Raw genomic sequence first — 54,261 nt, 5'->3', positions numbered from 1 at the left:
GGTGCAGATGTCGCAATCCACACCGAACCCGGAGGCCCTTCCTCATGCCAAAACGATCAATCCCCGTACCTAACCTCTGTGGTCAGTACAGCTAGCCCTCGGGCAGGAGGGCGGCCAGCAGGTGCTCGCGAAACAGGCGGGCCGCGGCCGACAGGTAGGCCCGCTCCCGCCAGATGAGCCGCTGGACGCGCTCGCAGCCGGGCGCGTCCAGGCGGAGCAGGACGATCGGCGGGCCCGCCGGGTGGGCGGCCGACCAGGCCGGGACGAAGCCGATGGCCAGCCCGGCGCTGACCAACTCGACGACGGCGTAGGCCTCGTTGGCCTCGCACGCGTACACCGGCTCCATGCCCGCCGCCGCGAACAGCCGCTCGATCATCGTGCGCTGCCAGTGGCCCGGGGGCGTGGTCGCGATGCGCTCGCCGCGCAGATCGGCCATCGTGGCGTGGGTACGCCCGGCCAGCCGGTGGGCCGGCGACACCGCGAGCAGCACGTCCTCGGCGGGAAACACCCGCTCGCCGAACCCGGCCCCCTCCAGCGGCTGCGAGGTCAGGCAGAGGTCGACCTCGCCCTCGCGCAGCCGGAGCGCCATCGTGTCGGCGCCCGACTGAAGCAGGCGCACGCCGACACCGGGATGCGCGGCGATGAAGCTCTTGACCGGCTCGACGAGCATGATCAGCGTCTCGGAGGCCACCGACACGCTGCCCCGGGTCAGGCCGGCGGCGTCGGCGAGCTCGCGGCGCCCGTCCTCCAGCTCGCCCAGCGCCCGATCCACCCGCCGCAGGAACGCCGCGCCGAACCGGTTGAGCCGCACCCGGCGCCCCTGCCGGTCGAACAGCGGCACCCCGAGGTCGGCTTCGAGACGCGCGATGGTCCGGCTGAGCGACGGCTGGGCCACCCGCAGTTCCTCGGCGGCCCGGCTGATGTGCTCGTGCCGGGCCACGGCCTGGAAGTAACGCAGCGGCAGCAAATCCATTATGCCTCTAAAGCTATGAACTGATGGATATTTCGGTCTTGGACAGCATATGTCGAGGTTGCCTACGGTCGGCGGCGTGGACCTCTTGGATCTGGCCCGTCTCCAGTTCGCCCTCACCACCGGCGTGCACTGGCTGTTCGTCATCCTCACGCTCGGCCTCGTCCCGCTGGTCGCGGTCATGCACACCGCGGCGGTGCGCGCCCGCGACCCCGACACCAAGGCCGCCCGCGAGCGCATGACCCGGTTCTGGGGCGGGCTGTATGTGATCAACTACGCGCTGGGCATCGCGACCGGGCTGGTGATGGAGTTCCAGTTCGGCCTGAACTGGAGCGGGCTGAGCAAGTTCGCCGGCAACGTCTTCGGCGCCCCGCTGGCCCTGGAGACGCTCATCGCCTTCTTCGCCGAGTCCACCTTCCTCGGCATGTGGATCTTCGGGTGGGGGCGGCTGCGGCCCTGGCCGCACGCGGGCCTGATCTGGCTGGTGACGCTGACCGCCTACGCCTCGGCGTACTGGGTGCTGGTCGCCAACGGCTTCATGCAGGCCCCCACCGGTTACGTCATCCGCGACGGCGTGGCCTACCTCACCGACTTCGGCGCCCTGCTGACCAACCCCAGCGCCCTGGTGGCGCTCGGCCACGTCATGGCGGCGGCGCTGCTGACCGGCGGCGTCTTCGTCGCCGGCATCAGCGCCCATCACCTGCTGCGCGGCCGGGAGGAGTTCCGCCGCCCGCTGCGCTCGGGCGTCCTGGTCGCGGCCGTGGCGAGCCTGGCCGTCTACGTCGTGGGCGCCCTGCAGTACCCCCTGCTGGCCGCGACGCAGCCGATGAAACTCGGCCTGCTGTCCGGCGGCGCGGGCGTGGAGCACCTGCAGAGCGCCCTGCGGGCCGCCCACGGCCCCGGCGACTACATTCCGCCGCACTGGGCCGTGTGGGGGCAGTACGCGATGCTCTGGCTCGGCTACGTCCTGGGCCTGGTCGCGCTGTTCGCCGTCATGATCGTCTTCCGGGAGCGCCTGACCCGGCGCCCGGCCGCCGCCGTCGTCATCACTGTGCTGGCGGCGCTGCCCGCGGGGGAGTTCGCCGGCGGCCTCGCCTTCGGCGAGGCGGGCCCCCACCGGCTGCCCATCTACGCCGCCGTCGCGCTGCTCATGGGCGCCGCCCTGCGCTACGGCGGGCGCCTGACCCGCCCGCTGCACCGGGTGCTGATCCTCGCGATCCCGCTGCCGTTCCTGGCCTCGGTGGGCGGCTGGGTCCTGCGCGAGACCGGCCGCCAGCCGTGGGTCGTCTACGGCGAGCTCACCACCGCCCAGGCCCTGTCGCCGGGCGTCGGCCACGGCGCGATGCTCACCTCGCTGCTCGGCTTCGCGCTCGTGCTGGGCGCGCTCGCCGTGGCCGACTGGACGCTGATCATCCGCTACGCCCGCCGTGGCCCCGACGCCGCCCACCTCGGGCAGCCGGCCCAGGCGCGCCCCACCTTCTGAGAGGAACGGCTCCATGGACATTCTCTGGCTGGCGATCCTGGGCTTCCTGCTCACCGGATACTTCGTCCTGGGCGGTTACGACTACGGCGTACAGCTCGCGCTGCCCTTCACCGCCCGCGACGAAGGCGGGCGCGACGAGAGCGCCCGCCGTCAGACGCTCGCCGCCCTCGGCCCGTTCTTCTTCGGCAACGAGGTCTGGCTGATCGGGGCCGCGGGCGTGCTGTTCGGCGCCTTCCCCATCCTCGAAGGGACCCTGCTGTCGGGCGCCTACCCGCTGATCGTGGCACTGCTGCTCGGCCTGGCCGCCGGCAAGAGCGCGCTCCAGCTACGCGGCCGGTCCGCCAGTGCTTTCGACAGGCGCGTCTGGGACGTCCTGCTCACCGCCGGCGGGCTCGTCCCCGCGATGGCGCTCGGCATGCTGATCGGGCTGCTGCTGACCGGCGTCCCGCTGCACGGCGGCCACAGCTTCACCCTGTCGGCCGGTGAGGTCCTGCACCCGTTCGTGCTGCTGTGCGGCCTGAGCACCGTCCTGGTCTTCGCCGCGCACGGCGGCGCCTTCCTCGCCCTGCGCGCCGACGGGAGGGTGGCCGCCCGCGGCGCCGCCTTCGCACGGCGGGCGGCGGCGTGGGCGATGATCGCGGCGGTGACGACGGCCGCGGCCGGGGCCGCGCTCGGCGTCCGGCCGGCCAACGCGGCGCCCGCCATCGCGGCGGCCTTCGCCCTTCCGGCCCTGCTGGCGGGCGCCCGCGCCGCCCTGGCCGCCGCCCGGCCCGGCCTCGCCTTCGCCGCCACCGCGGCCGCCGCCGCACTCCCCGTCGTGGCCACGGGCCTGGCCAACTACCCGTACCTGCTGGTCTCCTCCGTCACGCCGGGCGCCGGCCTGACGCTGGCCGAGTCGGCGGCCGACGGCGCGACGCTGCGGATCCTGACCGGCTTCGGCGTCGTGATCGTCCCGGTCATCCTCGGCTACCAGGCCTTCCTGTGGTGGGCCTTCCGCGGCCGCGTCGCCCGGCCCGGCTACTTCTGACCCCGCCTCGGGCCGGGGGCTCGCGCCCACCTCGGGCCGGGTGGTATTCAGGGGGATCTGCACGAAGATCCCCCTGCTGCGGAAGGTCTCCATGACCGGCCCCTTCGCCGGCCGTACCCTCGACGGCCTCGCCCAGGACCTGCGCCAGGCGCGCACCACGTCGGCCGAGCTCACCGAGCTGGCCCTGGACGCGATCGCCGGGCCCGGCGCCACGCTCAACGCCTTCGTCGCCGTCGACGCCGCGGGCGCCCGCGCCGCGGCGCGGCGGGCCGACGACGAACGGGCCGCCGGAACCGGCCGCGGGCCGCTGCACGGCGTGCCCGTCGCGGTGAAGGACCTCATCGGCGTCGCCGGGCTGCCGCTCACCATGGGATCGCGGCACTTCGCCGCCCACCTCGCGCCCGCCGACGCCGCCTGCGTGCGGCGGCTGCGCGCGGCCGGGGCGGTCATCGTCGGCACGACCACGACCCACGAGTTCGCCTACGGCCCCACGGGCGACCTGTCGGCCACCGGCCCGGTGCGCAACCCCCGGGACCCGGAGCGGATGACCGGCGGCTCCAGCGCCGGCAGCGCGGCCGCGGTGGCGGCGGGCCTGGTGCCGCTCGCGCTCGGCACCGACACCGGCGGATCGGTCCGCATCCCGGCCGCGTTGTGCGGGGTGGCGGGGTTCAAGCCCGCCTACGGCGCGATCTCCGCCGACGGCGTCTTCCCGCTGGCCCGCTCTTTCGATCACGTCGGCGTCCTGGCCGGCTCGGCGCGCGAGTGCCTGCTCGCCTACCGCTGCCTGAGCGGCGACGGCCCCCAGGCAGAGGAGACCGGAAGGGCGGATGACAGCCCGCCCAGGGCCCCGCGCGTGGCCTGGCTCGACCCCGCCGAGCTGTCCGCGCTCGACCCGCAGGTGGTACGGCTCGCCCGCGCGGCGGCCGGCTCCCCGCCGGAGATCGGCTGGCCAGAAGGCCTGGCCCACGCCCTGCGCGAGACCTACGCCGCCATGCACAGCGGCGAGGCGGCCGCCGTGCACGCCGACCGCCTGGCCGCCGCGCCGGAGCTGTACGAACCCGAGACCCTCCAGCGACTGCACGCCGCCAGGCAGGTGCCCGGCTGGCGCTACGTCCGGGCCATGGACGCGCGCGCGGGCCTGGCCGTCGCCGCCGAGGCGCTGTTCGAACACCATGACGTGCTGGCCCTGCCGACCGTGCCCATCACCGCCCCGCTCATCGGGCAGCGCGAAACCGCGATCGACGGCAGGCCCGCCGCCGTGCGCGCCACCCTGCTGGCCCTGACCAGCCCATGGAACGTGCTGGGCCTGCCGGCCCTGTCGCTCCCGGCGGGTACGGTGGCCGGCCTGCCCGTCGGCCTCCAGCTGATCTGCCGTCCCGGCGACGAGGCGCTGCTCTTGCACCCGCGCGGCTGAGGCGGTGGTTCCGCCGACGGCATACCCCCAGCGAGTCCGCAGCCGATCGTGCGCGGCGCCCAGAAGGATGACGGGTGTCGATCCACCAACGATGAGGAGCCGATGATGTCGACGCGCATGACGACGGACGAGCGGGAGAGCTTCCTGGCCGGTACGCACATCGGGGTGCTGAGCGTGGCCGACGCCGATGGCGCCGGCCCGATGGCGGTGCCCATCTGGTACGGCTACGAGCCCGGCGGCGAACTCACCTTCGCCACCAGCCCGGACAGCCGCAAGATGGCCCAGATCCGGGCCGCCGGTCGGGTGACGTTCACGGTGCAGCAGGAGGAGATGCCGTACAAGTACGTCACGATCGAGGGGCCGGTGCTCGGCTACGAGCCGGTCGACCTGCAGGAGTACCGCAGCTGGTCGATCCGGTATCTGGGGCCCGAGGCGGGGGAGCGGTTCTTCACCTCGGCCGAGGGATACATCCGCTCGATGCAGACCGTCCGGGTACGCCCCGAGCGCTGGCTCACCTACGACTGGGGCAAGGAGTTCACCAGCTGAATTGACGAAATATGTAGACCGGTCTAGTTTGGCGATATGGGACACAAGGGGGCAGAGACGCGCGAGCGCCTGCTGGACGCGACACAAGACCTGGTCGAGGCCGCCGGATACTGCGGCGCCGGGCTCAACCAGGTCATCGCGCTCAGCGGCGCGCCCCGCGGCTCGCTCTACTTCCACTTCCCCGGCGGCAAGGACCAGCTGGTCGCCGAGTCGGTACGGCGGGCCGGCCGGCACATCGGCGAGGCCATGGACCACCTGGCCGCGACTTCCGCCACGGTGGCCGAGTTCGCCGAGGGCATGCTGCGCCACCTGGGCGACCGGCTGGAGGAGTCGGGCTGGAGCAAAGGCTGCCCGGTGGCCACCGTCGCGCTGGAGACGGCCGCCACCAGCGACCCGCTGCAGCAGGTGTGCTCGCAGGTCTACCGCTCGTGGGAGGCAGCCCTGCGCGCCCGGCTGCAGGGCCGTCCGGACGCCGACGACCTCGCGCTCACCGTCCTCGCGCTCGTCGAGGGCGCGCTCCTGCTGGCCAGGACGCATCGCGACCGGGAGCCGCTGAACCGCGTCTCCCGCCAGATCGCCGTGCTGCTGCGCTGACCTCGCCCGCCGTGCGACCGGCGGGCTCTTTTCTGACGAAAAAATATGTAGATCGATCTATTTAGGGAGTTCTGTGGACGCGATCGTCTTCGGCGCGAGCGGCTTCATCGGCCGCCACCTGGTCGCCGAACTGCTGGCACGGGGGCAGCGGGTGGCGGCGGCCGTCCGCGAGGACACCCTCACCGCGTGGCTGGAGGCCCGGGGCGTCGTCACCGGCGGGCTGAGCGTCGTCACCGCCGACATCACGCGCCCCCTCGCCGGGCTGCCCGGCGCGCGCGACGTCTACAACACCGCCGGGCGCTACGCCTTCGGCCTCACCCGGCAGGCGGCTCGGGCGGCCAATGTGGCCGGGGCGCTCAACGTGCTCGACTGGGCCGCCACGCTGCCGGATCTGCGCCGTCTCGTGCACGTCAGCGGGTACCGGGTGAGCGCGGCGAGCGGGCCGCCGGACTACGCGGCGCTCGGCGCGTACGAGGCCTCGAAGATCGAGGGCGACCTCGCGGTGCGGGCCGGGGCCGCGCGGCTCGGGGTGCCGCTGACCATCGCCAACCCCAGCGCCGTGATCGGGCCCGGCCAGTACATCGGCCCGGCCACCCTCGTGCGGGACCTGTGGAACGGCAGGCTGCCCGCGCTGCCCGGCGGCCCCGCCACGTTCGTCCCGGTCGTGGCGGCCGGCTACTTCGCGCGGTTCCTGGCGGAGGTCCCGGCCGGGCCCGCGGGCGAGCACTACTGGGTGCTCGACGACGACACCCCGCACCTGCCCGAGCTGATCGGCCTGATCGCCGCCCACCTCGGGGTGCGGGCGCCCCGCCGGTCCATCCCGGCCGGGCTGCTGCGGCGCCTGCCGCGCGCGCTGACCGGGGCCGACCCCGAGACGCTGTCGTTCCTGTCGGCCGAGCGCTATCCGACCGCCTCGGCCCAGGCGTTCGCCGCACGCGCGGGCCTGCGGACACCGCCGGTCGAAGACGTGCTGCGCGCGTGGGCCGACGACCTGGTGGGCACGCGCTTCGGCGCCGCGACGCCCGCGCTGAGCCCGTACGGGTTCCACGACGTCGCGGGCAGCCGCACCTGGATCATCGGGGAACGCCACCGGCCCGCGTACGTCCTGCTGCACGGGTTGCCGATGAACGCCGACCTCTGGGCGCCGCTCCTCGCGCACCTCGACGGGCCGGTCCTGGCGCCGGACCTGCCCGGCCTGGGCCGCTCGGCGCCCGCGGCGTCCACGGACGCCTGGATGGAGGACCTGATGGGCCCGGTGGGGACCCGTCCCGTGCTGGTCGCGCACTCGCTGGCCTGCGGGCCCGCGCTGCGCTTCGCCGCCGGGCATCCGGAGCGCGTCGGCGCTCTCGTCCTGCTCGCCCCGGCCTTCCTGCAGGCGCCCGGCGCCCGGATCACCCGTTCTGGCCTGGCCGTAGCGACGCTGCGTCGTATGCCGGCCGCCCGGCTGGCCGGGATGCTCGGGGTTCCCGAGGGGCCGGAGGTGGCGAGCGCCACGGCGGACCTGCGCCGCCCCGGGGTCGCGCGCCGCGTGGTCGCGGCCCTGCGCACCGCCGTCGCCGAGCGCGAGCAGTCCCGGGCCCTGCTGAAACGGGCGGGCGTCCCGGTCCGGATCGTGACGGGCTCGGCCGACCCGCTCACCGTGACGGCCGGGCATCCGGTGACCGAGATAGCCGGCGCCGGTCACTACCCGCAGCTCACCCATCCGATCGAGGTGGCACGGGCCGCGCGAGGGCACTGAAGCGGCGTGTCAGCGCCGCAGGTCACGCCCGGCGAAGATCAGCCACAGGTACGGCAGCGGCAGCATCGCCAGCCAGAACAGGTGCGCCTGGTCCCAGTACCCGAACCCGCACGTCGGCGGCCAGAGCCGGACCTGCTCGGGCAGCAGGATGGTCCCCAGCACCAGCGCCATCTGCACCACGACCGCCGCCATGGCCGCCTGCCGCCCCGGCGCGAACCGCACCGCGCTCGCCGCGGCCGCCAGCGCGATGCCGAGGCAGACGCCCATCTCGACGAGCAGGTCGCCGACCGGGAACAGCGCGTCGTCCGGCAGGCGGGTCAGGACATAGGCGAAGGCGGCCAGCCAGATCGCGATCGCCACGCCGCCCGGCAGCAGGCAGCGCAGCGCCTGAGGCACCCAGCGGGGGACCGCGGCCGCCCCGAGATCGGCGGACATGGCGTCGACCAGCCCGAACGCCGCCGCGGCGCCGAGCAGCGTGCCGCAGACGCGCATGAGCACGAGCGCGTCCCCGCCGGGCAGCACCTGACCCAAGCCCACCAGGCTCACCAGCGCGGCGGTGAGGACGGCGACCACGGCCAGCGGCGCCCAGTCGATCGCGCGGGCGAGGGGACGCACCAGCAGCAGCGCCACCCGCAGGCGAGACGGCGGGGAGGCCGTGCACGTGGCGGCCTCGGAGTGGGCGGTTACAAGCACGGTGTCGCTCCCATCGGCGCGGTGAACCTGCGTTCCAGCCCGAGCAGCGGCAGGGCCTGGTCGATCGTGGTGGTGGGCTTCATCAGCGTGTCCCAGTGGGCCACGACCTTCTCCCGGGCGCCGGGGACGGCGAGCAGCAGCGTGGCGTAGCCGGTCTCGGCAGGCCCCCAGTCCAGGCCGGACCGCCGTCCCACATTGAGGTCGACGTACAGCTCCCTGCGGGCCTCGGGCGGGGCGACCTGGCCGATGAGCCAGTGCGCCACCACCGTGCGGGCCTGGCCCCGCACGTCGCACAGCCTGCTCGGGCCGAGGTCGTGGTTGCGGCCGGCCGCGTCGTTCAGCCCGGTCGCCCAGAACGCGGCGTCCTCGGCCAGCAGCCTGCGCTGGTCGGGGTGGCCCCAGCTCATCGGCGCCCCGATCGCGGCGTGCTGCGTGGCGAAGTGCCAGGTGGGGCTCACCTGCCGGACCGCGGGCGCCTGGGCGCGGCGCGCGGCGGGCAGCGCCGCCATCACCGGGCCGACCGCCCGCTCCCACAGCGGAATCCAGGACGCGTAGCCGGGGAAGGCGCAGTAGGTCAGCCCCCGGCGCGGCGTGCAGCGGTAGGCGTCGGGGCCGAAGTAGCGCTCGCGGACGCGGGAGTCGACGTGGCCCACGGTCAGTTCCACGTTCGTGGGGAACTGCGCCGGTGCCGGGGTGGACGCCGCGGCGGCCCCCGCAGGCACCGCGACGGCCAGGGCCAGCACCGCGGCCGCGGCGGGCGCCGGCCGTACCCGATGCCGGAGCAGCGCGAGCGCGGCGAACAAGGCCGCGACGGCGAGCACGTACACCAGGTGGAGCAACGACGGGCGGTCGGGCCAGTCCGCGCGGTGGACCTGCATCACCGGCAGCAGCCAGCCCGCCGGGCCGTTGGAGGGGTTGGTGAAGATGAGGAAGCCGAGCACGGCCACCACGATCGGCCCGGCGATCAGCCACCGCGCCCAGCGGCCGACCGCCACCCCCACGGTGGCGGCCAGGACCGTGGCGGCCACCGCCGTCAGCGGCTCGGCCACGTCCAGGCGGCCCCCGGCAGGACCGCTCAGCAGCCGGATCGCCAGGTAGCCGCTCATCGCCAGCGCGGCCGCCGACCCCGCGACCAGCGGGACGGCCAGCAGCAGGGCGCGCGTGCGGTGCTCGGCCCGGCCGGGCAGCCCGGCCAGGCTCTCGGGCATGCCGTGCCGGCCCTCGCGCGAGGCGGCCAGGCTCGCCACGACCAGCACCGCCGCGCCCAGACAGGTGAACACGCCCGTGGCGTTGACCGGATCCATCGTGAGGTCGGGCTGGCCGTCCCGGCTCAGGAACGTCTGCAGCGCCACCACCAGCACGCTCGTCCCCCACACCAGCGGGTGCCTGATCAGCCGGCGCGCCTCCAACAGCAGCAGCCCGCGCGTCACGCCGCCTCCCCGAGCAGCATGAGGTAGCCGTCCTCGACGCCGGGCGGCGCCGCGTCCGCGGCCGGCGGGGGCGCGCCGAGCGTGCGGTAGCGGCCATCGGCCGTCTTCCAGAACAGCCGCGCCCCGTCGGGCGGCGACGGCGACAGCCACACGCGGCCCTCGGCGACCGCCGCCAGCCGGCCGGGCGTGCCGTCGAAGACCGCCCGCCCCTCCCGCATGACGACCACCCGCTCGCACAACGCGGCGACGTCCTCGGTCTGGTGCGTGGACAGCACCACGGTACGGCTCTCGCCCAGCCGCGAGACCAGCGCCCGGAACGTCATCCGCTGCTCCGGGTCCAGGCCCACGGTCGGCTCGTCCAGGATGAGCAGGTCCGGCTCGCCCAGCAGCGCCTGGGCCAGCGCGAGCCGCTGGCGCATGCCGCCCGACAGCTTGCGGACCTTCGTCCTGGCCTGGTCGGTGAGGTCCACCTCGGCCAGCACCCGGCGTACCTCGGCGTGGCGGTGCGCGCGGTCGGTCAGCTCCTTGAGTATCGCCACATAGTCCACGAGGTCGAAGGCGGTGAAGTGCGGGTAGGCTCCGGGGTTTTGCGGCAGGTAGCCGAGCCTGCGCCGAAGGGCGGTGCGCTGGGCGCGCTCGGCGGGGTCCAGGCCGAAGGCCTCGACCGTGCCGGCGTCGGGGGCCAGGGTGGTGGCCAGGCAGCGCAGCAGGGTGGTCTTGCCGGCGCCGTTGGGGCCGAGCAGGCCGGTCACCCCGGTGCCGAGCGTCAGGTGCAGGTCGTCCAGCGCGCGTCGGGCGCCGTAGGTCTTGGTCAGGCCGTTGATCCGGATCATCGGGTGCTCACTCGGTAGAGGCGGTAGGTCAGCAGGAGGACGGCGGCGCCGTACCCGATCTGCGGGGCGGGACCGAAGACGGCGATCCAGCCGACGAGCAGGCCGCCCGCGCCGACGATGGCCAGCCACACCCCGCCGACGGCGAGGGCGGCGATCGGCACGGGCAGCCGGTTGGACAGGGCCAGGCAGCCCGCGGCGGCGGCCAGCGCGGGCAGCAGCCACGCGGCGCTCAACCCGGGCGGCGCCGGCAGCAGCGGCGAGGCCAGCCCGGCCAGCACCACCGAGACCGCCAGCACCGCCGTGGCCCGCGCCAGCAGCAGCCTTGGCCCCCACATCGGCGTCGCCGCCACCAGCTCGTGGGCCGGATCGACGCGCGGCCCATAGGCGAGCGCGATGCCCGCCAGCGGCAGCACCGGCGCGAGGATCAGGAACACCGGCAGCAGCTCGGCCTGCTCGCGCGCCGCCAGCACCGCGAACCCCAGCACCGCCACCACCGCGACCAGCCACGCCCGGCTCATCGTCGGCGTCGCCGACAGCAGCCTGGCCAGATGGTCGGGCATGCCGCCGTGCCGCAGCACCCGCTCCGCCGGCCGCGGCCGCGCCGTGACCAGCTCGGCCTCCAGCCGCGCCCAGGACCCCTCAAGCCAGTCCTGCTCGTACGGCACCGCCGCCCGGCAGGGCGCGCACCGCCCCAGATGCGCGTCCACGGACATGGCCAGGGCCGGCTCCAGCGCCCCGGCGAGATAGCGTTCGCGCAGGTCATCGGGGATGTGCCAGCTCATGACAGCTCCTCGCGCAACCGGGCCCTGGCCCGCATCGCGCGGGTCTTGACCGTGCCTTCGGCGATGCCCAGGAGACCGGCGGCCTCCTTGGTGGTCAGACCGTCCAGGACGGTGGCCTCGATGACCGCCCGCAGTTCGGGCGAGAGCCTGGTCAGGGCGGTGCCGAGGTCGCCGTGCTCCACGTTGAGCAGCACCATGTCCTCGGCCGAGGCGACCGGCGAGGCGTCGTCCGGCTCGATGCCCGAGCCGATCCAGCGCCCGCCGCTGCCGCGCAGCGCCGAGATGAGCCGCCGGATCGCGATCGTCCACAACCATCCGGCCGCGTTCTCGCCGCGGAAACGACCCGCCGAACGCCACACCCCCAGGAACGTCTCCTGCAGCGCGTCGTCCACCGCGTCCGGATCGGCGCAGCGGCGCGCCAGCCGGGCGCGCAGCCACGGAGCGTGCCGCTGGTGCAACAGGCGCAGCGCGGCGGTGGCGCCCGCGGCGACGGCGGCGATGAGCTCGGCGTCGGTGCTGTCGCCGCTGACGTCGCTGACGTCGGGCGCCGCGCGCCGCCGGAAGGGGAACCGTCTCACACGGTATCTATCGCACCGTCCGTGCCCGCCGGTTCTGAGGATCGCGCGTCCGTGGCCCGCTCGATGGTCAGCGAGCCGGTCAGGGCGCGGTGCACCGGGCACTTGTCGGCGATCTCGTGCAGCTTGTCCCGCTGCGCGGCGCTCAGGCCGCCGGTGAGGGCGAGGTCCTTGACGATGGTGTCCTTGCCCTTCCTGCGCAACGACACCGTGACGTGTTCGAGCGGGATCCGCTTGGCGTCGGCGTACATGCGGACCGTGATCGACGTGCAGGCGCCGAGCGCGGCCAGGAGCAGATCGAAGGGTCCCGGACCGGAGCCGTTTCCGCCGAAGGAGCGGGGCTCGTCGGCGATCAGCCGGTGGCGGCCCGCCGTGACCGACTGCTGGTACCTGCCCGTGCGGGTCTCGGCCACCGTGACCACCCCCGCCTCGCCCACCGCCTCCGGCGCGGCCTCGAGGTAACGGCCGGCCCACGCGGCCAGGACATCGGCCACATAGGCGGCGTCCCGGCGGTCGGTGAGCAGGTGGTCGGCGCCGTCCAGGGAGACGAACGACTTGGGGTGGCGGGCCGCGTCGTAGATGAGCCGGGCGTTCTCCACACCCACCAGCTCGTCCTGCGGCGCGTGCATGACCAGCAGCGCACGGCGCAGCCCGGCGATGCGCTCGTGCTGGTCCTGCCGCCTGATGTCGCTCAGAAACTCCTTGCTGATCCGGAACGGCCGGCCCGCCAGCACCACCTCCGCCACCCCGCTCGCCTCGATCTCGGCCCGCGAGGAGCCGAGCAGATGCTCCACGTGCGTGGTGCCGGCCGGCGCGCCGATGGTGACGACCGCCCTGGCCTCGGGGATCAGCTCCGCCGCCGCCAGGACGGCGGCGCCGCCCAGGGAATGGCCGATGAGGATGCCCGGCGCGCCGATCGTCTCGCGCAGATGGCCGGCCGCGCACACCAGGTCGCCGACGTTGGAGGTGAACGTGGTGTTGGCGAAGTCGCCGCCCGACTGGCCCAGACCGGTGAAGTCGAAGCGCAGCACGGCCACGCCGCGCGCCGCCAGCCCACGGGAGATCCGTGAGGCGGCGACCGAGTCCTTGCCGCAGGTGAAGCAGTGGGCGAACAGCGCCGTCGCCACCACCGGCCCGGCGGGCAACTCCAGACGGCCGGCCAGCGGCTCCCCACCGGAGCCGGGGAAGAGCACCTTGGTGTGGTTCATGCACTCCAGTGTGCTGGAGCCGGTGGCCGGCCGGGCCGCGCCCCCAGCCACATCGGCAGCCTCAGGGTGGTGGGCGGGCCGTACATCGTCGGGGCGATCCTGGTGGCGTTCCTGACCACGACCTTCATGACCGGTCTTCCCCTCCGCCTCGGAACGTGTTCCTTCCCCGCAGGTCAGCTGAGGCGGTAGATCAGCGTGTCCGGGCCGTCCTGTGCCTGCACCCACAGGCGGCCCGTGCCGGGTTCGGGGGCGATCCGGGCGATGCCGGTCCCGCGCGGCAGAACCGTCCTGCGCCACCGGCCCTTCTCCCAGCGCAGCACGTACGGCCGGCCGCCCGGATTGGCCGCCAGCCACACCCCGCCGCTCGCGTCCACGGCCAGCCCCGCCACCCCGGTCCCGTCCAGGGGCAGCTCGACCCGCCGCCAGGCGGCGCCGTCCCAGCGCAGCAGCACCCGCAGCTCAGCGTGGTGACCCAGGCACCGGGACGCCACCGGCTCGGCGACCTGGGCCACCGCCCACGCCCCGCCGGGGCCGGAGGTCAGGCGCTCGATCGTGTAGCCCTCCCACGAACGGCACCCGAACGAGGCGACCGGCGGCGCGACCTGCTGCCGCCGCCCGTTCTCCCACCGCAGCATCCCTTCGTGGTTGACCAGCCAGGGCGGCGCCACCTTGGTGAACTGGGTGTCGAAGGCCTGGCCGCCGGTGGCGACGTCGCGCCACTGCGTGCCGTCCCAGTAGCGGATGCCGACGCAGACGCAGTCCTCGGGCCCGCCCTGCTCGCCCACCCAGACCCGGTCGCGAGCGGCCACCGCCTGCGGCCCGGCGGCGAACTCCCCGCGCGGGAAGGGCCTGCTCACCCACCGGCCCTGCCACTGCAGCGGCTGCTCCCCGCCGAACAGCCACAGGTCGTCACCGGCGGGCGAGGTGACCAGGTTGCCGTATGCGCTCCAGAAGCGCGGTGGTGTGCCCGCCGGGGCCCAGGCCCGGCCGTCCCAGCGCTGGAGCGCGCCGTCCTTGCCGATCAGCCACGCCTGGCCGGACGCGGTCGCCGCCATCGACTGGACGGCGGCCCGCTGGGTGAGGGTCAGCTCCCACACCGGCCTGGACGGCCCGCCGCCCGACAGGCAGGCGATCAGCAGGACGATGGCGGCCGTCACCCGCATACGGCTCCCTCTCCGCTCGGGGGCGGTCAGCCTATCGCGCGTGTTCGTGGCTGAAAGCGTGCTGTGTGTGGTTTGTGAGTGGGGGGCTGGAGGGTGGAGTCGTTCGTTTCACCTATCACCCGGAGGTACCGGTCAATGTCGCAGCGTGTCCTTTCTGTCGTGGCGTCCGCGCTGGTCGTGGGTCTGGCGGCGGTGGTCCCGGCCGCCGCCGCGGCCACGCCGTACACGAGTGACGAGGCGCAGCGCGCCCAGTTGCAGCGGCTGGCGCGCGCACTGGTGGAGGCCGGCGCGCCCGGTGTGATCGTGCGGGTCGACGACGGCCGCGGCCGGCCCGTCGAGATCGCCGAGCAGGCCGCCTGGACCCGGCGCGATCACCTGCTCAAGGCGGACGACGAGTTCCGGATGGGGTCCAACACCAAGGCCATGACGGCCACCCTCGCGCTGCAACTGGTCGCCGAGGGCAAGCTCGCCCTGACCGACCCGGTGGACAAGTGGCTGCCCGGCCAGGTGCCCAACGGCAAGGCGATCACGCTGCGCATGCTGCTGAACCACACCAGCGGCCTGTTCGACTACACCCAGGACGCCGCCCTGCGCCCGGCGATGCTCGGCAAGGACCGGCGGCGATGGACCTCGGACAAGCTGCTCGCGGTGGGGGTGAAGCACCCGCCGCTGTTCGCGCCTGGCACGAAGTGGTCCTACAGCAACACCGGGTACGCGGCCGTCGGCGCCGTCCTGGAACGCGTCACCGGCAAGAGCCTGGCCGGGCTGGTCCGCGACCGGATCGCCCGCCCGCTCGGACTCGAGCACACCTACTACCCGGCCGACGGCACCTGGCGCGGCTCCTACGCCCGCGGCTACGAGCGCGACGCCGCCCACATGCCGCCGAGTGTCCCGGCCGCGTTCAGGAACCTCGCCGGGCCGCGCCGCAACGGTCACGTGAACGTCTCCGGCCACAACCCCGGGTGGGGCGCGGCGGCCGGCGCGGTGGTGTCCACCGGCCAGGACTGGGCCCGGTTCTACACCGCGCTGATGTCCGGCAAGCTGCTGCCCGCCGCCCAACTGGCCCAGATGCGGGCCACGGTGCCGGTGGACCCCTCCCGGCCGGACGGGCCCGGCTACGGCCTGGGCGTCCAGACGGGCACCACCCCGTGCGGCACGTTCTGGGGTCACGACGGCGGCATCCCCGGCTACCTGACCACCACCCTCACCGACCGCACCGGCGGCCGCACGGCGAGCGTGGTCATCGCGACGGAGTACTGGGCCGAGTTCGAGTCGGACCCGAAGATCGCCAAGGCCGCCCAGGCGCTGCAGAGTGCCGTGACCTGCACGATGTTCGGCAAGCCGCAGACTAGGTGACCGGCGCGGGCGCGGTGATGATCGCCGACACCAGGCCCTCGGCCTCCGCCCGCGACATCGCCGCACCCGCTGCGTGGGCGGCCGCGAACCCGGCGGCCCCCAGAGCCTCCGTCACCCGCTCCGTGATCGCCCGCACGTCGGCGTCGCCGGGCTCCTCCCAGCCGCGCAGCACGACGGCCGCTCCGAGCAGCCGTCCCGCCCGCTCACGATGATCAAGCTGTGCCGTGAACCGCTGCCCTGCCGGCCGGCGGTGATCAAGCTGTGCCGCGAGCGGGCGGGACGCCTCGATCGCCGCCAGGGCGAGCGCGATGGCGGCTGCGACCGGGGTGTTCCACGTCAGCGTCACGTGCACCGCCGGGTGGTCGAGCCGGCGTACCGCCCGCTCGGGGTGACCCTCCGCCACGTCCACGTGCGCGAGCACGCCCAGCAGCAGCGCGGCCAGGTGCGGCGTCGAGCGGCCGGGGGCCGCCTGCGCCAGCCCCGCGCCGGCGTGCTCACGAGCCGCGTCGAGCCGCCCGGCCCGCCACTCCAGCCGGGCCAGCCCCAGGCGGACCTGCGCCCGCGACTCCGCCGACCCGGTCCGCTCGACCCTCCCCAGCAGGTACGCGAGCTGCCGCCGCCCGCCCTCCACGTCACCGGCGTCGGCCAGGTGCGTCGCGGCGGCCACCTCACTCTCCATCGTGTGCTCGGCCATGCCGAGTTCCTGGAAGTAGCGGCCTGCCCGCTCGGCCATCCCCAGCGCGGCGGCCGGGTCGCCGCCGCGGCGCAGCGCCGTGTTCAGGGTGCTCAGCGTGGTCGCCAGGCCCCACCGCTCGCCGACCTCCTCGAACCCGGCCAGCGCCGCCGACAGCAGCCGTGCCGCCTCGGCGGCGTGCCCGCCGTTCATGGTCAGCACGCCGCGGACCAGCAACGTCAGCGACCGGCTCCAGAGATCCGTCCGCTCGCCCGAGGGGCCCGGCAGGCTCGCCCGCGAGCCGATGGCCAGCGCCAGCCCGGCCATCTCCAGAACGGGGTGGTCGCCGGGCGCGGCCTGCTCCAGCGCCGTCCTGATCCGGGCGAAGGCCGCCTCGCCCTCGTCCGGGCCGCTGATGGTCTCGGTGGTGGCGAGAGCGTGCGCAGCGACCACCAGCGCGCGGGCCCGCGGATCGCTCGCGCCGCGGGCGTCGAGCACCCGGCCGAGCAGGTCCAGCGACTCCGGCGGGTGATCGCGCAGGAACCAGAACCAGCTCAGCGCGACGCCGAGCCGTACCGCGAGATCGGCCTCGCCGGACTCGGCCGCCCACCGGATCGCGGCCGCCAGGTTGTCCCGCTCCGCGTCCAGGCGGGCCAGCCAGCGCGGCTGGCCGGCGGTGCGCAGGTGCGGGTCGGCGGACTCGGCCAGCCGGAGGAAGAACCTGGCGTGCCGCTCGCGTACGGCGCCGGCCCGCTCCTGCCGCTGGAGCCCGTACTCCCGGATGGTCTCCAGCATGCGGTAGCGCGGCTCCAGCGGGTCGGCGGACTCGGCCGGGTGCAGCAGCGACTTGTCGACCAGCGCCGTGAGCAGCTCGCCGGCGTCGTCCATCCCGCCGATCGCCGCGGCCGCGGCCTCGGTGAAGGTGGCGGGCACGACCGCCAGCCGTTCCAGCAGGGTCCGCTCGTCGCCGTCCAGCAGGTCCCAGCTCCAGGCCACCGCCGCGCTCAGGGTCTGATGGCGCGGCAACGCCGTACGGCTGCCGCCGTTCAGCAGCCGGAAGCGGTCGTCGAGCCGGGCGGCGACCGCCTCGACCGGCAGGGCGCGCAGCCGGGCCGCGGCCAGCTCGATCGCCAGCGGCAGGCCGTCCAGGCGGCGGCAGATCTCGACCGCGGCCGTCAGCGCGCCGCCTTCCAGGACGAAGCCGGGGCGTACCGCGGCGGCCCGGTCGTGAAACAGCCGGACCGCCGCGCAGGAGCGCGCCCGCGCCGCCGTCGAGCCCGGTTCGGGCAGCTCCAGCGGGAGCACCGGGTGCAGGCTCTCGCCGTCGATCCGCAGGGGTTCCCGGCTGGTGGCCACCACCCGCAGTCCCGGGCACCGGCCGAGCAGCGTGGCGGCGAGCGCGGCGGCGGCCTCGATCACGTGCTCGCAGTTGTCCAGGACCAGCACCACGTCGTCGCCGGCGAGGTTGCCGGCCAGGCGGTCCATGATCTCCTGCGGGGCGGCGGGCCGCGCCGGGCCGGGCTGTTCGCGGGCTCGCAGCCGGTCGAGCACCGCCCGGGGCACGTCGTCGGGGCCGATCGGGGCCAGGGGGACGAACCACACCCCGCCGGCCGGCGTGAGCCCCCTGCCGACGGTCGTGGCCAGCCGTGTCTTGCCCGACCCTCCCGGACCGGTCAGCGTGACCAGCCGGACCCGGTCGAGCAGCGCGGCCACGCGGCGGACGTCGTCGTCGCGGCCGACGAAGCTGGTCAGCGGGAGGTCCAGGTTGCCGGGCGGCCGGCGGCGTTCGCCGCGCAACACCGCCAGGTGGGCCTCGCGCAGGTGCGCGCCGGGATCGCTGCCGAAGCTCTGCGCGAGCAGGCCGCGGATGCGCTCGTAGGCGGCCAGCGCCTCGCCGCCGCGGCCGCTCAGCGCCAGGGCGCGGATCAGCTGGGCGTGCAGGCGTTCGCGCACCGGGTGCGCGGCGCTCAGCGCGTCGAGCTCGGCGACCAGGTCGGCGTCGGCACCCCGCGTCAGGTCGGCTTCGATCCGGTCCTCCAGGGCGGCCAGCCTGGCGCGCTCCAGCCGTTCGGCCTCGGCGGCGGCGAACGGCGCCGCGCGCACGTCGGCCAGGGCGGGGCCGCGCCACAAGCCCAGGGCCTCGCGCAAGACGGCGGCGGCCTCGGCGGGCGAACGCCGCGCCTCGCGGGCCAGCCGTTCGAACCGGAGCGCGTCGACCGCGTCCGGTTCGACGGCCAGCCGGTAGCCGTCCGGGCCCGAGGTCAGCAGCCCCGGGTCGCCGAGCAGGCGCCGCAGCCGCGACACCAGCGTTTGCAGCGCGTGCAGGGGAGCCTCCGGCGCCGCCTCGTCCCACAGCTCCTCGACCAGCGCGGCGGGCCGTACGGCATGCCCGGCCTCCAGCGCCAGCCGGGCCAGCAGCACCCGCAGCCGGGCGCCCCCGACCGGCGTCGGTCCGGAGGCGGTCTCCAGCACCAGCGGGCCGAGCACGCCGACCCGCACCCGCCCCCCGGCGCCGCCCGCCTCGGTCCCCTTGGCCATGGCCAGAAGTCTGTCAGAGGACGCACAGCCCGTCGTACCGGCCGGGGCGCTCCCCGGCCGTGGTGGTGCGAGGTGATGGCGGCCGCCGTACGGGATCATCTTCTGGCCGAAGGCCGAAGGCCGGAACCGGTCCGCGTGCGGGTCGGTATCCGCGTGAGGTCAGTAGGAGCGGCCGAACAGCACGCGCTTGCCGTACGCGGCGGGCTGTCCGCAGCGGACGCAGGCGCCGCTCTCGGGCGGTGCGTCGAGCGGGACGCACCGCGGCGTGGCGGCGCTCTCGGCCTTGATGTCGTCCTCGCAGACGGCGCGGCCGCAGTGCAGGGCCGAGGCCCAGCCCGTGGTGACGGCGTCGGCGAACGCCTCCCAGGTGCCGGCGGCGCGGGTGCGGGCCTCGCGGAAGCCGGTGGCCCGGCGCAGGAGGAAGGCCTGGAAGTCCGCGAGCACGCCGGGCATGATCGCGGCGACGGAGTCGAGCGGGATCGTCCGCTTGCCCTCCTCGCCCAGCCGCATGGCCATGACCACGGTGCCGGACTCCAGCTCACGCGCACCGAGTTCGAGCCGGACCGGGACGCCGCGAAGCTCCCAGTCGTTGAACCGGTAGCCGGGTGAGAGATGGTCACGGTCGTCGACGTGCGCGCGGACGCCGGCCGCTTTGAGCCGGTCCGCGAGATCGCGGGCGGCGGCCGGCGCCTCCTCGCCCCGGCCGATCGGGACGATCACGACCTGGTACGGCGCGAGCCGAGGCGGCAGGACCAGCCCCTTGTCGTCGCCGTGGGTCATGACGACGGCGCCGATCATCCGCGTGGTCATGCCCCAGGACGTGGTGTGGCACCACTCGAGCCGCCCGGCCTGTGAGGTGTACCGGATCTCGAAGGCCTTGGCGAAGTTCGTCCCCATGTAGTGGGAGGTGCCGGCCTGAAGCGCCTTGCCGTCGCGCATCATGCCCTCGACGGTGAACGTGCGCTCCGCGCCCGCGAACCGCTCCCCGGCGGTCTTCTCACCGGGCACCACGGGCAGCGCCGCGATGTCGCGGCAGACCTCGGTGTACAGGCCGAGGGCGAGCATCGTCTCGCCCATCGCGCCGGCCTCGTCGGCGTGCGCGGTGTGGCCCTCCTGCCAGAGGAACTCCGTCGTGCGCAGGAACATCCGGGGCCGCAGCTCCCAGCGCACGACGTTCGCCCACTGGTTGAGCAGCAAGGGCAGGTCGCGGTGGGAGGAGACCCACTTGGCCATCATCTCGCCGATGATCGTCTCTGAGGTGGGCCGGACGACCAGCGGCTCTTCCAGCTCCTTGCCGCCCGCGTGCGTGACGACCGCGAGCTCGGGCGCGAAGCCCTCGACGTGCTGCGCCTCGCGCTGCAGATAGCTCTCCGGGATCAGCAGCGGGAAGTACGCGTTCTCGTGGCCGGTGTCCTTGATCCGCTGGTCCAGCTCTCCTTGGAGGAGTTCCCACAGGCGGTAGCCGTACGGTCGGATGACCATGGTGCCCTTCGCCGGCCCCCGGTCGACGAGCTGGGCCTTGGCCACCAGTTCGTTGTACCAGGCAGAGAAGTCCTCGCTCTGAGGTGTCACACCGCGTTCATCATGTCCCATGCGGGGAGGTTAGGGGGGCGCATGGCCCGGGTCATCTGGTTTTCTCGCGTGCTGCCGTACGGTGGGTAGTCACTTTTCCCCGAAGAGAGGACATCATGACCGGGTACGCGCCGGTGAACGGCATGCAGATGTACTACGAGATCCACGGCTCCGGCGGGACGCCGCTGCTCCTGCTGCACGGCGGTCTGTTCAACATCGACCTGCAGTTCGGCGCGCTGATTCCGGGCCTGGCCGCGACCCGCCAGGTCATCGCCGCCGACTTCCAGGGGCATGGACGCACCAACGACGTCGACCGGCCGCTGACCGTGGCCGGCCTGGCCTCCGACGTGGCCGGCCTGCTGAAGCACCTGAACGTGGCGCGGGCGGACATGTTCGGCTTCAGCGTCGGCGGCGCCGTCGCGCTGCATCTGGCGATCCGCAGTCCCGAGCTGGTCCGCAAGGCGGTCGTCTCGTCGGTGTCCTTCCACCCTCGCGGTGACCGTTCGGAGAACACCGACGCCGTGGGCGAGATGACCGTCGACATGATCGCCGGCACCCCTATGGAGCAGGACTACCTCGCCAAGTCACCGCACCCGGAGCGGCTGCAGAGCCTGCTCGACAAGCTCGGCTCCTTCGACCCCGGCTTCGCCGGCTGGCCGGATGACGACATCCGCGCCATCGCCGCGCCCACCCTGATCACCGTGGGCGACTGCGACGCGGTCAAGCTCGATCACGCCGTGGAGTTCCTCCGGCTGCGCGGCGGCGACGTCAACGGCGACTTCGCCGGTGTGCCCGCTTCACAGCTGGCGGTCTTCCCCGGCACGACCCACTTCAACGGGCTTGGCCACACCGACGTGGTCCGTGACGTCGTGCTGACCTACCTGGACGCCCCGATGCCCGGCCAGTAGCCGAGGGATGGATCGATACCGCGGCGTGCGCCGGTGGCCGGTGAGCGCGCGGTGAGGCAACGGTGAGCGTGGCCCGGCAACCTCAGGCCATGGACGGGATGGCCGCAACGGTTCCCGTCGCAGGTCCTGACAGGTCGAAGGAGACGCTCATGCAAGTCCGCCGTACTCTGCCCAAGGCCGTCGCCGTCGTGGCCCTCGCCACCGCCCTCACCACTGCCGGTCTCGGATCCGGCGCCGGCGCCAGCAGCGCCGGCGCATCCCTGTGCAAGGACGTCGTGACCACCAACACCATGGTCAGTGCCGCCTGCGACGTCGGCGTCTACGGCCGGTTCCGTGTCTCGGGTACGTGGTGCAGCTCCGGATTCAACTGCAACACGGTCCTGGGTGATTGGGTGTACAGCGGCGCCAAGTCGACCGCGTACCACCCCGGCGGCAAGCACTTCACCAGGTGGCAGGTCATCACGCCGTAGACCTGTCATCTGGCCGCCGCGGCGATCCGGTGGCTGGGCAGGAACGACTGCATGGCCGTACTCGCGCGAGGCCGGGCGAACGGCGCGCGGGCGCCCTCAGGCGCAGAAGTCGGTGATGACGCGGGTGAGGACGTCGGTGAGGTGGTTCAGGGAGGCGAGGTCCACCCACTCGACGTCCGCGTGCGCGCCCCCGCCGTCGACGCCGAACAGCAGGCAGGGGATGCCGGCGCGGTCCAGGAGGGAGGCGTCGGTCCAGAAGGGTTCGGCGCGGACCGTGGGCGGGTGGCCCAGGACGGCCCGCGCGTGGCGGGTCACGGCGCGGACCACCTCCGCCTCCGGGTCCGCCTCGAACGGCTCGCGGCGCAGGCCGGGCTCCAGGCGGAAGCGGAAGCCGGGGACGGTGGCGGCGAGGTCGTCCAGCAGGGCGGTCAGTTCCGCCCGCGGGTCCTCGCCGGGGACGGTGCGGCGCTCCACCGTGACGCGGCATTCGCCCGGGTAGGTGGAGGGCTCGCGGCCGCCGCGGATGACGGAGGCGTGGACGGTTCCGGCGCCGAGCAGCGGATGGGCCGGGCTCCGCGCGAGCCGCGCTCCCAGGTCCTCCAGCGCGACCAGGAAGTGGCCGGCCTTGGCGATGGCGTCGATGCCGAGGTCGGGCCGGGAGCCGTGCGCCGCGCGGCCCTCGATCACCACGTCGAACCAGGCGAAGCCCTTGTGGGCCAGGGTGACTTCCAGGTGGCTCGGCTCGGTGACGATCGCCGCGTCGGCGGTGAAGGACCTCAGCACCTCCTCGGTGCCGAAGCTGGCGTGCTCCTCGTCGGCGACGCAGGCGAGGATGACGTCGCCACGCGGCCCGGCGTCGCGGGCGCGGGTGGCGGCGATCATCATGGCCGCGATGCCGCTCTTCATGTCGAACGCGCCGCGGCCGAACATCTTGCCGTCGTGGGTACGCGGGCCGAGGCGGTCGCCGTCGTAGCCGGCCGTACCCACGGTGTCGAGGTGGCCGTTGAGCATGAGCGAGCGGCCGCCGCCGGAGCCCCGGGCGACGGCGACCAGCGAGGGGCGGCCCGGACGCTCTTCCAGCCGGTGGACCTCGAAGCCGCGGGCGGCCAGCCACTCCCCGCAGAACCCGGCGACGGCGCTCTCGCCCGCCCCGCCGGGCACCAGGTCCGGATTGACGGAGTCAAGGGCGATCAACCGCTCCAGAAGGCGTCCGGGCTCCATGAACGATCAGGTTACGGACTCCGGGACCGGTTCGGCCAGCTTGCGTGCGGCGGCCATGGTGGCCCGGCCGGACGGCAGCCGGGCGGCGAAGGCGATCGCGATGACGGCCGCCACGCCCGCGGCGATCAGCAGGACCTGCACGCTGACCACGTCGGCCAGCGGCCCGAACACGACGGTGCCGATGGGCGTGGCCAGGGCCATCACGATCGTGACGTAGCTGAACACGCGCCCCTGCATGCCGGGTTCGACGGTCTCCTGGATCAAGGTCATGAACGGGGTCGAGAACGGCGGCACCAGCAGTCCGATCAGGAACATGAACCCGTAGAAGACCCAGAGGTTGGTGCTCAGCCCGAGCGCGACGGTCGCGAGCCCGAAACCGTAGACGGCCGTGAGGATCAGCCCCACCGGGCTGCGCTTGGCCAGCACCGTGGAGATCAGGACGCCGCCGAGCAGCATGCCCACGCTGAAGGCGACCTCCAGGACGGCCAGCATCCACTCGTCGCGGCCGAAGGTGCGCGCCACCATCAGCGGCGTCATGAACGTGGGCGCCACCGTGAGCAGGAAGATCGTTGCGTACACGACGAGCAGCCAGCGCACGACCGGCTGGCTCTTGATGTAGCGCATGCCCTCGACCAGGTCCTGCCGGTAGGAGGCGGTCGACTCGGCCACGCGCTCCAGCGTCGGGACGGCGACCAGCGCGAGCAGCCCGATGCCGATGACCGCAGTGACCACGTCCAGGAAGAAGACCGGGACGACGCCGAACGCGGCGAAGATCGCTCCGGCGGCCGCCGGAGCGAGCAGCGCCATCGCCGAGTGGATCGTCTGGAAGATCCCGTTGACGCGCATCAGGTGCTCACTGGGCACGATCTGCGGGATCATCGCCTGCACCGCGGGGGTCTGCACTCCGGCCCCCACCGAGCGCACCGCGACGGCCAGCAGGACGATCCACAGGTCGGTCACGCCGTTGGCCATGAGTATCGCCAGCACCAGCGTCGCCGCGGCGATGCCGCCGTCGGCGATCATCACGAGCACGCGGCGGTTCATCCGGTCGGCGAGCACCCCGCCGAAGATCGACACCACGCCCTGCGGCAGGAACGCGGCCACCGCGTAGAGGGCGACCGCCAGCCCGGACTGGGTCTGCAGGGTCACCCACCACATGACCACGTACTGCACGATCATCGAGCCGAACAGCGAAACCGTCTGCCCGGTCAGGAAAAGGGCGACGTTGCGCCGCCAGCCGGTGGTCGTGGTCATGTCGTCTTCCTCTGTGCGCTTGGATCAGTGCGCGGGCGGCCCTGCCAAGCGAGGATCACCAGCAATCTTCGAACGGTTGAGCGACCTGAGAGATTCCCGCCGGCCGTTATCGGGAGTTCAGGACCAGAAATTCGTTGCCGTCGGGGTCGGTCATCTCCACCCGGCCGCCCTCGCCCTGACCGGTCACGGTCGCGCCGAGGGAGACGAGACGGTCGATCTCCTCCTGGCCGGAGGCGGTCAGGTCGTAGTACAGCCTGTTCTTCCCGAGCTTGGGCGCCACGGGCGGTCCGCCCCACGTGATCTTCGAGCCGCCGTGCGGCGACTGGATCGCGGTCTCCTCGTCCTGGTCCCAGACCAGCGGCCAGGCCAGCGCCTGGCTCCAGAAGTACCCGACCGCCTGCGTGCCGTCGGAGGACAGCGCGCCGATGAACCCGGTGTCGGCCAGGAACTTGTTGCCCGCCTCGATGACGCAGAACTCGTTGCCCTCGGGGTCGGCCAGCACCACGTGCCCCTCTTCCGGCAGCTGCCCGACGTCGATGTGCTCGGCGCCCAGTTCGAGCGCCCGCGCCACGGTCCGCTCCTGGCCCTCGGGGGACTCGCTCGTCAGGTCGAAGTGCATCTGGTTCGGGCCCAGCTTGTCGGCCGGGCTCGGAAGGAACCGGATGGGGAACTCGGTGCCGGCGCCCGGCAGCAGCACCACGCCGTCGCGGGGGTCCTCGGCCACCTCCCGGCCCAGGAGCTCGCCCCAGAAGCGGGCGAGACGGAGTGGATCGTTCGCGTCGAAGCAGAGCGCGGCGAACTGAGAGGTCATCCGGCGTCTCCCATCAGGTGATTTACGGCACGCCCACCAGGCGTGTGAACGACGCAACGCTAGTCGGCCCGCTGACGGCGCCGCCAACGCTTTATCCGGCGGCCTTGCGCCTCCGGCAGGCCGCACGCCCATCGTCTTGCGGATCCGGCAAGACGTCGTGCCGTATCCGCATGCCCGCTCTAACGTGGGGATATGCACCCACATGACGCCTCTCACCACGACCAGGCGGAGATCCTCGACCTCGACGCCGAAGTTCTCGCCGACCACCTCGCCGCCATCACCGCATGGCTGCCGATCGACACGCCCCCGCGCCGGATCGTGGACCTCGGCAGCGGAACGGGCGCCGGAACCTTCGCCCTCCTCACCCGCTTCCCGGAGGCGCACGTCCTCGCCGTCGACTCCTCGCCCGAACACCTGCACCGCCTGCGCGAGAAGGCGGGTACGCGAGAGGTGACGACCATCCAGGCCGACCTCGACACCGGCTGGCCGGATCTGGGCACGCCCGATCTCGTGTGGGCCTCCGCCTCCCTGCATCACATGGCCGACCCCGGCCGCGTGCTGCGCGAGGTCCGTGACATCCTCGCGCCCGGCGGGCTGTTCGCCGTCGTCGAGCTGGCCGGCTTCCCCCGATTCCTGCCCGAGTACGCCCCGGAGGACCGCCCCGGCCTGGAAGAACGCTGCCACGCGGCCGGCGCCCGCTTCCACGCCGAGCACGTGCCGCACCGCGGCGCCGACTGGGGGCCGAAGCTGACCGCAGCCGGATTCGTCATCGAGGGCGAACGCACGCTCACCGTGAACATCGACGGCTCCGGCGATGAGGCGGTCGGCCGCTACGCCCTCGGCAGCCTGCGCCGCCTCCGTGGAAGCGTCGCCGGCGTACTCGCGCCCGACGATCTCGCCGCGCTCGACCGGTTGCTCGACTCCGGCGGCCCGCACAGCATCCTGCGCCGCGACGACCTCACGGTCCGCACCGAACGCACCGTCTGGGCGGCCCGCCCGAAGGGATGACGGCGCTCATGCCGGATCGCCGGCGTGCGCGAGGGCCGAGGGGGTCAGCCGGCCCACGATGGCCGGGGCCTCGTGGACGAGGTCGTCGTCCTCCACCGCCTCGACCATGAAGCGGGCGTAGTCCACGCGACGGGTCAGGTTGCTCGCGAGGATCGGATCGCCCACGTGCCGGCTCCACACCGGCAGGCCCTGGCTGTCGCCCTCCTCCAGGTCGCTGCCGCGCACGACCGTCCAGCGGGTGTCGCTGGCGAAGATCCTCCGGCACGCCTCCACCTGGTCGTCGACGTCGACCACCCCGGCGAGTTTCGCCAGCCGGCCGAACACGGCGGCGTACAGCTTAAAGCCGCGGGGGTAGACGTCCTTTCCGTCGCGGGTGATGTGCCAGCCGCAGGAGAAGACCAGGCGGGCGTCCTTGCCCGCGTGGTCGAGTACGGCCTGGGCCGTACCGGAGGCATAGCGTTTTCTGCCCCAGGGCACCAGCACCGTGAGGACGGCGTCGCAGCCCCGCACCGCCCGCGCGATGACCGCGGGGGCGTTGGTGGCTCCGGGGATCACGGTGATGCGTCCCTCGAAGTCGGCGAGCTTGGTCACGCTCCGCTCCCGGCAGACGCCCACGACCTCGTAGCCCCGGTCCAGCGCGTGCCGCACCATGTAGCGCCCCAGCTTGCCCGACGCGCCGACGACGCACACCTTCTTGCCCGAACCGATCGGTTCCACGGCCCGCTCCTCTGCTCCACCACGCCTGCACTTACGGTGTAAGGGTAGAACCTTGCAGTGTAAGGTTGTCAAGCCGTCCCAGCAGAACAGGCAGGAGAACGTCGTGGACACCGAGACAGCCGGCACGCCTGCGCCCCGGCGCAACACGCTCACCAAAGAAGTGGTGATCCGTACGGCGGTCGCGCTGGCCGACGAGGCGGGCACCGGCGTGCCGAGCATGCGCAGGCTCGGCGACCGCCTCGGCATCGAGGCCATGTCGCTCTACCACCACTTCCGCAACAAGGACCTGATCCTCGACGGCATGATCGACCTGGTCTTCGGCGAGATCGAACTGCCGCCCGCGGGCATCGGCTGGCAGGCGGCGATGCGCCGCAGGTCGGCCTCGATGCGGGAGGCCCTCACCCGCCACCCGTGGGCGATCCGCCTGATGGACTCCCGCACCAACCCCGGCGACGCCACTCTGCGCCACCACGACGCGGTCATCGGCTGCCTGCGCTCGGGCGGCTTCTCGATCGCCGGCTCCTCGCACGCGATCTCGGTGCTGGACAGCTACATCTACGGATTCACCCTCCAGGAGCTCAGCCTGCCGTTCACCTCGCCGGAGGGGCTTGAGGACGTGGCGGGTTCGATCATGGAGCAGTTGCCGCACGAGGAGTTCCCGCACCTCGCCGAGATGCTCGCCGAGCGCGGCCTCAAGGGCGGCTACGCCTACCAGGAGGAGTTCGACGTCGGCCTCGGCCTGATCCTCGACGGGCTGGAGCGCGGGCGGGAAGGCTGGCGGTAACCGGTGGTCAGGCGAGGAAGCGCAGCAGTTCCTCGGTGACGAACCGAGGGTTCTCCTCGACGAGCCAGTGCCCGGCCTTCGGCACGTCCACCGCCCGCACGATGTTGGTCATGCGCGGGGCCACCGTGGCCCTGATCGCCTTGATCTGGCCCTGGGCGCTCATGACCAGGGCCGGGACGCGGACCGGCTTCGCCGCCTTGGCGTCGCTGACGTCCTTGTCGAGGCTGCGGTAGAGGTCGAAGCCGCCGGACAGGGCCGCGGGGCGGCTGTAGGTCCTGGCGTACTCGTCGATCTCGGCGTCGGTGAACGGGGATCGCGTCGAGGTGCCGCCGAACGCGGTTCCGCCGAAGGAGACCTGGGGGTAGAACAGGGCCAGGTAGTCGCGGACGTCGTCGCCCACCACCGTCTCGGGGACCTTCGGCTGGGAGTGGAAGGCGATGTGCCAGCTCAGCGAGCGGTAGGTGCGCGCGTCGACGCCGGGGCCGGGCAGCGGCAGGTCGAGGTAGCCGAGGCGGGCGGTGTCGGACGGGAACTGCGCGGCGTACTGGAACGCCACGGCGGCCCCGAGGTCGTGCCCGATCACACGGGCGTCCCGCACACCCAGGCGCTCGGCCATCAGAGTGTGGACGTAGCGCGCGAGGGTGGCCTTGTCGTAGCCGGTCGGGGAACCGGTGCTGTCACCCAGCCCGGGCAAGTCCACGGCGTAGACGGTGTGGCGCTTGGCGAGCTCGGGCATGATCGGCCACCAGCCGTACCAGGTCTGCGGCCAGCCGTGCAGCAGGACGACCGGCGGGCCGCTGCCGCCGGCCACGTAGTGCATCCGGACGCCGTCCACGTCGGCGAACTGGTGCCGGAAGGTGCTCGTGAACCGGGGGTCGTTCCGCGTGGCGACGGTGTGGGCGGGAACCGACGTGGGAGCGGGAGCGGGTCCCGCCGCCGGGGTGGCGCAGGCGCCCGCTCCGAAGGTGAGCAGTACGGCGAGCGTGACGGAGGCCGCCGTGCGCAGAAGACGGCGTGGCCGTGGTGCGGAGATCATGTGTTCCTGTCCTGGATGAAGGGGTGGGGTCAGCGGCCGGTCGCGCCGTCGATCAGTTCGCGGAGGATGTCCGCGTGGCCGGCGTGGCGGCCGGTCTCCTCGATCATGTGGACGAGCGCCCAGCGGACGCTGCCCGGGTCGCTGTTCCGGTCGAGAACCTCGTTCGCGCGCTCGACCGTCTCCCGGTAGCGGGTGACGACGTCGGCGACGCTGTCGGCCGGCGCGGCCCGGAAGGTCGACGGCCAGTTGGTGACCTTGTCTCCCAGGAACGTCGCGCGTTCGACGAAGGTGAGGTGGTTGAGCAGGCCGAGCAGGTTGGTGCCCGACGGCACTCCCGCCGTTCTGACCTGGGGTTCCGGGGCGCCGTCGACCTTCGCGGCGATCGAGGTCCTGAGGTAGTCGAGGAAGCCGCGCAGAACCTCGGTCTCGCCGCCCCCGGTGCGGGGCGGCGGCGTGTCTCTACGGGTCATCGTGATCTCCTTACGGTGCCGTGCGGCGGATGAGCAGGACGTGGTCGGTCACCTCGGCGCTACGCCCGCCGGGACCGGTCGCGACCCGGCGGGGCGCGTCGGCCCGTTCGACCGTCCACGTCGCCGGGTCCAGATCGATCCCCGCGGCGACCTCCAGCGGGGCGGGAAACCGGGCGCCGGGATCCTGGTTCCAGGACCACGGCGCGCTTGAGCCGTGGTCGACGACCAGCAGACGCCCGTCCACGCGCAGCGCGTGCGCGGCCTCCCGCAGCACGTGCGCCCTGTCCAGGTCGAACGGGGTGTGCAGGTAGTGGGCGCAGATCAGGTCGTACCCGCCCCGCGGGAAGGATTCACGCAGGTCATGCCGCTCGGCGGCGATCCGGTCGCCCAGGCCGCGTGAACGGGCCAGGCGGGCGAGCCGTTCGACCGCCACGGCCGAGATGTCGGCGGCGGTGACGTGCCAGCCGCGGCGGGCCAGCCACAGCGCGTCGCCGCCGGCGCCGCAGCCGAGGTCCAGCGCGGCGCCGGGCGGCAGGTCCGCGACCGTCTCGGCGAGACGGTGGTTCGGCCGGGGGTCGGTGGCGGCCGGGCGGGCGGTGTAGACGCCGTCCCAGAACGTGGCCGCATCGGTGGTGCTCATCGAGGTTCCTTCCGTCGTGACGCGCCCAGGGTCACCGGGCTTGCCATGACTCGGCAAGGAAACTTGCGGTTCTGGCAAGATGGCCCCCGTGGACCGAGAAACGGATGACGTGCTCGACGGTGTGGGGTCCCGGTTGCGTACGCTGCGGCGGGAACGCGGCCTCACCCTCGCCGACCTCGCGGCGACGACCGGGGTGTCGGAGAGCACCCTGTCCCGGCTGGAAAGCGGGCAGCGCCGGGCGACGCTGGAGTTGTTGCTGCCGCTGGCGCGTACCTACGACGTGCCGCTGGACGACCTGGTCGGCGCCCCGCGCACGGGCGACCCCCGCATCCACCTGAAGCCGGTGAAACGCTTCGGGATGATCTTCATCCCGTTGTCCAGGCGGCCGGGAGGGGTGCACGCGTTCAAGATGATCATCCCGGCGGTGCCGGAGCCGTTCGCACCGACCCCGCAGACCCACGACGGCTTCGAATGGCTGTACGTGCTCAGCGGCCGGTTGCGGCTGGTGCTCGGGGAGCGCGACCTGACGCTGCCGGCCGGTGAGGCGGCCGAGTTCGACACGTCCCTGCCGCACTGGCTGGGCAGCGCCGACGGGGGAGCGGTCGAGCTGCTCATCCTGTTCGGCCTGCAGGGCGAGCGCGCGCACGTACGCGCGCACCCTCACCAACCCGCATGACCCGGCCTCTGACCTGGTATTTCCAGATGGAGTTATACCAGCGTTTACTAATTCCCTTCCCATCAGATCAGAAATAAGGTCAAACGCTTTTCCTATACGGAAAGAGTTCGGGCAATTTCATCCCTTCCTTAATTGCCAATCGATGATTAAAATCACGTCGATGACGACGCATCTGGCTCGTTACCTCACGCCGATGGAGGACAGCTCCCGGTGGGAGGGGTTCGAATTCCGGCCCGGCGACATTGTCATCAATTCGCCGGCGAAGTGCGGCACCACCTGGACGCAGATGATCTGCGCACTCCTGATCTTCCAGACGCCCCGGCTGCCCGCGCCCCTGTCCAGCCTCTCCCCGTGGATCGACATGCTCGTGCGTCCGAAGCAGGACGTCTGGGATCGCCTGGCCGCGCAGCGGCACCGCCGTTTCATCAAGACCCACATCCCGCTCGACGGAATCCCGACCGATCCGCAGGTCACCTACATCACCGTGGGACGCGACCCCCGCGATGTCGCCATATCCCTGCGCAGCCACGGCAAGAACCTCAAGCGCGACGTGATCCGCCGCCTGATCAACCAGGCCACCCACCCCGGTCCCGGCGGGTCGGAGGCCCCGGTGGACGCCTATGACGAGCGCGACCTGCTGGACGAGCGGTCGTACACCTTACGCTGGGTGGACAACGACGACTCGCCGTTCGCCAACCTCGACTCGCTGCGTGCGCTGATCTGGACGCAGAGCCGCGCCTGGGTTCGCCGCGAGGAAGCGAACGTCATCCTGCTGCACTACGCCGACCTGTCCGCCGACCTCGCCGGGCAGATGCGGCGGCTCGCGGAACGGCTCGGCATCGACGTCCCCGAGAGCAGGTGGCCCGAACTGGTCGAGGCGGCCACGTTCCGGCAGATGCGCGATCGCGCGACCGAACTCGCGCCCGACGAGCAACTGGGCTACATCCGTGATCGCGAACGCTTTTTCCGCAGCGGTAAGTCGGGTGAATGGGAGCAGTTCCTCACCGCCGGGGACCGGGCGCACTACGACCGCCGGATGGCCGAACTCGCGGAGCCCGGCTTGCTGGAATGGCTCCATCACAGACCAGATAACCGATGATAAATCAGGAAATTCCGGATAAACCACCCGACGCGCTTGATAATGTGACGGTCCAGCGCGTCGCCTCGTTAGGCGACCTTTCCGATCGCGTGTGGAGTGACGTCGCCGACCCGCGGGACATGTTCCAGAGCCACGCCTGGCTGCGGGCCCTGGAGCAGTCCGGTGACGCACCCGTCACCTACCTGATCGCCCGGCGGCCCGGGGACCCTCGCATCCTCGGCGCCCTGCCCCTCTACGACTCGCTCCCCAGCCGCGGCGACTACCTGAGCTGGCCCGAACTCCACTTCCGCGACCTCCTCGCCGCGGGCTCGCGCGGCGGCCGGCTGGGACTGCTGGCCGGCTCCTGCGCGGGGTTCAGCACGCGGCTCATCGTGGACCGCGCCCTGCCGCGCTCGACCAGGACCGCCGTCCTGCGCGCGCTCCGGGACGCAGCCCGCGCCGTCGCGGTAGAGCGGGGGCTCCCGTACACGTTCTTCCTGTTTCTCGACGCCGCCGCGTGGAGAGACCTCGCCCCGGTGATCGGCGACGGAGATCACCACCGATTGGCGAGCGTCGCGCAGACCGAGCTGGAGCTGCCCGGAGCGAGCTTCGACGACTACCTGGCGACGCTGCCGCGCAACACCCGCACCAGCGCGCGCAGGGAGGCGGGGGTCTTCGCCAAGGAGTGTTCGACCGAGACCGTGCCCCTTCGGGAGGCCATCGCGGCCGTGGCGCCGATGATCGTGAACGTGCGGGCCAAGCACGGGATCGCGTACAGCGTGGACGTGGTCACGCGGCGCCTGTCGGCCTACGCCTCCGCGCTGGGCGACGCCGCGGCGACGGCACTGCTGTGCCGGGTGGGAGGCCGGGTCGTCGGCGCCGGGGTCATGTGCCGCTGGCATGACCGGCTGTACGTGACCGACTTCGGGCGCCTCGACGACGGGGCGCCCGACCCGTTCGTGTACTTCAACGCGGCGATCTACGAACCCATCAAGCACGCCTACGCGGCCGGGCTGTCGAGGGTCGTCACCGGCGCGGGAGCTGAGCTGGGCAAGGCCAGGCGCGGTTCGGCCGTGCTCCCGCTGGTGCACCTGGCGTGGGCGGCGGCCGACGGCCGGGACCGGCGGATCGGCGCCGCGCAGGCGGAGGAACGCACGACGCACTGGCGCAAGTTACGCAGCGCTCACCCCACGTACTTTCCCGCGGTGTGGGACGAGCTGTTGTGACGTGACAACGAGGGAGATCAGCGTGAGCCGAGGCCACGAACGGGGGCTTCTCGGACGGCCTCGCGACCCGGGCGCCGTCGCCCTGGTCCACGAGGGCCGTGCCTTCACCTTCGGCGACGTCGCCGCACTCGGCGCGGACGTCGGCAACCAGGTCGGGAGTCATCCTCTGAAGCGCCGCGTGGTGGGCGTGCTGGCGGAGCGGAGCCCGGAGTTCGTCGCGCGGCTCGCGGGGGTCTGGGGCGCGGGAGCCGTACCGGCGATCCTGGGGGACTGGGGTCCCGAGCGGGTACGCGGCGCGCTGACGGCCACCCGCGCCGCGGCGGCCTTCGCACCGTCGGGCGCCCTGGACCTTCTGGACACCACCGCGGACGAGGAGCCGGAGGAGACCAGTCACATCCTCTTCACCTCCGGCACGACGGGCGGCCCCAAAGGGATCCTCGTCGGGCGAACCGCCTTCGAGGCGGCCAGTACGGCGTTCTTCAAGGAACTGCCCATGGACGGATCCGATCGGGTCGCCTTCCTCAGCAGGCCGGGCCACGACCCGAGCCTGCGGGAGCTGGTCGCGCCCTGGGCCACCGGAGCGACGCTGTTCATTCCCGGCCCTCGCACGGCCGCCGACCCCCGGCTGATGGCGGCCTGGCTGGCGGAGCACGCCATCACCGTGCTCCAAGGGTCACCGGTGCTCCTGCGGCTCATGGCGGGCTCGTCGCCGCCCGTCGACAGCCTGCGGCTGGTCTGCTCGGCGGGGGCACGGCTCACGGCCGCGACGCTGCGGGCGACGGCCAGGTTCGCCCCTTACGCCACCATCGCCAACTGCTACGGCGCGTCGGAGACCCCGCAGGTGCTGTGCATGCACCAGGTGCCGCCCGGCGAGGGGGCCGTGAGCGAGGACCCGGTTCCCATCGGACGCCCCCTCGGCCATGCCGTCACCAGGATCGTCCCCGCCGACGCGGCCGGCGGCGAAGGGCGGCTGCACGTGGAAGCCGCCGCCTGCGCGCTCGGCTACACCGACGGAACGCCGTTGCTGTCTCCCGGCCAGGACGGGCGAGGCTGGTACGACACCGGTGACATCGTCAGGCTGCTGCCGGACGGCTCGATGTGCTTCGTCCGGCGGGCGGACCGGCAGGTCCAGGTCAACGGCGCCCGGGTGGAGCTGGACGAGATCGAGGGCGCGGCCGCCAAGGTCGCCGGCGTCGTCGAGTCGGTGGCGACGTTCGTCGAGGACAGCGGGGGAGTCGGGTCCGTGCGCCTGACCGTCGTGGGCGGCGCCACGACGGAGGACGAGGTTCGCGCGGTGCTGCGCGACCACCTGGACCCCGCGGTCATGCCGTCCAGCATCGAGGTGCGGGACGCGTGGCCGGACGACGACCAAGGCGACGACGGCCCGGCGGCGACGCTGATGGAGGTTCTGCGCGAGAGCGCGCGGTCGGCTCTCGACGGTGGCGAGATCGACCCTGACGGCGGCTTCTTCGAGGCCGGGTTCACGTCGATGTCGCTCATGCGTTTCGTGTCGGAGGTCTCGGTCCGGCTCGGGACGGAGATCTCTCCCCTGCTGGTCTTCCAGTATCCGAGCCTGAACAGCTTCGCCGGCTATCTTCGGAGGGCGGATGGTCATGGGCAATCTCGTTGAGCCGATCGCGATCATCGGAATGGCCGGCCGGTTCCCGGCGGCGCTCGACACCCGGCAGCTCTGGGAGAACCTCGTCGCCGGCGAGGAGGCCGTGCGCTTCCCCGCCGAAGCCGAGCTCCGCTCGAACGGCGTGCCGAGCGAGGCGCTGGAGGACGCGGCCTACGTCAGGGCGGTGGCGGAACCGGCGGGCGTCGACCTGTTCGACGCCGGGTTCTTCGGCCTGACCCGGCGGGAGGCCGAGACCTGCGACCCTCAGCTACGGCTGTATCTGGAGACGGCGCACACCGCCGTCGAGAACGCGGGCTACGACCCCGCGAAGCTGGGCAGAACGGGCGTGTTCTCCTCGGTCGCCGCGAACCGCTATGCCATCGGCCGGGTGCTCGGGAGCCTGGAAGTTCTGCGGAGCGCCACCGGCATGGCGGCCGGCATGTGGAACAACCCCGACAGCGCCTCGACGCTGGTCTCGTACAAGCTGAACCTGCACGGGCCGAGCATGACCGTGCAGACCGCGTGTTCGAGCTCGCTCGTGGCCGTGCATCTGGCCGTGAACGCGCTGCGCCTCCAGGAGTGCGACGTCGCGCTGGCCGGTGGCGCGGACGTCGAGTTCCCGGTCGGTCACGGGTACTGGTGGGCCCAGGACGGCCCGCTGAGCCGCGACGGCCACTGCCGCCCCTTCGACGCGGCGGCCACCGGCACGATCTTCGCCAGCGGCGTCGGCGTCGTGGTGCTCAAGCGGCTCGCCGACGCCCTGGCCGACGGGGACCGGATCTCCGCGGTGATCCGCGCCGTGGCGGTCAACAACGACGGCGCGAACAAGGTCGGCTTCACCGCGCCCAGCGCAGAACGGCAGGCGGAGGTCGTACTCACGGCCATGGAGGCCGCCGACGTGGGCCCCGAGGACATCGGTTACCTGGAGGCGCACGCCACCGCGACCCGCCTGGGCGACGCCATCGAGATCTCGGCGCTGAAGACGGCGTTCCGCGGCCGGTCCCCGTCGGGACCCGCGTGCCCGATCGGATCGATCAAGGGCAACGTGGGCCACCTGGGTCACGCGTCGGGCATCGCCTCGCTGATCAAGACGGCGCTGTCGCTGAGCCACGAGCAGATCCCGGCGAGCATCAACGTCGAGAACGTGAACCCGCTGCTCGGCCTCGAGAACTCGCCGTTCGTCGTCAACGACAAGCTGCGGCCGTGGCCGCGATCGGACGGCCAACGGCGCCTGGCCGGGGTCAGCTCCTTCGGCATCGGCGGCACGAACGCGCACGCGATCCTCGAAGAGGCGCCGGCCCGCGCGACCGAACCGGCTCCGGAGCCGGTGCAGCTGATCGTCTGGTCGGGACGGACCCCGGCCGCGGCCGAGGCGTATCCGCAGCAGCTCGCCCGGTTCTTCAAGGACTGCGCGGACCCGCTCTCCGAGGTCGCGTTCACCCTGCAGAAGGGGCGCACGCCGTACCCGGTCCGGGGAGCCGTGGTGGTGGAGAGCGTGTCCGACGCGGCCGCCGCCGTCCTCGACCCCGCGCGGCGGATCGTGACGCCGGAGGAGCGGGCGGAGCGCGGCACCGTGTTCCTGTTCCCGGGAGAAGAGGCGCGGCACGAACGCATGGCGGCCGAGCTCCATCGCACCGAGCCGGTGTTCCGCGCGGCGTTCGACGAGTGCTCCGCCCTTTTCGCGGCCCAGGGGCAGCGGGACGCGTCGCCGTTCAGCGTCGAGTACGCGCTGGGGCGGCTGTGGCTGGCGCTGGGCGTCGAGCCCGACGCGCTGCTCGGCCAGGGCGTCGGGGAGTTCGCGGCCGCCGCGCTGGCCGAGGTGTTCACACTCGCGGAAGCGGTGCGGCTGGTCAGCGCCCGTGCGAGCGGCTCCGCCGAACGTTTGCGCCTGGCCTTCGACGGCATCGCGCCGCGCAGACCCCGCTGGAAGATCTACTCCGCCTCCACCGGCGGCCCGGCCGAGGCGCGGAACGTGGACTTCTGGATCCGGCAGCCCACCGGGCCCGCCCTGTTCGGGCAGGCGCTGGAGGCCGTGCTGGCGGACGGTGACCGGGTGCTGGTGGAGGTGGGCCCGGGTCGGACGCTCACCACCCTGGCCCGAGCGCATCCCCAGGTACGCGCCAAGCGGCACCTGGCGATCCCGACGCTCCCGAGCGGGCCGTCGAAGGGCGCCACGGAACGCGGCTCGTTCCTGCACGCCCTGGCCCGGATGTGGACCCTGGGCGCGCAGGTGAACTGGTCGACGGGGCCGCGTGCGCGCGTGCCGCTGCCGGGTTATCCGTACCAGCGTGAGCGGTTCTGGATCGAGCGGCGGGCGTCCGCGAACGACGTCCCCGTCGTCGAGGAGACGGAACGGCAGGCCGTGTTCCGGCTGCCCACGTGGGTGGAGGCCGCACCGGCCGGGCCTGCCGACGCTGATCTGCCCGGTCCCTCGCTGGTGTTCCTGCCCGCCGACGCGCGACGAGCCGGCGACCTGCTCGCCCTGCTCGGCGACGTGCCGCGGGTGCCGTACGGCACCGCGCCAGAAGACGTGGCCCGGCTGCTGGACGAGCTGCGGGATGAGCATCGGTATCCGGAGATCATCATCGACGCGACACACCTCGGCCCCCTGGCCGAACCCGATCTGAGCGGTATCGACGCCCAGCTCGACATCGGATTCCACCGCCTCGTCGAGCTTCTGCAGGAGGCGGCGCGGCGGGCCCCCGACAAGCGCGCCCGCGACGTCGTGGTCCTCGCCGGGCACTCCGCCGACGTGACGGGCGGCGAGAACGTGCATCCGGTACGGGCCATGCTGCTCGGGCTCCTGCGGAGCTACATGCTCGAGAACCCGCGCGCCACCTGCAAGCTCGTCGACGTCCAGGACGGCGTGAGCGTCACTCGGCTGCTGGCGGAGCTGCGCGGCCCGCGGCGATCGGAGATCGTCGCCCTGCGCGGGGACCGGCGCTGGATCCCCGGCGAGCGCGACCTCGTCCCCGACGGCCCGGGCCCGGTCGACCTGCGGCCCGGGGGCGCCTACGTCATCACCGGCGGGCTCGGCGGCCTCGGCCTGGCCGTGGCGCGCGGCCTGGCCGAGACCGGTGGCCGGCCGCGGTTGCTGCTGCTCGGCCGCACGGCGACGGGCGGGCACGAGGCCGCGCTCGCCGGGATCCGGGCACTGGGCGCCGAGTGCCGCGTCGAGGCCTGCGACGTGAGCGACGCGGCCGCGCTGCGGCGCGTGCTCGACTCCTTCGGGACCGTCAACGGGGTGTTCCACCTCGCGGGCGTGGCGGGGGACGGCATGATCCAGTTCCGGACGCGGGCGCAGATGGCGGCGACACTCGCGCCCAAGGTCCACGGAACGCTCGCTCTGGTCGAGGTGCTGCGGGGCCGGGCCGGCCTGGACTTCTTCGTGGCCTTCTCCAGCCGCGCGGCGCTCCGGGGTCTGGTGGGCAGCGCCGACTACGCCGCGGCGAACGCCTTCCTCGACGCGGCGGTACGCCGCCAGCCCTTGGCCGGGGTCGTCTCGACGACCATCAACTGGCCGTCGTGGTCCGACGTCGGCATGGCCGCGCGCCAGATCGCGCGTGCGGCGCCGGCGGCGGAGGTGCGGTGGTCGGCCCCGCTGTCGGCCGAGGACTATCCGATCCTGGACGAACACCGCATGGACGGCGTCCCGGTGCTGCCCGGCACCGCCCAGGTGGACTTCGTGCTGCGCGCCTTCCGCGAGGCGATCGGCCAGCCGGCCGGGCGGGCCGCGCAGCTGCGCCACATGGTCTTCCGGCAGCCGATCACCACCCCGGAGCCCGTCTCGCTGGAGGTCGGGTTCGAGGCGCACGAGGACTCCTGGCGGTTCACCGTCCGGACCGCGCCGCTGTCCTCCGACGACTACCGCGTCCACACGACGGGGGAGATCGGGCTGGTGGACGCCGGCGCCGGTGAGGTGGACCTGGACGGCCTGCGCGCGGCGCTGCCCGATCGGCGGGTCCCCGTCAACGACGCCGAGAACCGGCTGTTCACCATCGGCCCGCACTGGCCGGGGGAGGAGATCTGGACCTCCGGGGCGGACGTCGGCACGAAGCTGGCCGTTCTCACCTTCCCCGAGGCGTTCGGCCATGAGCTCGACGAGCACGCGCTGCACCCCACCCTCCTGGACGCGGCCGTGTCGCTGGCCCGCGATCCCGACCATGAGCCGCCGCACGCGCCGTTCGCCTACCAGTCGATCGTGGTGCACCGGCCGATCCCGGCCCGTGCGTACAGCCACATCCGCCGCCGCCCGAGCGGTTCCGACACGATCGTGGCCGACATCGACGTGCTGACGGCGGCCGGTGAGGTCGCGGTCGAGGTCAGGGGTTTCACCATGCGCCGCGTCGACGAGTCCATGGTGGCCTCGCGTGAGCAGCGCGGCGCCGACGACGGGATCACGCCCGCGACCGGGGTCGGCATGCTGCTGCGCATCCTGCGCGGACCCGGCCACCGGCAGGTGGCGATCACCATGTCGGGACAGGACGCGGTCCTGCGGAACGCCGTGGCCGGGCCGCGGGACCGGGACGTCGAGCGGCGGAGCTCACCCGGGCGTGACCAGGGCCGGGCGCCGTCGGAGGAGGAGCCGCTGGAGGTCCGGCTGACGGAGATGTGGTGCGCCGCGTTCGGCGTGGACTCGGTCGGCCCCGACGACGACTTCTTCGAGCTGGGCGGCGACTCCTTCACCGCGGTGGAGCTGGTGGAGGAGATCCGCCGGGCGTTCAGCGTGGACGTCGGCATCGCGGCGATCTTCGACCACCCGACGGTGGCGGAACTGGTCGCCGAGCTGCGGCGGCTGACCGAGTGAGGTCAGCGAACCTTTCCGACCCAGGCGCGAATCGTCTCGGGATCCAGCCGCTCGACCATCTGGTGGCCGCCCTCGACCATCTGGACCGACACCTCGTCGGTCGTGTACTGGTTCCAGTCGCTGAGACACCCGGTGTCCCAGGAGCTCGCGTCGCCGGTGGCGCCGACCGCGATGATCGGCGTGTGGAGCATCGGGCGCGGATCCGCCTCCAGATAGCGGTTGAGCAGGTGGTACTCGGATCGCCACAGGCGGGCGTACTCCGGCAGCGCCGCCGTGTCCATGATGTGCCGCGGCGCCTCGATCTCCTCGGCCAGCGCCCGGTCGGGCAGTTCGGCCAGCGGCGAGAGGGGCGTGCGGTGCGGCGGGTACTGGCACATGATGACGGTGCCGCGAAGCTGCCGTTCCAGGTGCTTGGCCGCCTCCAGGCAGACCAGCCCGCCCATGCTGTGGCCCACCAGCACCACGTCCGTGGCGCCGGACGCCGTGATGAGGGAGGCGAGTGCCGCGCCCCGCTCGTCGACGGAGGGCACGCTCATCGGCTCGCTCCAGTTGGCCCGGCGGATGACGGGTGACCGCCCCGGTCCGTTCCACTGGTCCACGAACTTCGTCCGGCCACCCAGGCCGGGGACGAAGATGACGGCCGGGCCGCCGTCGAGTGCCGGGCTGACGATGTAGTTCGCAGACTCCTGACCGCCCACGTCATTCGCTCCTATTGCCACCAATTGACGAAGTGTGAGGACACGCCTTACCAGCTATTTGCCAAAGCTTAGCGCCGATCCCGGGCGGTCTCCATTTATCGCAACAGCGGTCAGTTTTCCTCCACCACTGGTTCATTAACGTAGATCTGTGGCAAAGTGTGACAGGTGTCGACGCTGATTGCCGCCGCCGTGATCATCCTTATCGCTTCTACGGTGCACGCGGTGACCGGTTTCGGTTACGCGCTCGTCGCCACCCCGTTGCTGGCCCTCACGGTCGACCCCCATACCGCCGTGGTCGCCACGACGGCCTCCGCCTTGGCCATGACCGTCACGGTCGCCGTGCGCCAGCGTGAGCACGCCGAGTGGCGGGTGGCCATGATCGCCATGGCCGGGATCGTGCTCGGCATGCCGCTGGGCCTCTGGGTGTACGGAATCACCTCTGAGCAGGTGCTCACCGTGCTGATCGGGATCGGCGTGCTGGGCTGCACCCTGATGGTGTGGCGGCGGGTGAAGGTGAAGGGGAACATCCCCGTCCTGGTGGGAGTCGGCCTGATCTCCGGCGCCCTGTCCACCTCGACCGGCACCAACGGCCCGCCGATGGTCGCCGCCTTCCAGGGCATGGGCTACGACCCCGCCAAGTTCCGCGCCACCCTCGCGGTGGTGTTCGCGGGAACCAGCGTGCTCAGCCTGGTCGGATTCGCCGTGGCCGGGCAGGTGAACCAGCAGTCGATCTGGATCGGCCTGGTGGGTCTGCCGGTTGTGCAGTTGGGGTATTTCATCGGAAATGCGATCTTTAGTCGTATTGACCCGGATCGCTTCCGCAAGGTGGTGCTGCTGGCTCTCATCGTCAGCGCGGTGGTGACCCTCTCCAGCGCGCTCAACGGCTGACCTGCACCGCTGTCAAACTCCTGGAAAACAGCGGATTTCATGGAAGACCCAACCGTTCACCCCCTCTCAGCCGTCTTTTCTATATGACGGATTCCGAGGCGTTCGAGGCCTTCGTCGCCGCCTGGTACCCGCGGCTGCTGCGTGCAGCCATCCTCATCAGCGGTGACCGGCATCTGGCCGAGGACGTGCTCCAGGATGCACTGATCAAGCTGGCGCGCCGCTGGCCGAAGGTGCACACCGACCCGGTCAGCTATGTGCGTACCACCTTGTACAGGGATGTGGCCTCCAGGTGGCGCAGGCGGCGGGAGTTCGCCTACGGGGACCCGCCCGACCACGCCGACCCCGATCCCTCGGGAGCGTCGGATCTGAAGGTGGTGTTCGCCCGCGCGCTGGCCAGGCTGCCGGTGAAGCAGCGGGCGGTGCTGGTGCTGCGCTTCTACGAGGACCTGCCCGTCGGGGAGGTCGCCGCGGTCCTCGGAGTCTCGTCCGGAACGGTGAAGAGCCAGACGCACGCGGCCCTGAAACGGCTGCGCGAGGTCGCTCCCGAGCTGGAAGAGGTGCTGATATGACGGACCAGAGACTGCGGGAGCTCTTCCAGGACCTCGCCGAGACCCTGCCGGAGGGGTCGTCGCACGCGGGCGAACTCTGGCGGCGGCGCACCGACGGCCGCGGCCGCCGGCGGTGGACGGTGATCGCCGTGCTCGCGGTGGCCGCGCTCGTCGCGGTGGGGGTCACCGCGTTTCCGCAGCGGGTCGAGCGCGGCACCACGGAGACCCCCGCCGTGACCGCCACGCCCTCGGCCTCGTCGTCGGTCCCGATGGACCGGGCGCCTGCGGTCCGCGAGCAGGCGGGGCTGCCCGCGGCGGCGGCCGGGCTGCCGGAGAGGTGGGCCGGCATTCCCGTCGTGGACGCGGCTCCCGGGCCCGTCCTGGCGCTGGCCGAGTTCGGCGACGGGCGTATCTACCTGATGAAGGCCGGTGGCCGGATCGCGCTTTCCGGCAGCGGCGCGACGCGGCTGAACCCCAACGCGCTCGCCCCCGAGGGCACGCGGGCGGCCTTCCCGCTGAAGGACGCGGTGGTGGTCGTCGACCTCGTGATCGGCCGGGCCCACCGCTACCCGGTGCCGGGGTTCAACGAGGTCGTGCTCTGGCGCGGCGAGCAGCTCCTCGTCGAGCAGGAAAAGGCCAACTACCTGCTCGACCCGACCACCGGGGAGGTCCGGCGGCAGCCGTACAAGGGATTCACGGGTGTGGCGGGCTACCGCGACCTCAGGATCGTCTCGCCCGAGGAGGGCGGCTGGACCGTCCTTCAGGAGCGCGGATCCGGGGAGATGCGGCTGGACGTCCGGAGCCTCACCAACGAGGGCAGCATGCCGGTGGGCGTTCTGGGCAGTCACGGCTGGCAGCGTGACGACCTCGTCGCCAGGTCCGCGCCCGCGCGGCCCGGCCTGGCGCAGGGAGCCGACGTGGTCGTGGTCGCCGACATCGCGTCCGGACGGGTGGTCAGGACACTGCTGCTTCCCTCCTGCGGGAAGGACGGCTGTCCCGTGCGCGGCTGGATCGGCCACGAAACCGTGATCGTCGAGAGCGGTGACCGGCTGCTGGGCTGGAACATCAGCACGGGCGCGCTGTCACGCGTCGCCGAACTGCCCGAGGCGGTGACCGCCTACTCCCTGCGTCCGGGCTGACCGGCTCACCAGGTCACGCGGAGCGAGTTCAGGCCGTAGACGATGCTGAAGGCACGGAAATCCCCTTCCTCGTACGGCTCCGCCAGCGCCAGGCCGGGAAAGCGCCGCAGCAGGGCCGGGAAGGCGATGCGCATCTCCATCCGCGCCAGCGGTGCTCCGAGGCAGTGGTGCACGCCGTGACCGAAGGCGACGTGGCCGGCGGCACCCCGGGTGAGGTCGAGGGTGTCGGGATCGTCGATGAAGGCCGGGTCGCGGTTGGCGGCGGGAAGCGAGCAGATCACGAGCGAGCCCGCCGGGATGGTCTGGCCGGCGACCTCCACGTCCGTCGTGGTGGTGCGCGGGGGCAGTGCCTGCAGGATGGACAGCCAGCGCAGCAGTTCCTCGACGGCGGGTTCGGCCCGTGCCGGGTCCTCGCGCAGCAGCGCGAGCTGGTCAGGGTCGCGCAGCAGGGCCAGGGTGCCCAGGCCGAGCATGTTCGCGGTCGTCTCGTGCCCGGCCAGCAGCAGCAGTCCCGCGATGCCGACCAGCTCGTCGGTGCTGAGCTCGTCGCCGTGCTCGCGTACCAGCATGCCGAGCATGTCCTCGCCCGGTTCGGCCTGGGCGCGCTTCACCAGCTCGCCCATGTAGGCGCGGTCCTCCCGCTGCGCGGCGACACGCTGATCCATCGGCAGCGACAGATCCAGCAGGCGTGCGGAACGCTCCTGGAAGGAGTCCCGGTCGGCGTACGGCACGCCCAGCAGCTCGCAGATCACCAGCGACGGCACCGGCAACGCGAAGTGCGCCACCAGATCGGCGGGTTTGCCGGCCCGCTCCACGTCGTCCAGCGCGGTCTGGACGATCTCGGTGATCCGCGGCTCCAGCCTGCGCATCCGCCGTACCGTGAACTCCGGGGTGAGCATCCGGCGCAACCGCGTGTGCTCCGGCGGGTCGAACCCGATCAGCTGCCCGGCCCGCATTTTGACGCGTTCCTCGGCGGCCACCTGATCCGCACCCGGAAACGGCGTCAGCGCGCTGCTGAACCGGGCCGGATCCGACAGCACCTGCCGGACGTCCTCGTGACGGCACACCAGATAGGCGGCGGGCCCGCCGAACGGCATGTCGACCCGGATCACCCCCTGCTCGTCACGCGCCTGGGACAGTTCCTTGACCGGGTCGAATCCGTTCCGCCGCATGTGCGGGGGCAACTGCGTCGCATGGGTCATCTCGGTGAGACCTTCCTCAAGCCAGGGGCGGAGTTTGTCGGGGTTACGTACCGCCCAGATGTGGGTGATCCGGTCGTCGGCCACCTCGAACGCGACCACCGACACGGTGACCCCGTTCCGCTGGGCGATCAGGCCGGGCCGGCCGTTGACCGTGCGCTCCACGATCGTCAGGTCGCGGGACCTGCTTTCGAGCTGGACCAGCCAGCCCACGATCTGCTCGGCGCCCTCGAGCGGGCGCCGCACGGTCGAGACCACGCCGCCGCCGTCGCCGGTCGCCGTGGCGCCGGGATCGAGAAGGCCGACCAGGGCGTCGATGTTCTTGTCCTCCCAAGCCCGCTTGAAGTCCCTGACGATGCGGGCCTGGTGGGTTGCCGGAGTCGCCGGGGCCGTGGGAGCCCGCGCGGCGCGGATGCGGCGGCGGGCCGAGGAGGCCAGCTGACGGCAGGCCGCCGGGGTACGGCCGACGATCTCGGCCACCTCGGCGAAGGGGTAGCGGAAGACGTCGTGCAGGATGAACGCGACCCGCTCGGCCGGGGTCATCGCGTCGAGCACGACCAAGAAGGCCATGTTGACCGACTCGTCGAGGGTGACGCGGTCGGCCGGGTCGGCGGCGATGCCGCTGACCTGCTCCGAAGCCTCGGGCAGCGGCTCCGGGATCCATTCGCCCACGTAGGTCTCGCGCCGGGCCCGCGCCGAGGAGAGCACGTTGAGGCACAGGCGGCTGACGACCTTGGTGAGCCACGCGCCGGGGACGGTGATGGCGTCCTGCTCCTGGCCGGACATGGCGTACCAGCGGGCGTAGGCCTCCTGGACGACGTCCTCGGCGTCGGCCAGGGAACCGAGGAGCCGGTAGGCGAGATTGATCAGCTGGCGCCGCTCGGCCATGATCGGCTCGGGCTCGGGGGTCATCGTGTCGTCGGCTCCTTTGATCGCGTCCTTCCTTGTCCGACAGGACAGCGCGATCAAATGTGAGGTCGACCCCGATAAGTCAGCGGTGTTTGTGCTTGCGTGGCGGCGGTGTCCAGAGCACGCCGATGGTGATGATCGTCGACAACACCAGCAGGATGCCGAACAGAACCTCCAGCAGCGTGGTGATCGACATACGGATCACCCCCTCCGTGCACCTTCCACTATCAGCCTGGGAGTATCGCCAGGTCAACGGCTTGATAGCCTGGCAGTCCCGAGGGGAGTACTTCTCAAGCGCCGACCCGGTCAAGACGGACCTTGGCATCGTCCCCGGGCGGCCGCCCGCACCGCCGGGTGAAGGAGACCTCGAACGCCGAGCACGTTCGAGGAGGCCGCGTGTCCGCATCGATCGCCTCGCTGCCTCTGTGGTCGGCCACCGTCGCCGCCCTGGCGCTCCTGCTGTCGATCGACCTCGTCCTGACCAGGCGGCCGCACGAGGTGCGCATGCGCGAGGCGCTCGCCTGGTCGGCCTTCTACCTGGCGCTGCCCCTGGCCTTCTGCGCCGGTCTGTGGTCCGCGTTCGGCACCACCGTGGCGGTGGAGTTCCTCACCGGTTACGTCGTGGAGAAGTCGCTGTCGGTCGACAACCTGTTCGTGTTCATGCTGGTGCTGACGGCGTTCGCGGTCCCGGCGGAGCTGGCCAGGCGGGTCCTGCTCTACGGCATCATCGGCGCGCTGCTGCTGCGTGTGGTGTTCATCATGCTCGGGGCCGCGGCCCTGCGCAGCGGCACCTGGGCGTTCCTGCTGTTCGGCGCGATCCTCCTGGTCACCGCCGCGAAGGTCATGAAGGACGCGCTGACCGGACGCGAGCGGGAGATCGACGTCTGCTCCCTGCCCGCCGTCCGGCTGGTGCGCCGCTTCGTACCGGTCGCGCGCGACTACCGGGGCTCGAAGCTGATCGTCCGCGAGGACGGCACGCGGGCCCTCACCCCGCTGGCGCTGGCCGTCGTCGCGATCTTCGCGGTCGACATCGTCTTCGCCGTCGACTCGGTCCCGGCGGTGTACGGCGTGACCGAGGACCCGTTCCTCGTCTTCGCCACCAACGCCTTCGCCCTGCTGGGCCTGCGCGCCCTCTACTTCGTGCTGCGGGGCGCCCTCACGAAGCTGTGCCACCTCAACCACGGGCTCAGCCTCATCCTGGCCTTCATCGGGATCAAACTCATCCTGCACTGGGCCCACGGCATCTGGCCGGGGGTGCCGGAGATCCCCACGCTCGTCTCGCTCGGGGTCATCGTCGCCGTGCTCGCCGCCGTGACCCTCACCAGCCTGTACGCCGGCCGCCGCTGACCGGCGGCGCGAATGTTCACCAACCGTTGATGGTCTTTAGCCCTTATGGACTCATTCGAGTGGTGACGATGGGAGTGTCCGTCGCATCCCCCGCAAGGAGGCTTCGTGCCCACTCAGCCCCGCCCCGGACCCTTCTGGCCGGTGAGGCTCACCGTCATCCTCGCCACCCTCGCCTTCCTCATCGGCGTGGCCGGCATCGCGCCCGCCCACGCCACGGTCTACAACTCCTGCACCATGTCGCGGTGCGCCGACGCGCGCGCGGCGAAGTCGATCTGGGCGTCCAAGGGCTACCCCACCACCAGGACCTGGTACTCCTGGCCGGACGGCCGGTACAACTTCGCCGGCGGACGCTTCTACAACCGCGAAGGCCAGCTCCCCGGCGGCGCCACCTACCATGAGTACGACGTGTACTCCCGGACGCGGGGCGTGGCGCGTGACGCGTACCGGATCGTCGTCAACCGCGGCACCGGCGTGACGTGGTTCTCGCCGAACCACTACACCGACTTCTACCGGCTCTAGGGACTTCCATGACCGCACCTCCGCTGCCGCGCTGGCTGACCGTGTGCGCCGATCCGGCGCCGGCCGTGCTGGATGGGCGGCTCTGCCGTACCCGCGCCGCCTTCTTCGAGGAGGTGGCGCGGGTGCTGCGCCTTCCCGGCTACTTCGGCAACAACTGGGACGCGCTGTCCGACTGCCTGCGTGACGCGGGGGCGGTCGGCCTGGTCGTGGAGCACGCCGAGGACCTGCTCGGCGCCGAGGCTCCCGGGCAGTTCGCGACCCTGCTGGCCGTCTTCTCCGACGCCGCCGGGTCCGGCCTGACCGTGACGCTGCGTACCGACCGGGACGAGGAGACCGCACTCCGTCAGCGGGTCACCGCCGCACTGTCCTGACCCCCGCCGAGGCGCGGCCGGCCAGCGGTGTCACGGCCGCCAGGAGGACGAGCAGCGGGGCGAGGGCGAGCGCGTGCACGTGGATGCCGTGGGTGAAGGCGTCCCTGGCGCTCTCCGCGAGTGCGCCCGCGAGCGGCTGGGGGAGTGTGGCCGCGTGGTGCAGGGTCTCGGCCAGGGTGTCGCCGCGGGCCGGCACGCCGGGTGGCAGCCCGGGAGGCAGGGTGTCGCCGAGCCGCCGGCCGTAGACGGCCGCGGCGAGGCTGCCGAGCAGGGCGATGCCGAGCGCCCCGCCCAGTTCCGCACCGGTCTCGGAGATCGCCGAGGCGGCCCCGGCGCGTTCGGGCGGCGCCGCGCCGAGCATCAGGCCGGTGCCCAAGGCCATGAACGGCGTGAGGCCGGCGAACAGCAGCACGGATCCGCCGACGAGGAACCACGGCTCCCGGTCCACCTGCGTGAGCAGTACCGGACCCGCCAGGGCGAGGACCGCGCCCGCGCTCATCAGCAGGGCGGGACGCACGCGGGCGGCGAGACCGGACACCCACAGCGCCACGACCGTGCCCGACACGGCGGTCGGGAGCTGCCACAGGCCCGCCGTCAACGGCGAGTAGCCCAGCACCATCTGGAGGTACTGCGAGGTCTGAAGGCTGGTCCCGAACAGCACGATCCCGACCAGAACCATGCCCCCGACGGACACGGCGAACGCCGGCGCCCGAAACAGCGAGAGATCGAACAGCGGCGTGGCCGTCCGACGCTGCCTGCGGACGAACACGACGCCCAGCACCACCCCGGCCGCGAGGCTTCCCGCCGCGGCGGCGGTGAGGCCGTCGGCCGCGAACCGCTTGACGCCGTACACGACGGACAGCGGGATGAGGAACGACAGCACCACGCCGGCCGCGTCGATCCGCCGGGCGTCCGGCGCGCGATGCTCGGGCAGCAGGTACGGCGCCGCCGCGACCAGCACCACCATGGCGGGAACCGCGACCAGGAAGACCGATCCCCAGGAGAAGAAGTGCAGGAGCGTCCCGCCGACCAGCGGACCGAGGGCGCCGCCGGCCATGAAGGCGAGCATCCACACGGTGATGGCGAACCGCCGCTGCCCGGGGTCGGCGAACAACCGGCGTATCACCGCCAGCGAACTCGGCGCGAGCGCGGCGGCCCCCACACCCTGGATCGCGCGAGCGGCGATCAGCACGCCGGTGTCACCGGCCCACGCCGCCATGATCGAACCGGCGGTGAACACGGCGGCGCCGGCGAGCAGGAGGCGGCGGTGGCCGTACCGGTCGCCGAGGGTGCCCATGGCGATGAGGAAGCCCGCGACCATGAATCCGTAGATGTCCATGATCCACAGCTGCGCGGCCGCGTCGGGAGCCAGATCGGCCGCGAGCGTCGGCAGCGCCAGGTAGAGCACGGACATGTTCATCATGACCAGGACCGCGGGGACGCCGAGCACGGCCAGCGCGATCCACTCGCGCGTCCCGGCCCGCGCCGGGGTAGTGCGGACTGTCACGCGCCGACCTTCAGGAGCGTCTTGCCGAGGGTGGCTCGCGACTCGATCGCGGCGTGCGCGGCCGCGGCCTCGGTGAGCGGGTACGCCTGCCCGACCACGGGCCGCCATCGCCCATCGGCGGCCAGGTCGAGCGCGCGGCGGATGAGGGCCCGGTTCTCGGCGGGGCTCGGCGCGCCGGTCAGGCCGTGGACGTGGATGGCGCGGGCCTCGACCACGTCGTCGGGCAGGTCGGTGGGGGTGCCGGCGGCCATGCCGTACACGCTGATTCGTCCTCCGGTGCGCAGGAGGCCCGCGGCCGCCGCCCCGATCGCCCCGCCGACGCCGTCGAAGACGGTGTCGACCTGGCCCAGTTCGCCGGCCCAGCCGGGGCGGGTGTAGTCCACGAACTCCGCACCGAGCTCGGCGACGAGCTCGCCCTTGCGCGCGCCGCCCGCGGCGCCGATCACGCGGGCCCCGGCGGCGACGGCCAGCTGCACGAGCAGGCTGCCCACACCGCCCGCGGCGGCCTCCACCAGCACGGTCTCGCCCGCCCGCGGCGGCACGTCCCGGGTCAGCAGCAGCGCGGTACGGCCGTCGGCAAGCAGCGCCACCGCGTCGCGCAGGTCGACCCCGGCAGGTACCGCAACGACGTCCGCGGCGCGGGCGAGTGCCGACTCGGCGTAGCCGCCCGTGCCGCCGGTGGTGGTGACCACGACGGCGCCGAGCAGCGCGGGGTCGACGCCGTCGCCGATCGCGGTGACACGCCCGCCGACGCCGTTGCCCGGTGTGCGGGGCAGCGGCGGCCTGCCGAACGGGCCCGATCCGGAGCGGACCTGCGTCTCGACGAAGGTCACGCTCGCGAACGAGACCCCCACCACGACCTCGCCGGGGCCGGGCACCGGGTCGTCCTTCTCCTCCACCCGTAGCACGTCCGGGCCGCCGAACTCGCGCATGATGATCGTCAGCATGAAGACTCCCTCAAAACGGATAGCACCTGTCCGTTAAGCTATAACGGAGAGGTGCTATCCGCAAACGGTAGGGTGTGAGCATGGCTCGCAAGGCACCTCGGCACGCGGAGGCCGAACGCAACGACCAGGCGCTCCTCGTCGCCGCCAAGCAGGTGCTCAAAGCCGAGGGCTCACGCGCCTCGGTCGCGGCCATCGCCGCGCGGGCGGGGGTCGGGATGGCCACGGTCTACCGCCGCTACCGCACCAAGGAGGAGTTCTTCCAGCGCCTGTGCGTCCTCGCTCTGGAGCAGTGGATCGAGGCCGCGGAGGAGGGGCTGCGGATGGACGATCCGTGGGACGGGCTCGTGCACTACGTGTCCGCGGCGCTGGAGTTCGGCGGGGGCTCGCTCGGCTCACTGGCCGGCACCGTTCCCGTGTCCGAGGAGATGGCCGAGGCGTTCACGCGTTCGGAACGCCTGTGGCACGCGCTGGTCGCGCGGGCGCACGAGGCGGGGGTTCTGCGGGCGGACGTGACGAGCGTCGACGTCGACCTCCTGATCGAGCAGCTCGGGCAGGCCTCGCTCGTCGAACATCTGGTCCGGCGGGGCCGTACAGAAGAACTCGGCGAGGCCCGCGCCGCCCGCCACCGCATGATCATGATCGCCCTCGACGGACTCCGTCCCGGCCACCCGTCACTCGCCGGACCACCTCCGGCGGCGGATCTGCTGTCCCGGCGCTGGTCCATGTAGCAGAAATATAGGCGGCTTACCTAAACTTGAGTAAGGCATTTATCTGCGCGGGCGAATAACCGGCGAATTCCGTTATCAAAAAGCTTCTTTACTACTGGCGCGGCATTATGTGACGATCTCCCTGTTTGCCATCTCGGCCTTTGAAGGGATGAAGTGAATACGTCACCTAAGGCGTCTGGTTTATCCGCCCGGACGCGCCGTAGCGCTGCTCTGATCGCAGCTTCAACGCTGTCTTTGTCGCTTTTAAGCGCACCCGCTGTCGCGCAGCCTCCCACTCCCGCCCCCGCCGCGGCGAAATCGCCGGCCGACCCGGCACTGGCCTCGGCTTTCGAGAAGGCCAAAAAGACGGGGCAACGAGTCGAAATCCCCTCCCGGTCCACCGAGACGATGAAGGTATGGGCGACCACTGACGGCCGGCGACTGCAGGCCGAGCTGTTCACTCAGCCGGTCCAGCTGAGAAACGCCGCCACCCAGGCGTGGGAGCCGATCGACACGAGCATCGTGACCCGCGACGGCAAGCTGCAGGCCGCGCGGGTCAAGACCCCGCTGACCTTCGGCGCGCGCGGGACCAGGCAACTGGTGTCCGCGACGGGAAAGGGCGGCGAGAGCGGCCTGCGCGTGACCCGGGCACTGCCCGAGCCGAAGATCTCCCGCGACACGATCACCTACCCCGACGCCGTCGCGCCGGGGGCGGACCTGGTGGTGGTGGCCCAGGCCAACGGCTTCGTCTCCCAGGTGGTCTTCCGCCACAGGCCGACCGCCCCGGTCACGGTACGGCTGCCGCTCACGCTGCCCAAGGGCACGAAGTTCGGCACGACGGCCGAAGGACTGGCCCAGCTGAAGGACGCCAAGGGCAGCCCCCAGGCCGCGCCGATCGTGCTGACCGCGATGGACGCCAAGGTCGAAGCCTCTCCCGAAGAGGGCAAAAGGTCCCCGGTCGCCGCCCGCGTGGAGTCCTCGGAACTGGTGTTCACGCCGGACGAGAAGTTCCTGGCCGACCCCGCGGTGACCTACCCGGTGACGATCGCCGCCGCCTCGGAATGGTTCGGCGGCGGAGAGCCCGACGACGCCTGGGTCAGCAGGAACGACCCGTACACCAACAACTCGGCCGCCGGGTGGCTGCGCGCGGGCACCACCTCCACGAGCCAGGACATCGCCCGCGTGTACCTGAAGTTCAACACGGAGGCCGAGGAGCTGAAGGGCGCCACCGTCGTCCAGGCCGACCTGATCGTGTGGAACTACAAGTCCGGCGGCCCCAACGGCCAGCTGTGCGGCGACCCCCTCGGATCCGGCATTCTGGCCGCCCGCGTCACCTCCCCTTGGTCTCTGGACGGCGGGCCGGACAACCTGAGCTGGGGCAACCAGCCCTCGGCCACAAGCACGGAAGGGGCGAACCGCGCAGGCTACAACTACGACGCCAGCGGCACCTGGTGTGCCAAGGACGACCAGCTCTGGCACCGCGTCACCACCATGGCCCGCGCCTGGATCGAACAGAAGGTCCCCAACCACGGCCTCGTGCTCCGGGCCGTCAGCGAGACCGCGGCCATCAACTGGCGCCAGTACTACGCCAGCGAGTACAGCGGCGACCCCTACCCGGGCTACCGGCACCCGCCGGCGCTCATGGTCGAGTACATCCCCAAGCCGAAGAGCTATCGGGGATTCATGATCCCCTACACGGACAATCCCGTGCTCAGGGACATCGCCCAGCATGACTTCAGGAGTTCCCAGCAGCAGCAGGCACCGCTCCTCTCCCTGAACGACGTGGTCAAGGCCAGGGAGACCGCCGGAGACTTCTTCATGGAGGACTCCAAGGTGGCCCTCCAGATCCCGGACGACATGACCACAGAAGAGTGGATGGAGTCGATCGAGGCCACCCCCGCGCCGGTGGACCCGCCTCCGCCCACAGATCCCGACACCACGCCGCCCACCGTCATCGGCACGCTCCCGGCCGCCAACGCGAGCGGCGTCGACACCGGCACCGAGCTGAGGGTGTCGTTCAGTGAGCCGGTGTCCAGCGCGCAGGTCGAGGTCAAGGATTCACGCGGGCGGACGATCGAGGGCAGTGCGTCCATGGAGGTCGCGGGCACCGTCCTCGTCTTCCGGCCCGCCCAGGGGTGGCCCATGGCGCGATTCACCGCCGTGGTGAGCGGCGCGAAGGATGCCGCGGGCAACGTCATGCAGCCCCATTCGTTCGGCTTCTCCACCGACGAGACCGCGCCCAAGGTGACCGCGACCACGCCCGGCAAGGACGCGGCCGACGTGGCCGTCTCCACGACGATCTCGGCCACCTTCGACGAGGCCGCCTACGACGCGCAGGTCCTGGTCAAGGATCAGAACGGCGCCGCCGTACCGGGCACCCTCGCCGCCGACGCGGCCTCCAGGATCTGGACGTTCACCCCGGCGTCGCCGCTCGCGGCAGGGGTGAAGTACGACGTGGAACTGAGCGCCGCCCGGGACGCGGCCGGCAACGAGATGGCGACCCATCCCTGGTCCTTCCGGACCGACGGCACCGCCCCCGAGGTGACTCAGACCAGCCCCGCCGCCGACGCCACCGATGTCGCGCTCGACTCGGCGGTGCGGGTCACGTTCGGCGAGTCCCTGGCCGACGCGCGGATCGGCGTCAAGGACGGCGCGGGCGTGGCCGTAGCGGGAAGCGTCACGAGCGGTGACGACGGCAAGGTGTGGACCTTCACCCCGGCCGCTCCGCTGGCGTGGAACGCCTCCTACACCGCCACGGTGAGCGAGGCCGTGGACCTGTCCGGGAACAAGCTGACACAGCACGTGTGGTCGTTCGCCACGGTCGTCGACCGCACGGCGCCGACGGTGGCCGAGAACAGCCCCGCCAAGGACGCGACCGGTGTCCCCGTGCGGTCCAAGGTCAAGGCGACCCTCTCCGAAGCGGCCGCCGACGTTCAGATCACGGTCACGGACCCGGGCGGACAGCAGGTCGTGGGCGACGTCGCCGCCGATCCCGCGGGCAAGGTGTGGACGCTGACGTTCGCCGGTCCGCTGGCCGCCGAGACCGTCTACACCGTCGCCGTCACCGGTGGCAGGGACCCGGCCGGGAACGTCATGGAGCCGCACTCCTGGGCGTTCACGACCGCCGAACCGGACGTCACGCCGCCGACCGTCACCGGGTCGGCCCCGGCCGCCAACGCGGTCGACGTCCCGCTGAACGCCCCGATAAGGGCCACCTTCAGCGAGCCCGTGTCCGGCGGGCAGATCGTGGTCAAGGATCCTGCGGGCAACGCCGTAGCCGGAACCACGACGGCCGAGTCCACCACGGTGCTGTCCTTCGCCCCCGCGCAGGCGCTGGCCGAACTCGTCAAGTACACCGTGGAGGTGAGCGGAGCCAAGGACGAGGCCGACAACGTCCTGGCCACGCACACCTGGTCGTTCACGACGCTCGAGCTCCCGCCTGCGCCGAACTCGCCGAAGGTGTTGTACGAGTACGTGTCGCCGAAGGACGGCGCCGGAGCTCTTTCGAAGCTGACACCCACGTTCTACGGCGACGTCAGCGACCCTTCGGGCCGGTCGTCGACGATGACGGTCGTGGTGGAGCACGATCCGGCGGCGACGGGACAGGGCAGTGGGCTGATCTGGTCTGGCGCCTCCCCGAGCGTGAGTAACGGGAGCACCGCGAGTCTGGCGATCGCCTCGGGCAAGCTGTCGGACGGATGGAAGATCCGCTGGCGAGCCCGCGCCACCGCCGGTGGTGTGAACGGCGCGTGGACCGCCTGGCACACCGAAACCGTCAACGTCTCCAAACCCAAGGTGTCGTATGAGTACGTCTCGCCCAAGGACAGCGCCGGAGCACTGACGAAGCTGACACCCACGTTCTACGGCGACGTCAGCGACCCCGACGGCCGCTCCTCGACGATGACGATCGAGGTGGAGCACGACCCGGCCCAGGGCACCGGGCTCATCTGGACCGGCACCACCCCATCGGCCGTCGCCAGCGGCGGCACCGCCAGCCTCACCATCGCCCCAGCCAAACTCACCGACGGATCGAAGATCCGCTGGCGAGCCCGCGCCACCGCCGGCGGCGTCAACGGCGCCTGGACCGCCTGGCACACCGAAACCGTCAACATCTCCAAACCCAAGGTGTCCTACGAATACGCCTCACCCACCAACAGCGCCGG

Annotated in this window: 45 protein-coding genes; 24 read left to right on the top strand and 21 right to left on the bottom strand. The window is 72.4% G+C overall.

Annotation, left to right across the window (positions count from 1 at the left end; translation table 11 throughout):
• Window positions 1-91: 91 nt before the first annotated feature.
• Window positions 92-973, bottom strand: a complete 882-nt coding sequence (locus tag ACIBHY_RS53315) for a LysR family transcriptional regulator (RefSeq protein ID WP_397250465.1) — start codon at window positions 971-973, stop codon at window positions 92-94.
• A gap of 76 nt (window positions 974-1,049) precedes the next feature.
• On the opposite strand from ACIBHY_RS53315, the gene ACIBHY_RS53310 reads away from it, so the two are divergent.
• The 6 genes from ACIBHY_RS53310 (at window position 1,050) to ACIBHY_RS53285 (ending at window position 7,772) form a co-directional block, all read left to right on the top strand.
• Window positions 1,050-2,453, top strand: coding sequence for a cytochrome ubiquinol oxidase subunit I (locus tag ACIBHY_RS53310; RefSeq protein WP_397310902.1), 1,404 nt, complete (start codon window positions 1,050-1,052; stop codon window positions 2,451-2,453).
• Between the two features lie 13 nt (window positions 2,454-2,466).
• A complete protein-coding gene (cydB, locus tag ACIBHY_RS53305; RefSeq protein ID WP_397310901.1) occupies window positions 2,467-3,480 on the top strand; it encodes a cytochrome d ubiquinol oxidase subunit II in 1,014 nt (337 codons plus the stop codon).
• Window positions 3,481-3,571: 91 nt separating this feature from the next.
• Window positions 3,572-4,894: an amidase gene (locus ACIBHY_RS53300; RefSeq protein ID WP_397310900.1), complete on the top strand. Its 1,323-nt coding sequence runs from the start codon at window positions 3,572-3,574 to the stop codon at window positions 4,892-4,894.
• Window positions 4,895-4,996: 102 nt separating this feature from the next.
• Window positions 4,997-5,440, top strand: coding sequence for a pyridoxamine 5'-phosphate oxidase family protein (locus ACIBHY_RS53295; RefSeq protein WP_397310899.1), 444 nt, complete (start codon window positions 4,997-4,999; stop codon window positions 5,438-5,440).
• A gap of 36 nt (window positions 5,441-5,476) precedes the next feature.
• On the top strand, window positions 5,477-6,034 hold the full coding sequence (locus ACIBHY_RS53290; RefSeq protein ID WP_397310898.1) for a TetR/AcrR family transcriptional regulator: 558 nt from the start codon (window positions 5,477-5,479) through the stop codon (window positions 6,032-6,034).
• Window positions 6,035-6,107: 73 nt separating this feature from the next.
• The gene (locus ACIBHY_RS53285; RefSeq protein WP_397310897.1) at window positions 6,108-7,772 is read left to right on the top strand and encodes an alpha/beta fold hydrolase; all 1,665 of its coding nucleotides are present in this window, start codon (window positions 6,108-6,110) and stop codon (window positions 7,770-7,772) included.
• A 9-nt stretch (window positions 7,773-7,781) separates the two neighbouring features.
• On the opposite strand, the gene ACIBHY_RS53280 is transcribed toward ACIBHY_RS53285, so the two are convergent.
• From ACIBHY_RS53280 to ACIBHY_RS53250, 7 genes are all read right to left on the bottom strand, one after another.
• Window positions 7,782-8,465: a hypothetical protein gene (locus tag ACIBHY_RS53280; RefSeq protein ID WP_397310895.1), complete on the bottom strand. Its 684-nt coding sequence runs from the start codon at window positions 8,463-8,465 to the stop codon at window positions 7,782-7,784.
• Window positions 8,456-9,895 carry a hypothetical protein gene (locus ACIBHY_RS53275; RefSeq protein WP_397310893.1) on the bottom strand — a complete coding sequence of 480 codons (1,440 nt, stop codon included), beginning with the start codon at window positions 9,893-9,895 and terminating at the stop codon, window positions 8,456-8,458. The genes ACIBHY_RS53280 and ACIBHY_RS53275 overlap by 10 nt, the downstream gene beginning before the upstream one ends.
• On the bottom strand, window positions 9,892-10,728 hold the full coding sequence (locus tag ACIBHY_RS53270; RefSeq protein ID WP_397250445.1) for an ABC transporter ATP-binding protein: 837 nt from the start codon (window positions 10,726-10,728) through the stop codon (window positions 9,892-9,894). The genes ACIBHY_RS53275 and ACIBHY_RS53270 overlap by 4 nt, the downstream gene beginning before the upstream one ends.
• Window positions 10,725-11,510, bottom strand: a complete 786-nt coding sequence (locus ACIBHY_RS53265) for a zf-HC2 domain-containing protein (RefSeq protein ID WP_397310891.1) — start codon at window positions 11,508-11,510, stop codon at window positions 10,725-10,727. Before ACIBHY_RS53265 ends, ACIBHY_RS53270 begins: the two co-directional genes overlap by 4 nt.
• Window positions 11,507-12,088 (bottom strand): RNA polymerase sigma factor, encoded by a 582-nt coding sequence (locus ACIBHY_RS53260; protein ID WP_397310890.1) that lies wholly within the window; start codon window positions 12,086-12,088, stop codon window positions 11,507-11,509. Before ACIBHY_RS53260 ends, ACIBHY_RS53265 begins: the two co-directional genes overlap by 4 nt.
• Window positions 12,085-13,293, bottom strand: coding sequence for an alpha/beta fold hydrolase (locus tag ACIBHY_RS53255; protein WP_397310889.1), 1,209 nt, complete (start codon window positions 13,291-13,293; stop codon window positions 12,085-12,087). Before ACIBHY_RS53255 ends, ACIBHY_RS53260 begins: the two co-directional genes overlap by 4 nt.
• A gap of 173 nt (window positions 13,294-13,466) precedes the next feature.
• Window positions 13,467-14,456, bottom strand: a complete 990-nt coding sequence (locus tag ACIBHY_RS53250) for a hypothetical protein (protein ID WP_397310887.1) — start codon at window positions 14,454-14,456, stop codon at window positions 13,467-13,469.
• A gap of 135 nt (window positions 14,457-14,591) precedes the next feature.
• Between ACIBHY_RS53250 and ACIBHY_RS53245 the strand changes: the two genes are divergently transcribed.
• Window positions 14,592-15,812, top strand: a complete 1,221-nt coding sequence (locus ACIBHY_RS53245) for a serine hydrolase domain-containing protein (protein ID WP_397310886.1) — start codon at window positions 14,592-14,594, stop codon at window positions 15,810-15,812.
• Here the strand turns inward: ACIBHY_RS53245 and ACIBHY_RS53240 are convergent.
• Both ACIBHY_RS53240 and proS read right to left on the bottom strand, forming a co-directional pair.
• Window positions 15,805-19,023, bottom strand: coding sequence for a BTAD domain-containing putative transcriptional regulator (locus ACIBHY_RS53240; RefSeq protein ID WP_397310885.1), 3,219 nt, complete (start codon window positions 19,021-19,023; stop codon window positions 15,805-15,807). The two genes, ACIBHY_RS53245 and ACIBHY_RS53240, sit on opposite strands and share 8 nt — an antisense overlap.
• Window positions 19,024-19,182: 159 nt before the next feature.
• Window positions 19,183-20,616 carry a proline--tRNA ligase gene (proS, locus tag ACIBHY_RS53235; RefSeq protein ID WP_397310883.1) on the bottom strand — a complete coding sequence of 478 codons (1,434 nt, stop codon included), beginning with the start codon at window positions 20,614-20,616 and terminating at the stop codon, window positions 19,183-19,185.
• Between the two features lie 95 nt (window positions 20,617-20,711).
• Here proS and ACIBHY_RS53230 point away from each other — a divergent pair, with 95 nt between their 5' ends.
• Together ACIBHY_RS53230 and ACIBHY_RS53225 are read left to right on the top strand one after the other, a co-directional pair.
• A complete protein-coding gene (locus ACIBHY_RS53230; RefSeq protein ID WP_397250431.1) occupies window positions 20,712-21,503 on the top strand; it encodes an alpha/beta fold hydrolase in 792 nt (263 codons plus the stop codon).
• Window positions 21,504-21,652: 149 nt separating this feature from the next.
• The gene (locus ACIBHY_RS53225) at window positions 21,653-21,973 is read left to right on the top strand and encodes a hypothetical protein (protein WP_397250429.1); all 321 of its coding nucleotides are present in this window, start codon (window positions 21,653-21,655) and stop codon (window positions 21,971-21,973) included.
• Window positions 21,974-22,069: 96 nt separating this feature from the next.
• Here the strand turns inward: ACIBHY_RS53225 and ACIBHY_RS53220 are convergent, their stop codons facing one another.
• The 3 genes from ACIBHY_RS53220 to ACIBHY_RS53210 form a co-directional block, all read right to left on the bottom strand.
• Window positions 22,070-23,194: a M20/M25/M40 family metallo-hydrolase gene (locus tag ACIBHY_RS53220; protein ID WP_397310882.1), complete on the bottom strand. Its 1,125-nt coding sequence runs from the start codon at window positions 23,192-23,194 to the stop codon at window positions 22,070-22,072.
• A gap of 6 nt (window positions 23,195-23,200) precedes the next feature.
• Window positions 23,201-24,448, bottom strand: a complete 1,248-nt coding sequence (locus tag ACIBHY_RS53215; protein ID WP_397250425.1) for an MFS transporter — start codon at window positions 24,446-24,448, stop codon at window positions 23,201-23,203.
• Between the two features lie 106 nt (window positions 24,449-24,554).
• Window positions 24,555-25,259, bottom strand: coding sequence for a VOC family protein (locus ACIBHY_RS53210; protein WP_397250423.1), 705 nt, complete (start codon window positions 25,257-25,259; stop codon window positions 24,555-24,557).
• Window positions 25,260-25,451: 192 nt separating this feature from the next.
• On the opposite strand from ACIBHY_RS53210, the gene ACIBHY_RS53205 reads away from it, so the two are divergent.
• Window positions 25,452-26,267, top strand: coding sequence for a class I SAM-dependent methyltransferase (locus tag ACIBHY_RS53205; RefSeq protein WP_397310881.1), 816 nt, complete (start codon window positions 25,452-25,454; stop codon window positions 26,265-26,267).
• Between the two features lie 6 nt (window positions 26,268-26,273).
• On the opposite strand, the gene ACIBHY_RS53200 is transcribed toward ACIBHY_RS53205, so the two are convergent.
• The gene (locus tag ACIBHY_RS53200; protein ID WP_397250419.1) at window positions 26,274-26,984 is read right to left on the bottom strand and encodes an NAD(P)-dependent oxidoreductase; all 711 of its coding nucleotides are present in this window, start codon (window positions 26,982-26,984) and stop codon (window positions 26,274-26,276) included.
• Window positions 26,985-27,087: 103 nt separating this feature from the next.
• Between ACIBHY_RS53200 and ACIBHY_RS53195 the strand changes: the two genes are divergently transcribed.
• Window positions 27,088-27,768, top strand: coding sequence for a TetR/AcrR family transcriptional regulator (locus ACIBHY_RS53195; protein WP_397250417.1), 681 nt, complete (start codon window positions 27,088-27,090; stop codon window positions 27,766-27,768).
• Window positions 27,769-27,775: 7 nt separating this feature from the next.
• Here the strand turns inward: ACIBHY_RS53195 and ACIBHY_RS53190 are convergent, their stop codons facing one another.
• Genes ACIBHY_RS53190 through ACIBHY_RS53180 form a run of 3 tightly spaced genes read right to left on the bottom strand, consistent with a single transcriptional unit; the run spans window position 27,776 to window position 29,914 of the window.
• On the bottom strand, window positions 27,776-28,804 hold the full coding sequence (locus tag ACIBHY_RS53190) for an alpha/beta fold hydrolase (protein ID WP_397310880.1): 1,029 nt from the start codon (window positions 28,802-28,804) through the stop codon (window positions 27,776-27,778).
• Window positions 28,805-28,833: 29 nt separating this feature from the next.
• Window positions 28,834-29,274: a DinB family protein gene (locus tag ACIBHY_RS53185; protein ID WP_397250413.1), complete on the bottom strand. Its 441-nt coding sequence runs from the start codon at window positions 29,272-29,274 to the stop codon at window positions 28,834-28,836.
• 10 nt (window positions 29,275-29,284) lie between these two features.
• On the bottom strand, window positions 29,285-29,914 hold the full coding sequence (locus ACIBHY_RS53180; RefSeq protein WP_397310879.1) for a class I SAM-dependent methyltransferase: 630 nt from the start codon (window positions 29,912-29,914) through the stop codon (window positions 29,285-29,287).
• 88 nt (window positions 29,915-30,002) lie between these two features.
• Here ACIBHY_RS53180 and ACIBHY_RS53175 point away from each other — a divergent pair, with 88 nt between their 5' ends.
• From ACIBHY_RS53175 to ACIBHY_RS53155, 5 genes are all read left to right on the top strand, one after another.
• On the top strand, window positions 30,003-30,590 hold the full coding sequence (locus ACIBHY_RS53175; RefSeq protein WP_397310877.1) for a helix-turn-helix domain-containing protein: 588 nt from the start codon (window positions 30,003-30,005) through the stop codon (window positions 30,588-30,590).
• A 160-nt stretch (window positions 30,591-30,750) separates the two neighbouring features.
• Window positions 30,751-31,689: a sulfotransferase domain-containing protein gene (locus ACIBHY_RS53170; protein ID WP_397310875.1), complete on the top strand. Its 939-nt coding sequence runs from the start codon at window positions 30,751-30,753 to the stop codon at window positions 31,687-31,689.
• A 44-nt stretch (window positions 31,690-31,733) separates the two neighbouring features.
• A complete protein-coding gene (locus tag ACIBHY_RS53165; RefSeq protein ID WP_397250405.1) occupies window positions 31,734-32,894 on the top strand; it encodes a peptidogalycan biosysnthesis protein in 1,161 nt (386 codons plus the stop codon).
• A gap of 22 nt (window positions 32,895-32,916) precedes the next feature.
• A complete protein-coding gene (locus tag ACIBHY_RS53160; RefSeq protein ID WP_397310874.1) occupies window positions 32,917-34,524 on the top strand; it encodes a non-ribosomal peptide synthetase in 1,608 nt (535 codons plus the stop codon).
• The gene (locus ACIBHY_RS53155) at window positions 34,508-39,319 is read left to right on the top strand and encodes an SDR family NAD(P)-dependent oxidoreductase (protein WP_397310873.1); all 4,812 of its coding nucleotides are present in this window, start codon (window positions 34,508-34,510) and stop codon (window positions 39,317-39,319) included. The genes ACIBHY_RS53160 and ACIBHY_RS53155 overlap by 17 nt, the downstream gene beginning before the upstream one ends.
• Window positions 39,320-39,321: 2 nt before the next feature.
• Here ACIBHY_RS53155 and ACIBHY_RS53150 read toward each other — a convergent pair whose 3' ends face one another.
• Window positions 39,322-40,017, bottom strand: a complete 696-nt coding sequence (locus ACIBHY_RS53150; protein WP_397250399.1) for a thioesterase II family protein — start codon at window positions 40,015-40,017, stop codon at window positions 39,322-39,324.
• A gap of 165 nt (window positions 40,018-40,182) precedes the next feature.
• Between ACIBHY_RS53150 and ACIBHY_RS53145 the strand changes: the two genes are divergently transcribed.
• The 3 genes from ACIBHY_RS53145 to ACIBHY_RS53135 all read left to right on the top strand — a co-directional run bounded on the left by ACIBHY_RS53145 (window position 40,183) and on the right by ACIBHY_RS53135 (window position 42,592).
• The gene (locus ACIBHY_RS53145; RefSeq protein ID WP_397250397.1) at window positions 40,183-40,905 is read left to right on the top strand and encodes a sulfite exporter TauE/SafE family protein; all 723 of its coding nucleotides are present in this window, start codon (window positions 40,183-40,185) and stop codon (window positions 40,903-40,905) included.
• 83 nt (window positions 40,906-40,988) lie between these two features.
• Window positions 40,989-41,474 carry a SigE family RNA polymerase sigma factor gene (locus ACIBHY_RS53140; RefSeq protein ID WP_397250395.1) on the top strand — a complete coding sequence of 162 codons (486 nt, stop codon included), beginning with the start codon at window positions 40,989-40,991 and terminating at the stop codon, window positions 41,472-41,474.
• Window positions 41,471-42,592, top strand: coding sequence for a hypothetical protein (locus ACIBHY_RS53135; protein WP_397310872.1), 1,122 nt, complete (start codon window positions 41,471-41,473; stop codon window positions 42,590-42,592). The genes ACIBHY_RS53140 and ACIBHY_RS53135 overlap by 4 nt, the downstream gene beginning before the upstream one ends.
• Before the next feature lie 5 nt (window positions 42,593-42,597).
• Here the strand turns inward: ACIBHY_RS53135 and sigJ are convergent, their stop codons facing one another.
• Window positions 42,598-44,703 (bottom strand): RNA polymerase sigma factor SigJ, encoded by a 2,106-nt coding sequence (gene sigJ, locus ACIBHY_RS53130; RefSeq protein WP_397310871.1) that lies wholly within the window; start codon window positions 44,701-44,703, stop codon window positions 42,598-42,600.
• Between the two features lie 393 nt (window positions 44,704-45,096).
• Here sigJ and ACIBHY_RS53125 point away from each other — a divergent pair, with 393 nt between their 5' ends.
• The 3 genes from ACIBHY_RS53125 to ACIBHY_RS53115 all read left to right on the top strand — a co-directional run bounded on the left by ACIBHY_RS53125 (window position 45,097) and on the right by ACIBHY_RS53115 (window position 46,937).
• Entirely contained in the window at window positions 45,097-46,047 is a 951-nt protein-coding gene (locus ACIBHY_RS53125) for a TerC/Alx family metal homeostasis membrane protein (RefSeq protein ID WP_397310870.1), read from the top strand.
• 105 nt (window positions 46,048-46,152) lie between these two features.
• On the top strand, window positions 46,153-46,566 hold the full coding sequence (locus ACIBHY_RS53120; protein WP_397310869.1) for a ribonuclease domain-containing protein: 414 nt from the start codon (window positions 46,153-46,155) through the stop codon (window positions 46,564-46,566).
• Between the two features lie 8 nt (window positions 46,567-46,574).
• Window positions 46,575-46,937: a barstar family protein gene (locus ACIBHY_RS53115; protein WP_397310868.1), complete on the top strand. Its 363-nt coding sequence runs from the start codon at window positions 46,575-46,577 to the stop codon at window positions 46,935-46,937.
• Here the strand turns inward: ACIBHY_RS53115 and ACIBHY_RS53110 are convergent.
• Complete coding sequence (locus ACIBHY_RS53110) at window positions 46,918-48,444, bottom strand: MFS transporter (protein ID WP_397310867.1); 1,527 nt, start codon at window positions 48,442-48,444, stop codon at window positions 46,918-46,920. The genes ACIBHY_RS53115 and ACIBHY_RS53110 overlap by 20 nt on opposite strands.
• Complete coding sequence (locus ACIBHY_RS53105) at window positions 48,441-49,391, bottom strand: zinc-binding dehydrogenase (RefSeq protein WP_397310866.1); 951 nt, start codon at window positions 49,389-49,391, stop codon at window positions 48,441-48,443. The genes ACIBHY_RS53110 and ACIBHY_RS53105 overlap by 4 nt, the downstream gene beginning before the upstream one ends.
• 80 nt (window positions 49,392-49,471) lie before the next feature.
• Between ACIBHY_RS53105 and ACIBHY_RS53100 the strand changes: the two genes are divergently transcribed.
• Entirely contained in the window at window positions 49,472-50,119 is a 648-nt protein-coding gene (locus ACIBHY_RS53100) for a TetR/AcrR family transcriptional regulator (protein WP_397250379.1), read from the top strand.
• 387 nt (window positions 50,120-50,506) lie between these two features.
• Window positions 50,507-54,261: Ig-like domain-containing protein (locus ACIBHY_RS53095; protein ID WP_397310865.1), on the top strand; the 3,755-nt coding region annotated here is incomplete at its 3' end.

It is taken from the genome of Nonomuraea sp. NPDC050547 (genome assembly GCF_044457345.1).
Taxonomy (GTDB): Bacteria; Actinomycetota; Actinomycetes; order Streptosporangiales; family Streptosporangiaceae; genus Nonomuraea.
This window is presented reverse-complemented; position numbering and strand designations above follow the sequence as displayed.

What these genes read in the sequence shown, in the direction of transcription:
- ACIBHY_RS53315 (WP_397250465.1), bottom strand. Translation starts at nt 973, where the DNA reads ATGGATTTGCTGCCGCTGCGTTACTTCCAGGCCGTGGCCCGGCACGAG.
- cydB (WP_397310901.1), top strand. Translation starts at nt 2,467, where the DNA reads ATGGACATTCTCTGGCTGGCGATCCTGGGCTTCCTGCTCACCGGATAC.
- ACIBHY_RS53300 (WP_397310900.1), top strand. Translation starts at nt 3,572, where the DNA reads ATGACCGGCCCCTTCGCCGGCCGTACCCTCGACGGCCTCGCCCAGGAC.
- ACIBHY_RS53295 (WP_397310899.1), top strand. Translation starts at nt 4,997, where the DNA reads ATGATGTCGACGCGCATGACGACGGACGAGCGGGAGAGCTTCCTGGCC.
- ACIBHY_RS53290 (WP_397310898.1), top strand. Translation starts at nt 5,477, where the DNA reads ATGGGACACAAGGGGGCAGAGACGCGCGAGCGCCTGCTGGACGCGACA.
- ACIBHY_RS53270 (WP_397250445.1), bottom strand. Translation starts at nt 10,728, where the DNA reads ATGATCCGGATCAACGGCCTGACCAAGACCTACGGCGCCCGACGCGCG.
- ACIBHY_RS53265 (WP_397310891.1), bottom strand. Translation starts at nt 11,510, where the DNA reads ATGAGCTGGCACATCCCCGATGACCTGCGCGAACGCTATCTCGCCGGG.
- ACIBHY_RS53255 (WP_397310889.1), bottom strand. Translation starts at nt 13,293, where the DNA reads ATGAACCACACCAAGGTGCTCTTCCCCGGCTCCGGTGGGGAGCCGCTG.
- ACIBHY_RS53250 (WP_397310887.1), bottom strand. Translation starts at nt 14,456, where the DNA reads ATGCGGGTGACGGCCGCCATCGTCCTGCTGATCGCCTGCCTGTCGGGC.
- ACIBHY_RS53245 (WP_397310886.1), top strand. Translation starts at nt 14,592, where the DNA reads ATGTCGCAGCGTGTCCTTTCTGTCGTGGCGTCCGCGCTGGTCGTGGGT.
- ACIBHY_RS53240 (WP_397310885.1), bottom strand. Translation starts at nt 19,023, where the DNA reads ATGGCCAAGGGGACCGAGGCGGGCGGCGCCGGGGGGCGGGTGCGGGTC.
- proS (WP_397310883.1), bottom strand. Translation starts at nt 20,616, where the DNA reads ATGGGACATGATGAACGCGGTGTGACACCTCAGAGCGAGGACTTCTCT.
- ACIBHY_RS53230 (WP_397250431.1), top strand. Translation starts at nt 20,712, where the DNA reads ATGACCGGGTACGCGCCGGTGAACGGCATGCAGATGTACTACGAGATC.
- ACIBHY_RS53225 (WP_397250429.1), top strand. Translation starts at nt 21,653, where the DNA reads ATGCAAGTCCGCCGTACTCTGCCCAAGGCCGTCGCCGTCGTGGCCCTC.
- ACIBHY_RS53220 (WP_397310882.1), bottom strand. Translation starts at nt 23,194, where the DNA reads ATGGAGCCCGGACGCCTTCTGGAGCGGTTGATCGCCCTTGACTCCGTC.
- ACIBHY_RS53215 (WP_397250425.1), bottom strand. Translation starts at nt 24,448, where the DNA reads ATGACCACGACCACCGGCTGGCGGCGCAACGTCGCCCTTTTCCTGACC.
- ACIBHY_RS53210 (WP_397250423.1), bottom strand. Translation starts at nt 25,259, where the DNA reads ATGACCTCTCAGTTCGCCGCGCTCTGCTTCGACGCGAACGATCCACTC.
- ACIBHY_RS53205 (WP_397310881.1), top strand. Translation starts at nt 25,452, where the DNA reads ATGCACCCACATGACGCCTCTCACCACGACCAGGCGGAGATCCTCGAC.
- ACIBHY_RS53190 (WP_397310880.1), bottom strand. Translation starts at nt 28,804, where the DNA reads ATGATCTCCGCACCACGGCCACGCCGTCTTCTGCGCACGGCGGCCTCC.
- ACIBHY_RS53185 (WP_397250413.1), bottom strand. Translation starts at nt 29,274, where the DNA reads ATGACCCGTAGAGACACGCCGCCGCCCCGCACCGGGGGCGGCGAGACC.
- ACIBHY_RS53180 (WP_397310879.1), bottom strand. Translation starts at nt 29,914, where the DNA reads ATGAGCACCACCGATGCGGCCACGTTCTGGGACGGCGTCTACACCGCC.
- ACIBHY_RS53170 (WP_397310875.1), top strand. Translation starts at nt 30,751, where the DNA reads ATGACGACGCATCTGGCTCGTTACCTCACGCCGATGGAGGACAGCTCC.
- ACIBHY_RS53155 (WP_397310873.1), top strand. Translation starts at nt 34,508, where the DNA reads ATGGGCAATCTCGTTGAGCCGATCGCGATCATCGGAATGGCCGGCCGG.
- ACIBHY_RS53140 (WP_397250395.1), top strand. Translation starts at nt 40,989, where the DNA reads ATGACGGATTCCGAGGCGTTCGAGGCCTTCGTCGCCGCCTGGTACCCG.
- ACIBHY_RS53135 (WP_397310872.1), top strand. Translation starts at nt 41,471, where the DNA reads ATGACGGACCAGAGACTGCGGGAGCTCTTCCAGGACCTCGCCGAGACC.
- sigJ (WP_397310871.1), bottom strand. Translation starts at nt 44,703, where the DNA reads ATGACCCCCGAGCCCGAGCCGATCATGGCCGAGCGGCGCCAGCTGATC.
- ACIBHY_RS53115 (WP_397310868.1), top strand. Translation starts at nt 46,575, where the DNA reads ATGACCGCACCTCCGCTGCCGCGCTGGCTGACCGTGTGCGCCGATCCG.
- ACIBHY_RS53105 (WP_397310866.1), bottom strand. Translation starts at nt 49,391, where the DNA reads ATGCTGACGATCATCATGCGCGAGTTCGGCGGCCCGGACGTGCTACGG.
- ACIBHY_RS53100 (WP_397250379.1), top strand. Translation starts at nt 49,472, where the DNA reads ATGGCTCGCAAGGCACCTCGGCACGCGGAGGCCGAACGCAACGACCAG.